The following is a 57,671-nucleotide window of genomic DNA, read 5'->3' on the forward strand; positions in this document are numbered from 1 at the left end:
TGTTTTGTTAGGTTTTTCACAGTTCCCACGCGAGCAATACTAATGATACGAAAAAAAAGAGTAAATATGGTAATGGTCTGCCGATACCTTCTACAAAGATTGAGGTCCTAAACCAAATAGACAAAAAAAGAAGTATTAGAGTGACTATTGCCCACAAATAGACTTTTGCTCCATTTGGGTTTCTTAATACCCTGACCTCGAACTTTTTAAACAAAGAAACATTTTCGCTGGCGCGAATTGTCAATGCTTCTCCTTTAAAGAACTCATTGTTGAATGTCCCATAGTTTAGCGTCCCATAATACCGTTTTGTTTGCCCAGAGTAGCTTGCTGATCTAGGGTTTAAGACTAATGACCAGTTTTCTGTACTGCCTTCCGCTGGAAGAAACTTGAGAGTTACCTTTTCTTGACTTGTTTTGCGTGAGCCACCGTAACTTACGGTGACTCTGAAATGTTCAGAATCCATTCTATTTATTAAGCAAACAGACTCTTTTTTAGTAACTAAGTCTGCACTGCATACGACGTCAGGGTTTGAAAGTTCACTTTGGAAGACGATTAAAAACCATATAAAACTTAACCCAGAGAGTGAAAAGAGAACTTTTGAACGGGTGAATAATTTCACAAGAAACCTAACGCCTCGTTTAAGGGGCAGAAACACATGGGCTACAATGCGAAGCAGCCCATGTGTTTGTGTCCCAGTGTGCGACAGCACACGCCTTAAAACGTTTGTTAGGTGTAACAATATCAACGAAGAAAGTCACAGTAAAAACCACCCTAATATCATTGCATGAACGGTCAGAATTACAATCTTATTTGCAACGCACAACGCTGTACTTTGGCTGGATAAATTGTGTTTCTTGTAGCCACTTAACAAGATGAAACTATACCAATACATGTACTTTTTTGGTGTAGCCCAGTAGCTCGGTTTGCCTAGCGAGATAAAAGTTTCATAGTCATTTCGCTTGAGGGAACTCGACAATTTGATATCGAGCGCGATAGCCGTAATAACGACGATTGCTAAGATTAATGCGTAACTTTCCATGTGGCTGTATCTCCCACCTACACCTAACAATTTAATCGTTCCCAAAACGGTACGATTTCCCGAACCGGAACGGTATTTTTGTCCGTTTGAGTTTACTTAAGGATTAACCTTAACCTAATGCTCTGATTAATAAAAATCGTATTTGGTGTTTTTTGCTCAAAAGTTAAAAACACCAAATCGACTTGCAGGTGAATTTGACGTTTTTCACGCATTTAAACCATAAAAAACCAGCTTGTAGCTGGTTTCGTTATTATTTCTTTTGTCTTGCTGCTAATTTTTCAAGCTGCTCTTCTGTGGCAGGTAGCTGATGCTTTTCCTTCCACTCAGAGTAAGGCATCTTGTAAATTACCTCGCGTGCAGCTTCGTAATCGACATCAGCCCCCTGCTCGCTTGCAGCTGCTGAATACCATTTTGCTAAGCAGTTACGACAAAAGTCAGCCAAAATCATTAGGTCGATATTTTGTGCATCTTTATTCGCGTCTAGGTGTTCAACCAAACGGCGAAATACCGCAGCTTCTACTTCGGTTTGAGTTTGCTTATCCATTTTTTACCTCTATAAAGCGCTTTTTGCTATTAGATTCGATGTGTGGGTGAAATCGTAAAACGCAACACGTAATTCGTTACCAAAGCCTAAAACGAAAAAAGGGAGCCAAGCTCCCTTTTTACTTAAACACTATAAATTGGGTTATCAGTTAACCCTCATTAATATTACTCTGCGTCGTCAGACTTTGGTGCAGGCTTTTCTAGAAGCTCTTTTATGCTTAGGCGTACACGGTTTTGGCGATCAATTTCCATAACCTTAACGTCAACCATTTGGCCTTCTTCTAGGTAGTCAGTTACTTTGTTCACACGCTCATGCGCGATTTGTGAAATGTGAACAAGGCCTTCTTTACCTGGAAGTACTTCTACAAACGCACCGAAGTCTACAATACGTGTGATCTTACCGTTATACGTCTTACCAACTTCAATTTCAGCCGTTACTTGCTCAATCTTGCTAATAGCGATGTCTGCTTTCGCACGCTCGGTCGCGAAGATCTTGATAGTACCGTCGTCTTCAATCTCAATGTTAGTGTCAGACTCTTCAGTAATTTGACGGATCATTGCGCCGCCTTTACCGATAACGTCGCGGATCTTATCTTGGTCAATCTTCATTGTGTAAATGCGTGGCGCAAATTCACTTAGCTCTTCACGGTGACCGCCAATCGCTTCGTCCATTACGTTAAGAATATGCAAACGTGCTTCTTTTGCTTGTTTAAGCGCAATCTGCATGATTTCTTTAGTAATACCTTCAATTTTAATGTCCATTTGAAGTGCAGTAATACCTTCGGTAGTACCCGCTACTTTAAAGTCCATGTCGCCAAGGTGATCTTCGTCACCAAGAATATCAGAAAGTACTACAAAATTGTCGTCACTCTTTACAAGGCCCATTGCAATACCTGCAACCGACGCTTTAATTGGTACACCTGCATCCATTAGCGCTAGTGAAGTACCACATACAGACGCCATTGAAGATGAACCGTTTGATTCTGTGATTTCAGAAACCACACGTACTACGTACGGGAATTCTTCCTCACTTGGCATTACCGCTTGAATACCACGCTTCGCTAGACGACCGTGACCAATTTCACGACGCTTAGGCGAGCCAATCATACCGGTTTCACCAACACAGTATGGAGGGAAGTTGTAATGAAGCATGAAACGACTGTCGCGCTTACCTTGAAGCTCGTCAATCATCTGTGCGTCACGCTCTGTTCCAAGCGTAGCAGCTACAAGAGCCTGAGTCTCACCACGTGTGAAAAGCGCAGAACCGTGAGTACGTGGAAGAATACCCGTAGCTACGTCTAGTGCGCGGATCATTGCAGGATCACGTCCATCAATACGTGGGGCGCCTGAAAGGATGCGTGAGCGAACCACGTCAGACTCAAGTTCGTGAAGAAGGTCTAGTACTTCTTTCTTGTCTTGCTCTTCGTCTTCAGCAAGGATAGCTTCTAGAGCTTTCTCGGTTGCTGCAACAACTGCGTCTTTACGCGCTAGTTTGTCAGAAATCTGATAAGCAGCTGTCATTTCAGCTTCAGCTAGTGCTTTTACTTTGTCTTTAAGCGCAGTATTTTCTGCTTCTGGTGCCCAGTCCCACTTCTCAGTGCCAACTTGCGCAGCAAACTCATTAACTGCATTCACTACAGTTTGAAGTTGCTCGTGACCAAACATTACCGCACCTAGCATAGTGTCTTCAGAAAGCACGTTTGCTTCTGATTCAACCATAAGTACCGCACCTTCAGTACCCGCAACAACAAGGTCTAGTTCGCTGTCAGCTTGCTCTTCGTTGCGAGTATTTAGAATGTATTCACCGTTGCTATAACCAACACGTGCCGCACCAATTGGGCCGTTGAATGGAATACCAGAAATAGCAAGCGCTGCAGAAGTACCAATCATAGAAATTACGTCTGTAGGAATATCTGGATTAGCAGACATTACTGTTACAACGATTTGTACTTCGTTTTTGAAACCTTCTGGGAATAATGGGCGGATTGGGCGGTCGATAAGACGTGCAATCAGTGTTTCGCCTTCAGATGGACGACCTTCACGCTTGAAGAAACCACCTGGAATTTTACCCGCAGCGTACGCTTTTTCTTGGTAGTTAACAGTAAGTGGGAAGAAGTCTTGATCTGCTTTAGCTTCTTTTTTACCAACTACTGTTACTAGTACAGACGTGTCGTCCATGCTTGCAAGAACCGCAGCTGTTGCCTGACGAGCAATTACACCCGTCTCTAGAGTTACAGTATGCTGTCCATACTGAAATGATTTTGTAATAGGAGTCACTATTTGTCCTTTAATTTCAATCTTTATTTATCGCTTTTAAACGCGGCGCATAGTATAGCCATGAAGTGGCTTTAATACCACGATCAAATGCAGCACCACGTGGAATTTCTATTGCTAGCTAAATAATAGCACCCGTCGCGGCCTTCTGCGCTTCACCAATTTGTTTGGTATGAGCTTGGCTAGCTTCTGCCATGTGTGCATTTAGCTGGCGTTGCTCTTCTTTTTGTGCTTTAAACCACAAACTTAACCAATCTGAATACATCTTATGTTCTAATTCATGAGCTTCTGCGGTCGGGCAAAACAAGCTTACTTTTACTACCACTTTTGCCAGTTCGTTGGTTTTTATTTCAACCTCAGGGTCAATGCGAATAAACTCTTGCTCTAAGTGACGCTCAATTAGCCCTTTATATCGTTCCGCTACATCGCGAAAGTACTCACAATGAGCTTGTGCCCTTGCTTGAAATGCCGGTAACAAACTGTACGCATTAACAGAGGGTTCGTTAACTATCTCAAATGAATGCAAACGATAACGGCGCATAAAGTTCAAATTGCGCACAGTTTGTGTAACCAATTGACTATTGGGAACATAAACGTGCTTACCCGTGTAGTTAAACGTTTCTGGATCAACTTCTAGCAACGCCGTTTTTGCCCAATCCATTTCAACCACTTCACCAATGATATTGTTCATTTGGATCCAATCACCTACTCTGAACGGTCTTGCACCCAGATAGTAAATAAACCCCATAAAACATTGAATAAATTCGCGAGTGGCTAAAACAATTGCAACCATAAACGCGGCAATTGAAATTGCAAGGGTCTGAATTTCAGATGACCATACCATCATTAACACAATAATAATGAAGGCGTTTCCAAGCTGTTCAAGAATATTTATTTGATTACGTCTGTCCTCACCTCGGTGAGAGCTACGACGCTTTATTAATCGTAGTACACCCTTTTTGACGTAATGTAGAAGAGTAATTAGCACCAGAGAAGTGAGTAGCTTGTATTCATACGCAAACGCTATGGTTTGATGCCATAACTGCGCTGGCTCTATTACAATCTCCATGAGGCCTCTCCAAATAACTAATAATTCGCACATAAAGTCCGAATAGTAAACAAGCGGTAAACTTTTGATAATGAATAAAAAAAGCGCTGACATTTGCCAGCGCTTTTCATTATGAAGCATACAAGCTACAGGTACAATCCCGACCAGTTAGCTCGCTGGAATTTTACTCAATACTATTGAATAAAATCGATGTACAAAAGACACTTAGTCGCGAATTTGACCTTCACCATTTACCAAGTACTTTTCTGATGTCAGCGATTCTAAACCCATTGGCCCGTATGCGTGTAGCTTGGTTGTTGCGATACCAATTTCCGCACCTAAACCTAGTTGACTGCCGTCAGAAAAACGCGATGACGCATTTACCATTACCACACTAGCATCAACCGCACGCTGGAATAGCTTACCTTTCTCAGCATTTTCGGTACAAATAACCTCGGTATGGTTACTACCAAATTGGGCTATGTGTTCTACCGCAGCCTCAAAATCATCTACCACTCTAATGGCAATTTCTAACCCTAAATATTCTTCGCCATAAGCGTCCTCGGCAATAACATCTGCGCCGTCGAAGTACTGACTACCTTTTTCGTTTACGTGCACGGTTACGCCTTTTTCTTTAAAGGCTTCCGCCACTTTCGGCAAGAAGTCACCTGCTACCGCTGAATGTACAACTAACCCTTCTAGCGCATTACATACGCCGGTGCGTTGCGTTTTACCGTTTAACAATAATGCCATCGCTTTATCAAGGTCAGCATCTTTGTCTACGTAAAGGTGACAAACCCCTTTAAAATGCTGAATAACCGGCACTTTAGCATTGTCAGTTACGTAGTTAATCAGCCCTTCACCGCCGCGAGGAATAATCACATCGATGTAATCACGTTGTTCCATCAACTCCTGCATTAAAGCACGATCAGGGTTTGGTACTACTGTAACTAACGCCTTAGGCAAGTTGTGTTTTTCCAATACGTCTTGCATCAATTTAGCAATAGCAAGGCTAGTATCTAAGGCCTCTTTACCACCACGTAGTATTACGGCATTGCCCGATTTGAAACACAACGCGCCAGCATCTGCTGTAACATTTGGACGGGCTTCATAAATCATGCACACTACGCCCAATGGAATACGCATCTTTTTAATTTCAATGCCGTTTGGACGCGTACCAATAACGCGCTCTTGGCCTACTGGATCGTCAAGATTAACAATTACCTCTATGCCTTCAGCCATCGACTCGATGCGCTCTTCGTTTAGAATAAGACGATCTACCATCGCTGCATCAAGGTTGTTCTCTTTAGCTCGCGCCACTTCCTTTTCGTTAACCGCAATAATAGTATCTTTATTTGCGCGAATAGCCGCTGCCATGTCAGTTAACACCGCGTTTTTCTGGCTTTCACTTAAAATCGCCAGTGTACGTGCAGCTTGTTTTGCCTGTTGTGCTAACTCTGTAATAATACTCATTCTTTCTCCAGATTTGCTATGTGCTGATCAGAAATAATTGGCCCAGTTTTCTCCTCAAACTCGTTGGCAAATTCTTCGTTTTCCTGATTCGCTATAAAATTCAATAAACAACTACTGTAATTTGACTTTGCTTTAACTAATTTAGTGCCATCTTCTTTACGCACTAAAATGGTATCGCCTACCGAGAACTCCCCTTTCACGTCAATAATTTCGCTACTTGTCAATTGTTCTGCGTCGCGATGTAGAGAGGCGTCAAAATCTCCTTCTACAATTACCTCACCCTGCGCATTTGAAGTGTGTCGCATCCAATGCTCATTTTCTTGCATTGGCTTAGCATGAGGCTTGAAATGCGTACCGGGATTCTCCCCTTTTAATAACATATTAAACGACAGCTCTGTAAAGCCGTTAATAATATATGTATCTATGCCATGTGAAACTGCTTTCTCAGCTGCTTGTATTTTGGTGCGCATACCACCTGTACCCACACCACCTTTCACGGCGCCGCCTGCCATTGCATAAATTGACTCGTCAATAGTCTCAACAGACTTCAACAATTTAGCGTCATCATGCTCATGTGGGTTTTTATTATATAAGCCATCAATATCCGAGCAGATAATAAGTGCATCAGCGTCGGCAGCAGCAGCTACCATTGCGGAAAGGTTATCGTTATCCCCTACTTTTAATTTGTCTGTAGTTACCGTGTCATTTTCATTCACAATGGGCAAAATATTATTGTCCAATAAGCTAAATAACGTTTCCCTAATACTCACATAACGTTCTCTATCACGTAAGTCAGCGTGCGTTAGCAATATTTGTGCTGAAGGAAAATCAAATAACCTGTCCCACGTTGCAATCATCTCGGTTTGACCCGCTGCCGCCATGGCCTTTTTAACCGCAATGTTCGACTTTTCTAGCTCTGGAAACAAGTGTGCACCTGCTGCGACCGAGCCAGAAGAAACCAGTACAACCTGCGTACCGTTCGCTCTGCATCGCACGATAAACTGCGCAATACTTAGTAAGTAATGGCTACTACACCCTTTTTGATTGGGTGATATTAGCGCACTACCTACTTTAATCACTACGCGTTTCCAATTCGGATTACTCATAATAAACTCTTTTACCTTAAAATTGTTGATTCGCTAATTCTTTACTGGCTTGCATAAAAATCGCTTGTACGTTTTTCGAAGGGCTGTCGCTGTAACGACTAACCAGATAAAGCGTCAACGTACTTACTGCAAACCCTGGAATAATTTCATAAATTACACTGCTTAGTGTTTTGCCATCAGCCAAAACTGGCGCATAAATCCAAAACAACACCGTAACCGCACCGCTTATCATGCCTGCCAATGCTGCATTAGGTGTTAAGTCTTTCTTAAACAAACAAAACAACACTAACGGTCCAAATGCGGCCCCAAAACCAGCCCACGCATTACTCACTAAAGACAAAATTGTATTTGATGCATCTAAAGCTAATAACAATGCCACTAGTGCAACACCGGCTACACCATAGCGGCCAATAGTGACGGTTTTCTGCTCCGTGACTTCTTTCTTCACAACCACGCGATAAATATCTTCAGTTAATGAACTTGCACTAACCAATAGTTGTGAAGAGATAGTACTCATGATGGCCGCCAAAATTGCAGCCATCAAAAAACCACTTATTAACGGATGAAACAGCAGTTGCGAAAAGATAATGAAAATTGTCTCTGGATCGTCAACCGTTAAATTAAATTGGTTAGCATAGGCAATACCAACAAAGCCTGTTCCAAGCGCACCGATAATGGTAACTAGCATCCATGACATACCGATATTACGCGCAGTTTTAATCGCTTTTACTGAACGAATAGCCATAAACCTTACAATGATGTGCGGCTGGCCAAAATACCCTAAGCCCCACCCCAAGCTCGAAATAAGACCAACAAATGTCAAAGTCTCTAGCGATTCTGAAAAACTTGGTACCGATTGATACGCGGCACCAGTCATCTGACTAACACTATCGAACTCAGTAAACGCGACAAAAGGAACAAGCACCAAGGCAACAAACATTATGCAACCCTGTACAAAGTCGGTCATGCTTACCGCAAGAAAACCACCCAATAACGTATAAGACACCACTACACCAAGGGTAATGAACAACCCTAACTGGTAATCAACAGAGAAGGCGCTTTCAAACAGCTTACCGCCAGCTACTAACCCAGCTGATGTATACAACGTGAAAAACATCACAATGATTACAGCAGAAACAATTCTTAAACTCGATTTTGGCGTATCAAAACGCTTCGCAAAAAATTCAGGTACAGTCAAAGAGTCGTCGGCTACCTCGGTATAGACCCTCAGCTTTGGTGCCACTAATAAATAATTAGCCAACGCACCAATAACTAAACCAATTGCAATATAAAGGGCGTCGAAGCCCGTTAAGAACATTGCACCTGGTAGTCCCATTAACATCCAACCAGACATATCTGATGCCCCTGCTGACAGTGCTGTAACCTGTGGACTAACTTGACGCCCACCTAAAATATACCCAGATATATCGCTTGTAGACTGTTTATATGCGAACAAGCCTATTCCTAGCATTGCCAGAAAATAGACGGCTAACGATATGTAGCTTTCCAATGGCATAACGTACGTTATTTCCTCTGTTGCTTAACATTCTGTTGTAGGCTATTGCTCATCTTTCAACCGACGAGTTCAGAGTTACGATCACGTCATTCCAAAAAACTTAAGGAAGCGCACCCAACAATTAAACCCGAAAATCAATAGAACAATAATCATTAGAGGTCTAACAATATAATGATTTTGAAAAATATTTCAAGCGTGAGATATAAACAACTTACTGTGAGCTCAACTTATAATGAATATTTCACCAACGATGTTTCATATACAAAAACACCCCACCAGCCATGAATTTTATCTTTAAAAACAAAGGTATGAGAAAATCCAAAATACTCGTGAAACAAAAAACTTTATCCACAATAAGCAGTAAACCCATACATTTAACATCAACTAAAACATTTTCAATTAAATCTTAATTACTATTAAACTCTACATCAATTACATAGCCACAAAGCAAACAGCGGGGGGAACAAAGCAGACTAAAATTTAAATTTATTAAACTTGAAATAGATATAAGAGAATTCTACTATCTGGTCGTTTTGGACTTCTTTTTGAGTTAATAATAGTTTCATATGTAGGCAATATACCTCTTGTATATTTCTATCTTGTCGCGGTTATCAGTATTCTTTCTGGTGGGACATTAATGAAGTTTAGTAAACATATACGCCATAATTAGGTACTATTTATGGGCATTTAACATTAGAATTGTTCTTAATGGGTAGCTTATGGATCTCATTTTTTTTGACCTTGACGGCACACTTTTAAATAAGTCGTCCCAAATCTCTTCTTATACACAAGAAACACTTAAGCTGCTTGCTAACAATAATATTGCTTTTACTGTTGCAACAGGCAGAACAATGCATTCGGCTCAGCGTGTTATGCAAGGCACCAAATTTTCACTACCCCATATTTATAATAATGGCGTAGCTATTTGGGACCCTTCTGGCGATTCCCTTATCCTTGAAAACCTTCTTGCACCTAATGAAGTAACTACTATCCTTGCCTGTGCAACAGAAAATGGTGTAACTCCCTTTATTAATACTGTGAATGTCGAAAGTCGTAACCGAGAACACGTTATTTATCACGCACCTGTAAAACACCGCGTGGAACTAGACCTTATCAAAAACCATTTTTCACGTACATCCGCTGTAATTGCGCCTATTGAACAATTACCGATGAATGCCCACGTTACAAACATTAGTATGATAGGCGACGCGCCGCTCATCTATGGCATGTTTAAAGAGCTTAATTTACAACCAGAACTTATAGCTTACTCTGGGCCTGCCATTGAAGGAAACGAGTTTCGATGGATGGATGTTCATCATAAACTAGCGAATAAAGGGAGTGCAGTAGAGATATTGAAAGCGCAACTTGGTGCCTCCAATGTTATCTGTTTTGGAGATAGTGACAACGACATCAGCATGTTTGAATTAGCTGACGAGGCCTATGCGCCAGCTAATGCAAAAACTATGATAAAGAACTTCGCGACATCGGTTATTGGTCATCACGACGAGGATGGTATTGCGAAGTTTCTAAGAAAGCGGTTTTCTCTTTAAACTAAGGTTTTTTGAGAAAACTTATCGCACTTACTTAATTTCTATCTCAGCTGGAGAAATTTTTTCCGATAAATAAAAGCAAAATGGAAAAACAATACTCCATATAATTCCCACAACAAGGTAGGTAACCAGTATACTTTCCCCTAACTCAACAGCGCCCAAATTCGCGCCGGCTATATAACTTAAAGGGGCGAATATTCCGCCAGCTAAAGCCGATACTGCTACCCGCCCTTGAAAGGCTACCATACTGTGATATACAGTGCCTGCGAATGCACACCACAACAAGCTTAACCAAACTGGTATGGGCCAAAAAGCCACTAATGAACGTTTTTCTTCAAATATAAAAACACCGACATGTGTCAGTACAGAATCGATAGCAGTGCCCATGACAAATAAGATGAACATTAGCTTAAGATCAGCCAGGCGTTTCGGCGAAAGCCACAGCCAAACTGTAATCAACAAACATACAAACCATACCGCATTATTTTGATAAAGAATGACTAGCCACCATATGGCCTGAAACCAAATAAAATTTGTCACTTTTAATACTATCTTTCTATTCATGCTTAGTGATTCTATTCAAACTTAACAGCGCAACTAGGTGTACGACAACGCGTACTAACAAGTTCAACCTTACATTCTATTCTTTCGTATTTTGCCAAATCGTGTTGCTAACATTAATTCCCGAGAAGAATTGTGAAATTATTTTACCCTGCTAAATCAAAAGGGACGCTTTATTGAGCATAGGCGAAAATTAAAGCGTGTTAATCTTTGCAGTAAGCTTAGTTGCAAAAACGTACTAAATAGGTCAACACGCTCTAAATAAAAATAATCGGAATGAACAAACTTGGTGTATACATGGTAGGTTTAACAACAAAGGAAATGTAATTTATGAAAATGGTAAAGTATTACGTACTAGGCGCAATAGCTTGTTGTTACTTAGCATACACCCTAACGCTTACTCTTGCCTCAGTTGCTTTCGCATGGATAGCTTTTTCTCTTATAGCAGTAAGTAGTGCCTATTTGCTTAACTACCCTAGCCTTTTTAGAAAGCGCGAAGATGGCTCTATTCCATTATATATTCGCTGGGTATTTGTTCCCTTTCTACTTGGATCATGGCTTTACAATGAATACGCTAGGCGCACCGACAAAGTGCCACCACTTCAAAAAATTGCGCCTCAACTTTTTCTAGCGTGTAGAATGTCTGGTCAACATGTTGACCTTCTCAAATGTAATAAAATTGATGCAATCTTAGATGTTACTGCAGAATTTGATGGTCTTGATTGGACCGCGTATCAAGAAGACTTTCGCTATTTAAATATTCCGGTACTCGATCATACAAGCCCAACACCTGAACAGTTGGTAATGGCAATAAACTGGCTTGATCAACAAATAACTGCTGGAAAAAATGTGGTTGTCCATTGTGCACTTGGTAGAGGTCGCTCGGTTTTAGTCGTCGCTGCGTTTTTACTTTCGAAAGACACATCACTAAGCGTCGACCAAGCACTAAAGAAAATAAACAGTATTCGCCAAACAGCCAGATTGAATCAAAGACAGCTTGCTGCGCTTACTAAGGTGAAGGAAGGTGGGCTACTCTCACTTCAGAAAAAGCTCGCGCTTATTGTTAACCCCGTTTCCGGTGGTGGAAAATGGCATAAATATAGAAACGACATTCTTTCACGGTTAAATGAAAAATTCAGTGTTGAAGTTAAACAAACTACACCTGAAATTAATGCTACCTCGCTAGCACAACAAGCTAAAGATGACGGTGCTGATATCATTGTAGCCTGTGGCGGAGACGGTACGTTAACAGAGGTAGCAAGCGCGCTTGTAAATAGCAACATAACTATGGGGCTCATCCCTTTAGGCACTGCGAACGCACTTAGCCAAGTATTACATGGGTATTTGAGTAAGGTGACACCCATCGACATCGCATGCGACACTATTATCAATGGAAACGTTCACGCCATAGATACTGCGCGTTGCAACAACAAAGTAATGTTACTAGTTGCAGCTGTTGGTTTTGAAGAGCAAATGATTTCGTCCGCAGACCGCGAAGAAAAAAATGTAGGTGGCCAATTTGCCTATTTAAAGGGGCTGTGGAACGCCATTTCGAACAACGCTGATCTCACGTTTACTCTTTCACTAGATAATAAGAAACGCGAGACATTAACAACCCCCAGCTTTGTTATCGCCAATGCGGCCCCCATTACCACCGCTTTGGCACAAGGAGCAGCTGAACCCGACGTCATGGATGGCAAGCTGGATATCACTTGGTTAGTGCCACAATCTAGCTCAGATAAGCAATTTTTGTCACTCGCGGAACTGGTATTTAGCCCAAATGAATCAAAAGTAGAATCTAGCCGTATTCGTCATACTCAGGCATCGTCGATTACTCTAAAATTTGACAAGACGACTTCTTATGCCGTTGATGGTGAGATATATGAAGATGACAAACTCGTTATTGAGACACATCCACGAAGCCTAAACGTTTTAGCTAGTGCGCTTTAGGTAGTGAGTATTGTAAAGCGCAATAGACGAATATTAGTGCTCATTGAATACGGTCAACTGCAGAGTTTCACTAGACAGGCCTTACTTGCAATACCCTGTACACAATGCCTGTATGGTCTGTAAAAATTACTTACAGGTCTATATTAGTGTATCTCTAACTTAGGAGAATATAAAAATAGCCATATAATTCATAAACATATATCCCATTAAATCTTGGAACAAAACTCGCTTTGTCTATTGTGATTCTATTTAACTGAGGAAGAAGCCATGAAAATTTTTGAAGCCTTACGTCAAGATCATGAAAAACAACGTTTACTGCTAAAAATTTTAACCGAAACCAGTGGCGACACAGCAGCGCGTCGAGAGTACTACCAAGAGCTAAAAACACAGTTAGAAAGTCATGCCATTGCAGAAGAGCGCTTCTTTTATACGCAACTGATTAAGAAAGACCAAACTGTCGATATGTCTCGCCATGGCATTGCAGAGCATCATGAAATTGATGAACTTATCGAAAAAATAGACAAAACTGATATGAGCTCGCCAGCGTGGCTACGCCACCTAAAAACGCTTCAAGAAAAAGTGGAACATCATCTAGCGGATGAAGAAGAACAGTTCTTCCAAGTAGCAGGTAAAGTCCTAAGCGAACAACAAAAAACTTCCCTAGCAACCCAGTATCGACAAGAAATGGAACAGTCGCTCAAAGAAGAGTCTATTGCTTAAAGTAGTTTATGGCTACTATTTAACTGAAAAGCCAGCTTCATACAGCTGGCTTTTCTATCAGTAAGGCGACGAAAGAAGTAAAACAATCGCCACCGTAATGGGTTATCTAATTTTCCGCAACCCTATTTTTTCGCGATAATATACACCGCATGGATAACACCCGGAAAATAACCAAGTATGGTAAGAAGTATATTTATCCAAAAATGTAAACCAATACCCACTTGTAAAAACACCCCCAAAGGAGGAAGTAAAATTGAAAGTAAAATACGAATAATATCCATCTCAAATTCCTTGTTATAGAACAAACTTCTTATTTGCATAGCGAAAACAACCAAAAAATGGTGAGTAAAGCGCTATTCGTGGTACAAATTCAAACTAATATGAGTTCCTTGACTGTTTAAAACCGAACAAACCCGACTCATATCGCGTTCTTAATAATATTAAGCATATTACGCGCCAAATATTTATTTCCGACGTGTTTAACAAGATGTAACTACGTTTTCACTATACGGTGAGCTTTCAAGCCATTCCTCGAGATCGGTTTTCTTAAGTGGTCTACTTATATAGTAACCTTGAATTATATTACATCCCCAATCCTTTAAGATCTCCAACGACGCTATGTCCTCTACCCCTTCAGCTACAACCTTTAAATCAAACGCACGCGCCAACGCAAGCACAGTATGCACAATTTGCTTGTCGTAGTCGTCATTCGCTAGATCAAGTATGAAGCTTTTATCTATCTTGATAGTAGTAACTGGTAAACTCTTCAAGTACGCTAGTGAGGAATACCCAGTACCAAAGTCATCTATTGCGAAACTAAACCCTTTACTCGTTAGTTCAGTGAGGTTCTGAATAGCCAATGAAGCATCTGCTACTAAGTCACTTTCCGTAATTTCTAATTCCAGAGCTTCGGGTGATAAGCCTTTGTCTTTCAAAATATTCACTAAGTTATCTAGCAAAATTTTGTTTTGAATATCTTGTGTAGACAGATTCATTGCTATAGTAAAGCTGTATCCTTTATTACGAAAATAAGCCAAGTCGGAAATGGTTCTTTGCATTACCCATGTTGTCACTTGTTCAATTAACCCAGCTTGTTCAGCAATAGTTATAAACTCATCGGGAGGTACAAAGCCCAACACGCTGTTATTCCAACGTATGAGCGCTTCCATACTCGAAACTTTCATGGTGGCAAGGTCAATTTTGGGTTGATAAACCATAGAGAGTTCACCTTGATGACTCGCCAGTGCCTTTTTCAACTCGCTGGTGATAGATAACCTTCTGGTATATTTATCTTCAAGTTCTGGTTTATAACTGACGAACCAATCCCCGGTGTGAATAGCTTCATCGGTGACTATATTCATTTTTCTGAACAATTCTTCAGATGTTGCCGCATCCTCTGGACAATTAAGCACTGCCATCGCCACTTTTACGGGGATAGCTATCAAATTAGTTTCAACAGGTTGCTCTAAAATGTGTTTAAGAGTTTCTAATTGTTCAACGCTCAAGGCTTCTTGCGAAAGATACAAAATTTCGCCGCCAGCCAAGCGCGCTGAAATACCCGGCCATCGTTGTAATCTAGACGCTAATGACTTTAGCGCATTGTCTCCATTTGAATAACCGTAAAGATCATTAATTGTTCTGAACCCTAAAACGGTAATGGCAATAACTTGAAGAGAGTGCTCCTCTTCCATTTGACCTATAAAATAGTCTTCAACATAATTTCGATTGAACAACCCCGTGAGTACATCGTGCTGAGCTTGGTAAAGTATATGACGCTCACGTGCTTTTATGCTCTCTTGCATGCTATCAACAGCTATTGCTAATTCTGATATTTCTTTTAGTTTTGAAGGCTTATCGAGGGTATTACCATAATTGCCTGCTGCAACCTTGTTGACAGCAGCAACGAGATCTGAAACTGGGCGGCTCACATTACGCGCCAGAATCATTGAAAGGCCAAGCGCTGTTAACACAGCGATGAGAGTAAACGCTAAAATGGTTAATTGAATGTTGGTGAAAGCTTCGAAGGACGCTGAGGTATCTAAAGCCAGTGTTATGTTTACGGGTAACGCCATACCCGAAGAAATATTAACTTGACGAGCAAAATACGTATGCTCGTTTTTCAACGTAACTTCGAACCACGACGGGTCGCCATTTGCCTGCAATACATCTAACGCAATATCTTTATCAAGTGTTGTATTCAATACATGATTATCGTGAACGTCAGAAATAATTATTTCTGCATCTACTAATGATTTCAGTTCTTCGAGTAAAGCCTGATCAAACTCAACGCCAATAATCATGTAATAGCGCAAAGTAGGAATTTCGACGCCATACAAATTTATCTGAACGAGCTCATCATTTATTGCGAAAAAGCCACTGTTAAGCCCTTTTGAAACAAGCTCAGAGGTGCTCTTTAGCTTGTCCCCTTCTTTAAACAGCGGAGAGTACGACACCACCACTTGATGGTCTAGATTGACCAAGGCAATAATATTTGTATTTAAACGGTCAGCATAGCTAGTGAACGCCGCATTAATGCTAGGTAAATCTTGAGTTCCTACTGCCGTTCTAAAATCAAATGCACGTAATAACACATTTGAGACATTACGTATTACTTCTTGTCTATCATCTACAACTTTATCGAATACTTTCTCTGCGAGGATAATATCTTGGTCAATATTTTTGACAACTAAAGAGTTTGCGGATTTCCAAACGGCACCAATAATAAGAAGCGATGCGATCACTATCCCTAAGAGAAGCGTTTGAAATAAGCTTTGACTAAGCGTTTTTTGCACTGAAGCGCCCCATGAAGCGTGTTTTATTTATTTTATGAGTACAAACTAGATAAAAGCATAGTCGATTATAGTGCTGACGGATAGTACTAAGGCGCTGTATTTTATAAATTTTGCCGCGTAATTACATGACTTGGTCGTAAGTTGCTTTGAGAAGAATGTAAAAACGGGTAATACAAAAAACGTAGAGATGAAAAAAAACCGCATCTCAAAGAGATACGGTTTTTATATTGGTGCGGAAAGCGGGACTTGAACCCGCACGAGCTATGCTCACCACCCCCTCAAGATGGCGTGTCTACCAATTCCACCACTTCCGCGAAATCTGTAACTTTATTTAGTTTGGCGTATTTCCATCTTCCGACGGAACATCAGATTGCTCACCAGATGTAGCTGGTACATCAGTTTGCTCTTCACCACTAATAACTGGTACGTCCTGATCAGCAGGCATTTCAACAGGAACCTCTACTGATGCTGGTACTTCTAGGTTATTCCACTCATCATCTGCTTTTTCGCGGTTAGCAGTCATCGCGCCAAGCGTTAAGCTTATGAAGAAAAACAAACCAGCAAGAATTGCTGTTGTACGAGTCATGAAGTTACCAGAACCTGATGAGCCGAAAACAGTGTTAGAGCCACCTGAGCCGAAAGAAGCGCCCATATCTGCACCTTTACCCTGTTGGATCAATACAAATCCAATTAGCAATAGCGCAACAATTAAATATGCTACTAATAGCACTTCGTAAATCATAAATACCTCGTCAGTTTGCCGCTTGGCAAATTGAAATAAAATCTTCTGCTTTTAAACTGGCACCACCAATTAACCCACCATCTACGTCTTGCTGAGCAAATAACGTTCTAGCGTTGTCAGGCTTCACACTGCCACCGTATAACAAACGAAGGCCTTCTGCCAATTCTGCGTCTATTTTAGAAAAATAACCGCGTATAAATTCGTGCACTTGTTGTGCTTGCGCTGGGCTAGCAGTTTTGCCAGTACCAATTGCCCATATGGGCTCGTACGCAATAACTGTTTTAGCCAGCTCTTCAATAGACAATATATCAGTAATTGCCTTTAACTGCTGACCAACAAACGATTCCACTTCACCAGCTTCTCGTATTTCTAACGACTCACCCACGCAAATAATGGGTACTAAATCGTTTTCTATACATTTCTTTGCTTTTAAAGCAACCAATGCGTTTGACTCGCCTTGGTCTTCGCGACGTTCAGAGTGGCCGACAATGACATAACCACATCCTGCTTCTTTTAGCATACCCACCGATAACTCACCAGTGTGCGCGCCGTTGTCTAAGTGACTCACATTTTGAGCACCAACTGAAAAACCGTTTTGATTAAAAGCATGCGTTAACGTAGCCGGAGCACAGATAACAACTTCAGTGTTCGTACTGAAACCAGCAAGCTTTTCATTGAAGTCTTTTACTAAGTCTAGACTTCCGTTCATTTTCCAATTGCCAGCCACGAATGGCTGTCTTTTGTTTATACTCACAACACAGACCTTAGCCCTGTCTTTAAAGCGGGCGTGATATTAACTATTAAATTCGTAAGATACAAGCACAAAACACAAAAAATCCTGCTATGCCAACTAATTGGCGAGATTCCGAACAGTTTCAGCAATATGCGAGGCCCATTTTTGAGACTGGCTATCATCGTTTGACTCTACCATCACACGAATAAGCGGCTCAGTACCACTTTTGCGTAACAGAACCCGCCCAGTTTTACCTAATGCGACTTCTGCTTCTTTCTTAGCATTTTGAACCTGTTCGTGAGAAAGATAATCTTCATCTTGATTTGAATAACGAACATTCACCAAGGTTTGAGGGTACATTTCAAACCCACTCGCCAAATCGTGCAAGTCCATATCTGAACGAAGCATAGCGGCAAGTACTTGTAATCCAGCAACAATACCATCTCCGGTAGAGCACATATTCAAATTCAATACGTGACCAGAGTTTTCACCACCAATCGTCCAGCCTTTTTGTTGTAGAAGCTCCATAACATAGCGGTCGCCCACATTGCTTCGCGCAAATGGTACACCTAACTTACTTAATGCATTTTCAAGGCCAAGGTTACTCATTAAGGTACCCACTACACCGCCTTGAAGCTTGCCATTTTTAAGGGCATCACGGGCTATGATATATACGATTTGATCGCCATCAAGTACATTACCTAGGTGGTCGACCATCATAATTCTGTCGCCATCTCCATCGAGGGCAAATCCTAAATGGGCGCCTGTTTCTTTTACTTTCTCTACGATGGCCGTCATTGATGTTGCACCCACACCATCATTAATATTCAGGCCATTAGGCGACGTACCCAATTCAATTACAGTAGCACCTAACTCACGCAATACATTCGGAGCGATGTGATAAGTAGCACCATGGGCGCAATCAACAACAATTTTTAACCCCGTTAAATCTAATTCAGATGGGAACGTACCTTTACAAAACTCGATGTAGCGACCCGCCGCATCGTTTATACGCGTGGCTTTACCTAATTTGTCTGATGCAACACACGTCATTGGACGGTCTAGCATGTCTTCTATTGCCAGTTCGATGTCATCGTCTAACTTAAAGCCTTGAGCCGAGAAAAATTTTATACCGTTGTCGTAATAAGGATTATGTGAAGCACTGATTACAATGCCCGCTTCTGAGCGAAACGTCTTGGTCAAATATGCAATAGCAGGCGTAGGCATTGGACCTAATAAACCAATATCTATACCGGCAGCAGATAAACCTGCCTCAAGTGACGACTCCAGCATATATCCAGAAATACGAGTGTCTTTGCCAATTAAGACTTTATTGGTTCCTCTTCCCGCTAATATTTTCCCTGCAGCCCAACCAAGTTTGGTTACAAACTCTGGGTTAATATTACTTTCGCCTACTTTACCGCGGATCCCGTCGGTACCAAAGTATCTGCGCTGTGTCATTATTATTCCTTATTTTATCGTCTTCAGCATTTTTACAATGTTAACCGCATCTGCGGTTTCTCTAACATCGTGCACGCGAATTATATGTGCCCCCATTTGAGCGGCAATTGTAGCGAGGGTTATACTGCCAGCCAAGCGTTCATTTACCTTTCTGTCTAGTAAATTTCCAATCATAGACTTTCGCGACATACCCACAAGCACAGGGTAGCCGAGTGCCATAATCTCTGGTAAATGTTTAACAAGCGTATAGTTATGCTCAATGGTTTTACCAAAACCATAGCCAGGGTCGACTAATATTTGCTCTTTGGGTATCCCAGCAACTAAACAAGCATTTACTCTTTCCAGAAGAAAATCATTTACTTCTTTCACTACATTACAGTATTCGGGCTGTACTTGCATTGAGCGAGGTTCCCCCTGCATATGCATAAGACAAACTGGCACTTCCGACTTTGCGGCCACCTCTAGCGCGCCCGGTGCTTGTAACGCCTTTACGTCATTAATTAGACCAGCGCCTGCTTTTACGGCTTCACGCATGACTTCAGCTTTACTGGTATCTATAGAAATTACACATTCACTGTTAGCGGCTAGCGCTTCAATGATGGGGATGGTTCTGTCTAACTCTTCTTGAAGCGATACATCTTGCGCGCCTGGGCGAGTCGACTCTCCGCCGATGTCTATAAATGTTGCCCCTTCATCTATCATCTTTAACGCATGGGATAGCGCCTGCTTCACGTTGGCGTGTTTACCGCCATCTGAAAAGGAATCAGGAGTAACGTTTAAAATCCCCATTATTTGAGGTTCAGAAAGGCTGATGTTATGGCTACCAAACTGCATGAATTTCTCGCTAGACTATGTTGTTTTACAAACTACTGAAAAAAGAATGGACGGCATTTGTTTATCATTGCGATACAACAAACATTAACAGCCGTTAAACAAAAACGCAGATTAACTGGCGTTTTTTAGTAACGTTAGCTGCTTAGCTAGGTAAATCACCTGGCTTGCCAACAGATGGTTTGTCAACACCATCGTTTTTAATTTCACCTTCACGTACCGGCGCACCACCACTTGGCTTGTCGCCACCAGAAGATGCAGAGTCATCCCAATCTGCAGGAGGACGAACATCCGTACGCTTCATAAGATCGTCAATTTGTTTTGCATCAATGGTTTCGTACTTCATTAATGCATCTTTCATTGAATGAAGAATGTCGATGTTTTCTTCTAGGATCTTTTGTGCACGCTCGTAGTTACGGTCAATTAGTGATTTGATTTCCGCATCAATAGCTCGCGCTGTGTCATCAGACATATTCGTCGCTTTTGACATCGACTTGCCTAGAAACACTTCGCCTTCGTCTTCAGCGTAAAGCATTGGACCCATCTTACTAGAAAGACCCCACTGCGTTACCATCTTACGGGCAATCTCAGTTGCGCGCTCAATATCGTTAGACGCACCTGTTGTTACCTTGTCGTCACCATAAATAATCGCTTCTGCTATACGACCGCCAAACAAACTAGAAATCATACTTTCTAAGTGCTGTTTAGAGTGGCTAACACGATCTTGCTCTGGCAAGTACATAGTTACACCTAATGCGCGACCACGAGGAATAATAGACACTTTGTACACTGGGTCGTGCTCTGGAACTAGTCTACCCACGATGGCGTGACCCGCTTCGTGATAAGCCGTCATTTCTTTCTCAGGCTCAGACATCACCATAGACTTACGCTCAGAGCCCATCATGATTTTGTCTTTCGCTTTTTCGAACTCTTCCATCGAAACCAAACGCTTATTGCCACGCGCAGCAAACAAAGCCGCTTCATTCACAAGGTTCGCTAAGTCTGCTCCAGAAAACCCTGGTGTTCCGCGAGCAATAACAGACGGTTCAACATTATCTGCAACTGGTACTTTTCGAATGTGTACTTTAAGAATTTGTTCACGGCCGCGAATGTCTGGTAAGCCCACTACTACTTGACGGTCAAAACGACCAGGACGAAGTAACGCAGGGTCTAGTACGTCAGGACGGTTAGTCGCAGCAATAACAATTATGCCCTCGTGACCTTCAAAACCATCCATTTCAACTAGCATTTGGTTAAGTGTCTGTTCACGCTCGTCGTGACCGCCACCTAAACCTGCGCCACGTTGGCGACCAACGGCATCAATTTCGTCGATAAAGATAATACAAGGCGCTGCTTTTTTCGCTTGCTCAAACATATCACGAACGCGCGATGCACCCACACCCACAAACATTTCAACGAAGTCAGAACCTGAAATGGTAAAGAAAGGAACTTTTGCTTCGCCTGCAATCGCTTTAGCAAGTAACGTCTTGCCGGTTCCTGGAGGCCCTACCATAAGTACGCCTTTTGGAATTTTGCCACCAAGTTTCTGGAACTTAGAAGGATCGCGCAAGAAATCAACCAATTCAGACACGTCTTCTTTAGCTTCATCACAGCCAGCTACGTCAGCGAATGTAGTCTTAATTTGGTCTTCGCCAAGCAGTCGCGCTTTACTCTTACCAAACGACATCGCACCGCGACCACCACCGCCTTGCATCTGACGCATGAAGAAAATCCATACACCGATAAGCAACAGCATTGGGAACCAAGAAATGAAGATTGATGTAAGAAGAGATTGTTCTTCTGGTGGTTCGCCATACACTCTTACGTCGTTTTTAACCAAGTCTGATACTAACTTGTCATCGAAGTAAGGTACGAAGGTTTGAAATGTCTCGCCTGAACGTTTGGTTCCACGAATTTCGCCGCTATTATTAATGCGAACTTCGCGAATATTTCCTTGTTCAGCTTCTCTTAAAAACGTTGTGTAGTCAGTTTGTGAACGAGACGATTCACTCGGTGAAAAGCTCTGAAAAACTGACATTAATACAACGGCGATGACTAACCATAAGATTAAATTTTTTGCCATATCGCTCAATGCTACTAACCTCTATAAACCCGAACTGCTGGGTAATTCAACAATTTGACTATTGAACAACCAGAAAAGTTCGCAACGAAAACCGCTTATTCCAAAGACTACTACACTTTATACCCACAAGCCACCAAATACACCTCACGAGAACGTGATCTGGACGAGTCTGGCTTACGTGTTTTAATTGTAGTAAACGATTGCTTAAGCGCATTCATAAATTCAACAAAACCTTCCCCTTGGAAGACTTTTATGACGAATGAACCACCTGGTTTTAACACCTGATGACACATATCGAGCGCAAGTTCGCAAAGGTACATTGAGCGCGATTGGTCAACAGCTGAATTACCAGCTAAGTTTGGTGCCATATCAGACAACACTATATCTACGGTTTTTCCGCCAATTCTGTTCAACAATGCTTCAAGAACGGCATCTTCTCGAAAATCGCCTTGAAGGAAATCGACACCCACTATGGGGTCCATCGGCAAAATATCACACGCAATAACCTGTCCGTTGTCACCAACAAGCTGCGCAGAAAGTTGCGACCAGCCCCCGGGCGCGGCACCTAAGTCAACAAGTGTCATTCCTGGTTTTATAAGCCTATCTTTTTGCTGGATTTCCTCCAGTTTATAGATAGCACGAGATCGCCAACCCTCCTTCTGGGCTTTTTGCACATAGTGGTCGTCGAAGTGTTCTTTTAGCCAACGTTTACTGCTGGCGGAGTGTTTCTTTTTTGTCATTCCAATACAATGTCATTAGGATTGTAGAGAAGATGGCGTTAGAATACGTTATTTCAAGCATAAACTAACAGATTAATTGTAAGAATTATCACTTCATGAAACTTTCAAACAAACAAAAGCAATTTCTAAAAGGCCTCGCACACCCATTAAAACCTGTTGTACAGCTTGGTGCAAACGGCCTAACAGAGGGTGTTGTTGCAGAAATTGACAATGCTCTAAATCATCACGAATTAATTAAAGTTAAGGTGCCAACGGATGATCGCGAAGAAAAAGCGCTTATCATGGATGCCATCGTTCGTGAAACTCGTGCAGAAAAACTGCAGGTAATTGGTCATACCTTGATTATTTATCGTCAAAGCGAAGACTGTAAAATTCAGTTGCCAAAATAAGCGCTTTAAAGGTGCCGATCCCTATCGGCACCGTGGTTTTTCTTCTTACTTCCCGTTAACATCACGTTAATAATAGTGACAAAATGGGAATATCATGACACTAAACAACCTCACTGCCATTGTAACTGGTGGATGCTCTGGTCTTGGGCACGCAACTGCAATTGCACTACGTGCAGCTGGCGCTAACGTAAGCCTATTCGATTTAAACGAAGAGTTAGGTGCAAAACGCGTAGAAGAGTTAGGTGCAGACAACACACTTTTCTCAAAAGTTGACGTACGCGACGAAGCGCAAGTTCAACATGCTATAGATGCCACAGCTCAAGCATTTGGCTCTATTGCACTATTAGTTAACTGTGCAGGTATTGCACCAGCAAAGCGCTTATTAGACAGAGAAGGCAACCCTGCCCCCCTTGGTGACTTTCAAACTACTATAGACATTAATCTTGTGGGCAGCTTTAATGTGGCACGCTTAGTTGCTGCTGCAATGGCCAAACAAGCACCGCTTAATGACGAAGGTGAGCGTGGATTAATTGTTAACACGGCATCGGTTGCAGGTTACGAGGGCCAAATTGGTCAAACGGCCTATGCAGCAAGTAAGGGCGGTATTATTGGGTTAACGTTACCTATGGCTCGTGACCTCGCACCTTTGGGTATACGCGTAAACACTATTGCTCCTGGCGTTATGGGAACGCCAATGCTTTTGGCAATGCCAGAGAAAGTGCAAGATGCCCTATCGGCTAATGTACAATTTCCGAAACGCTTAGGACTACCAGAAGAATTTGGTAAATTGGTTATTCACATGGCCAACAACAGTTATCTAAATGGTGAGACTATCCGTTTAGATGGCGGCTTGCGCATGCCGCCAAAATAATCGATTAGCCTTTGATTGGATTTATTTTTAAAAGGGAGACGTTGCTCCCTTTCTTAATCTTTTAAACCTTTAAACTGTTAACATCAAGATTAGTGTTTGTGTTCGCTTTCTACCACTGAAATTGTGCGATCTATAAACCTAGAAATTGCTTTTTCAGGTAAAACCGGCGACTTGTTATTCGCGCTAAACATTTCCAATATTGTCAACGCTTGTTCGTCTTTCATTATCATCTCAGTACTTAAGCCCTGGTAATGAAGATATGAAATTCGTTCTATCCACGCATTAGTATTATCTCGAAACGTTACCAATGCAGCCTTGTTAGCAATCGGGCCGTGACCTGGTACTATTATTGTTTGTGCATCCGCAATATTTAGGATAGTTTCTATTGCTTCGTTAAACCCTTTAGTTCCACCCGAATAGAATGTTGGATGCCAGCTTGTGTCGTAAACGTCGCCAACAAACAGGATATTACTACCTTTCAAATAGTAGAGTGTATCTTTAGAAGAATGTGAATTTACACCAATTGCTTGAACGCTATCTGCAATAGGAGATGTTTCTAGTACTTGTGCGCCATTACTTTTAAAGTAGGCGTTGCCACCAGTGTGGTCAGAATGGTTATGAGTATTAAGTATATATGATGGACGTTTCCCAACAATTTCATTTATTGTTTTGTCGAGTTGATAAAAATGCGTTTCACCCGGCATAGGGTCAATTAATATCAATTTATCCGCTATTTCAATTAAACCTATGTTTGTTCCATAGTCCTTACCGGTAAGTACATAAACATTAGAAGATACGTTTTGCACTATAATTTCGTTAGAAAACACAACATTGCTAAACAACAAAAAACACATCCAAAGCATTAACTTTCTATATTTCAACGCGCTTCCTCATTCTATTTAAGTGTATATTGATCTGTCACTGATAAGACACTGTCTTTATAAGAATAAGTACAAATATACGTCGAGCATAAGTAAACTGCGAGTTTACTTACATACCAGTTTCGTAGTTCGGTCTCATTTTTTATTATTTGAATGTCGTCGGTCTTCAAACACAGAAAATCAGTTACTAAGTTCAGTTCAAAACTAGTGCTTAATCACTAATGCTAGTTAGACCCAATTGGGACCTAATCGAAGAAAAAAGTGAGGCATTAACTATGGATATGATCGTACTGTCACAAGAAGAAATAGAAAATGTAAATGGAGCCTTTTTACAAGGAGCGGCCATTGGGACCGGACTTATTTACTAGGCTCAGCGTTCAATGGTTGCTTTTCTTGGGGTTGATTGGCGGGAATTGTAGATACCGCCATAGAGACTACAGATGAATAAACGTGATAACGATTCGGTATATTTGAAATTCGTACTATCCCACCTTTTACTCAGTTCACTGATGTTTGTGGTTTGGTGGTTAATTGCTGGTATCGACAATGCCAGAGAGATGGGTTTTTCTCATTAGTACATTAGCTTGCTGCCTTGCGGGCAGAAAGCTAATGTCCGAGATTACTCGCCGTCACCACCGCTGACAATAAGAGCAATATTGTACAAACGGTTCACCGCGTGGTAATTAATTGAGTTTTTAGGGTAACGCCCTTTACTACTAATTTTACCCGCTTCTTGCTCCATCAATATACTAAGGGCATCATCTACGGTTTCTACCGTGTATATGTGAAAAAGCCCTTTTTTCACCGCATCTATTACTGTGGCATCTAATACCAGATTGATAGCATTAGATTTGGGTATAATGACACCTTGAGTACCGGTTAGCCCACGGTATTGGCATAAATCGAAAAAGCCTTCAATTTTTTCATTAACACCGCCCACAGCTTGTACTTCACCGTACTGATTTATGGAGCCTGTGATCGCCAGAGTTTGCAAACAGGGTATTTCGGTTAACGCCGATATAAGTGCTACTAGTTCACCTAAAGAGGCACTATCACCATCAATATGACCGTAGGATTGTTCTAGTGCAATATTCGCAGAAAGGGTTAAGGGGAAATGCTGCGCATACTTGTTACCCAGATAGCCGTTTAGCAACATAACGCCTTTTGAGTGAATAGGTTGCCCTAACTCGACTTCCCGCTCGATATCAACTACGCCGCTTGCCCCTGCAAACACCGTTGCAGTAATACGAGCAGGCGTACCAAAAGCAGTATCACCGATATCTAAAACAGTTAAACCATTCACTTTTCCTACCGCTTTATCTTCGGTAGCAATAAGTACATGCCCTTCTTTTATGTCATTTAGTAAGGCTTGGCTAACGCGGCCAGTTCGGCGCTTTTTGGCACTGAGCGCGGTTTTTAAGTAATCGAGCTCAAGCACAGTTGCGTTGGCTTTTTTACAATAATAGTAAGCTTCATTCACCAACTCGATCACTTCAGCAAAATGCGCTGATAATTTTTCTTTGTGCTCTGCCATGCGTAATGAATATTCAACTAGGCGACACATTGCATTGGTAGTGATGCCTTCCAACCCTAAGGATTTCACATGGGCGCGTACCTTGCCAACGAAGTCAAACAAGGCATGCCGTGTAACAGGAATTTCCAAGTCGAAGTCGACCAACACACGGAACAGTTCATCGAACTCATCGTCGTAATCTTGCAAGGTGTAATACAAATCACGGGAACCAAGCAGTACAATTTTTACGTTAAGGTCAATTGGCTGAGGATTAAGCGTGATATTATTCACCATGCCGACGTCTTGTTGTGGTAAATCCATACGCAAACGTGTTGATTTTATGGCAAGTTTTAAGGTGTCCCACACATAGGGTTGTTCTATTAGTTGGTCCACATCCAGCAATAAATATCCACCATTGGCTCGGTGTAATGCACCGGCTTGTATCATTCTATAATTAGTAAATACACTGCCATGAATATTGGTGTATTCAATTTTTCCAAATAAGTTTTGATAAGTTGGATTCGGTTCGTAAATAACCGGCGCAGCATCGTCTATCTTATTGGAAACCAGCACATTCGGTAAAAATTGTTCTTCCAAAAAGATTTTTTTGTCGAAGTCGTCACTCTTCTCTTCTTTTTGCTCTTCACTGTGGATCACTAAAATAGCATTAACCAGCGCTGTTTTTAGCTGCTTGAGGTACTTCATTACACCAAGCTCTGCGGCATATTTGTGCTCAAGCAATTTTAGTAATGGCTTAATGCCCTGCTCTGCCGTTGTTTTATCAAGCTCACGTAAGCGCTCTGTGTTTTCCCGCTTCCATGTGGGCAGACTAAGCAGGTTTTCACTTAGACGGTTTTCAAGCTCATCAATAATTGTGTAAAACGTATCCCGCTGCGCTTCGCTCAGCAACGCAAATTCGCTATCGCTTATAGGCTTACCATCGATAATCGGAGAAAAAGTAATAGACCCCCTCTTCCTCATATAAAGCAACATCGTTGGCTTGCGCATATCGCTCAACCGCTTCAATTGCACCTTGATATTTCTGATCAAATTCACGCAATATGGATGCACGACGTCGTTGATACCCTGGATTGTCAAATGCAATAGGTAGCGAATCGAGAACGTCATCTATAAGGGATGCCATATCTTTTTGAAATGCTTTGCCCCCACCGGGCGGGAAACACAAAGCAACCGGTTCGCGCTCTTCATCAAAATTATTGATGTAGCACCAATCATCTGGTGCGCGAGACTGCGTAACCTGACGCTCGATATAGTCTTTTACCAAAGTAAAGCGACCTGTTGCAGGCTCTCCCATTACATAAAGATTGTAACCTTTGGTATCTATGCCCAAGCCAAATGTGAGGGCTTCGCGCGCACGCTCTTGACCAATAAATGTGGCGTTGAGTGCTTCGTCATCTTTAAGTGCACTGTTAATAGCGCGACGATTAAGAGAAGGTGTCAAATCGTCAACGGCTAGCGCAAAATGGGTGGTGTCTACCAGCATATGTTTCTGTCTTAATTTCTTTAGCGTAAGTGAAACGCTAATTGGCATGCGTGTCAAACCCTTATCGGTATTGGCAGCGTATTAGCCTGTCAATTGCACAAGATTCATCCATAATTGTACATTCCCTATTTTAGCTTAGTGTATAAGTGGAATTGCAGAGCCTATTGCATGAGCATTTACACAAATGCGTTTACAATAATGCTTGGCAGTAAAATTAAGTAGCGGTTAGTGCAAGTTATGCGTAACGTTAGTTTTATCAGATTAACGACTCAACTAGGAGGAACCTATTCTTGAAAACACCTTTATTCAAAACAATGACGATGCTTTTCTTCGGGATGACGATTATTACTCAGGTAAAAGCAGACATTAACTATGCGAACAACACAGGCTTTTCAATTTCTAACACCAGTGAGAGCGACGCGCCGGTGGAAGTGGTTTATTCTCATTTTATTCAGCATGTAGATATGTGGTGGCCAAAAGACCATACATGGTGGAATGGTACGCTGAGTATTGATGAATTTGCAGGTGGTTGCTTCTGTGAGAAAAGTGAAACTAATAGTGCAGCTCACATGCAAGTCAGTTACCTAGAGCCCAACAAAAAAGTGGTCATGACTGGTGGATTAGGGCCACTTCAAGAGATGGGAATGTATGGCGCCCTCACCTGGCAATTTGAGCCTATTGCTGATGGCAGCAATTCAGGGACACGAGTTACGTTAACCTATCATGCCTCTGGCAATATTCACTTTTCAGGCAAATTTGCATCATTAGAGCAGGCGCAAGGACTAGTAAAAGTGGTAGACAAAGTTCAAGCCCAACAATTGAATGCACTCACCACATTCAGTAACGATAATTAAACTCAATTCCTATTTCTATTTACAAACCGCATCTCTAAACCACCCTAACGCGCTAAAAGATGGTTACTTTTCCAGCAAGCAGCAATAAAAATAGCTGAAGTCTGCGTTAAGCTATTGAGGCATAGCTTAACGCTGGGGTATTCTATAAGGCTATATGTATGTTCAATCGGTAGCCTTGCGCTTTTTTCGCTTTCTATAAGCAAACAGCTAAATGCCATACACACCGATAATAAAACGTTTTAACTCTTAATGCGGAAGCCTAAGTTTCATGGCCGATAATCAGTACAACCCGAAAGAAATAGAACAACGCGTTCAGCAATACTGGGAAGATAATCAATCTTTCAAAGCAAACGACGACGTAGATAAAGAAAAATTCTACTGTTTGTCTATGTTTCCTTACCCAAGTGGACGACTCCACATGGGCCACGTGCGCAACTACACCATTGGTGACGTAATTAGCCGTTTCCAGCGCATGCAGGGTAAAAACGTATTGCAACCTATGGGTTGGGACGCCTTTGGTCTTCCGGCAGAAAATGCGGCAATCAACAACAATACCGCTCCTGCAAAATGGACTTATTCCAATATTGATTACATGAAAACTCAACTTCGCAGTTTGGGTTTTGGCTATGACTGGGACCGCGAAGTAACCACATGTAAATCAGATTACTATCGTTGGGAGCAATGGTTCTTCACACGTTTGTATGAAAAAGGTCTAGTTTACAAGAAAAACGCAACTGTAAACTGGGACCCAGTAGATCAAACCGTATTAGCCAATGAACAGGTTATCGATGGCCGTGGCTGGCGCTCAGGTGCATTAGTTGAGCAAAAAGAAATTCCACAGTGGTTTATTAAAATTACCGACTACGCTGAAGAGCTTTTAAGCGATCTTGAACAGCTAGAGCAATGGCCAGATCAAGTGCGCGCTATGCAGGCAAATTGGATTGGTCGTTCTGAAGGTGTGGAAATTACTTTTAATTTGGCTGAAAGTCTTAACAACATTGCTGACTTAACGGTTTACACTACGCGTCCAGATACTTTTTATGGCGTAACGTATGTTGCGGTAGCTGCGCAGCACCCTCTTGCAGAATTTGCTGCTGAATCTAATCCAGAACTTGCCGCCTTCATTGAAGAGTGCAAAAACACCAAAGTGGCTGAGGCAGAAATGGCCACGATGGAGAAAAAAGGTTGCGCTACAGGCATTGACGTCATACACCCTCTTACGGGTGAAAAACTTCCAATTTGGGTAGCTAACTTTGTATTAATGGATTATGGCTCAGGCGCGGTGATGGCTGTACCAGGTCACGACCAACGCGACTGGGAGTTTGCGACTAAGTACAACTTACCAATTCAACAAGTTATTGCACCTAAAGCAGGTGATGAAGAAAGCTGCGACCTCAGTGCTTCGGCGTATACAGAAAAAGGCAGCTTGATCAATTCTGACAAGTTTAATGGCCTAACCTTCGACGACGCGTTTAACAACATTGCTGACGAGTTAGAAAGCAAAGGTTGCGGAAAGCGCAAAGTTAACTATCGTTTACGCGATTGGGGTGTGAGTCGCCAGCGTTACTGGGGTGCGCCAATTCCAATGCTTAATTTGGAAAACGGTGAATCTGTACCAGTACCAGCCGATCAACTACCGGTTGTTCTGCCTGAAGATGTTGAAATGAACGGTGTAACGTCACCGATAAAAGCCGACCCAGAGTGGGCCAAAACAACCTACAACGGCGAAGCAGCACTACGTGAAACAGATACGTTTGACACCTTTATGGAGTCGTCTTGGTATTACGCACGTTATGCGTGTGCAAACAACAACGACGCTATGCTTGACCCAACATCTGCAAATTACTGGTTACCGGTTGATCAATACGTTGGTGGTATTGAGCACGCTATTTTGCATTTGTTGTATTCGCGTTTCTTCCATAAATTGCTTCGTGATGAAGGTCTTGTAAACTCAGACGAGCCATTTAAACGTCTGCTTTGCCAAGGTATGGTTCTGGCTGACTCTTATTACCGTGAGGATACATCTGGTAAAAAGACATGGTATTCACCAACCGAAGTGAGTACAGAGAAAGATGACAAAGGCCGTATTGTAAAAGCATGGCTTACTGCTGATGGTGAAGAAGTTATTCACGGCGGTATGACTAAAATGTCTAAGTCGAAAAACAACGGTATCGATCCACAAGAAGTTATTGACCAATACGGTGCTGATACTGTTCGTCTATTTACAATGTTTGCTGCGCCACCAGAACAAACACTAGAGTGGGTTGATTCTGGCGTTGAAGGTGCCAATCGCTTCTTACGTCGTATTTGGAAACTCGTTACTGAACACGTAGAAAATGGTGTTCCTGCGGCACTTGACGTTAATGCATTGTCAAAAGACCAACAAGCGCTTCGCCGTGAAGTTCACAAAACTATTGAGAAGGTTTCTGATGATTTAGGTCGTCGCCAAACCTTTAATACCGCAGTAGCGGCCATCATGGAACTGTTGAACCATTTACAAAAAGCGCCGCAAGAAAACGAGCAAGATATTGCCATTATGCGTGAAGCTGTTGAGTCAGTATTGTTGTTACTTAACCCTATTACGCCACACATTGCTCATGAGCTTTGGAAAGTATTGGGTCACGAGCAAGATATTGATGTTGCGCCTTGGCCAAACGCTGATAAAGCAGCATTGGTAGAAGATGAAAAGCTCATTATCGTTCAAGTTAACGGCAAAGTGCGTGCAAAAATGACAATTGCTGCCGATGCAAGCAAAGAAGCCATTGAAGATGCGGCGAAAGCTCAGCAAAACGTACAGCAATTTATTGACGGTAAAACGATCCGTAAGGTTATCGTGGTGCCAGGTAAATTGGTAAACATTGTTGCTAACTAGGTAGCCATTAAATGAAAAAGTACGTCATAGCTGCAGTATTGTCGGTTTCAACCTTGTTGTCAGGTTGTGGTTTTCACCTGCGCAGTGGGCCAAGCCTTCCTGATAATATCAATACGGTAGCTATTGACAGTGCCAGAGCACATGCGCCTTTGGCGCGTGCTCTGGATAAACACTTAAATGTCTATGGGCTCAATAGCGTCGATAAAAGCGCGCTGTCTACAACGGCAAATAGCATCCATATTTATTTGCTACCTGAACAGCTAGAAAGACAACTATTGTCTGTCTACCCATCAGGTCAAGTTGCAGAATATGAGCTGATATATATAGTTCGCTATCGCGTGCAATTTCCAGGAAAAGAAGCACTAATGGCGCAATTCGAAGTGGTACGCGACTATCAAGACGACCCCGATCAAGTATTAGCTAAGTCACGTGAACTTGAACTCATGCTTGATGAAATGCGTGATGAAGCGGCCGACATTATAATACGTCGTCTATCTAGCCAAGCTGTAGCTGCAGTAAATGCGCCTTAGTTTCTCCTGATAGTATGCAGATATATCCCAACCAGTTTCATCAAGACATTTCAAAGTCACTGCGTCCCTGCTATCTGGTATTCGGTGATGAACCTCAGCAGAAGTTTGACGTTATTGAGCAAATTCGCGCAAAAGCAAAATCTAGTGGATTCGAGGAACGTACTGTACTTGTTGCTGAAAGTGGTTTCTCGTGGAATCAATTAATTGAAGCGACACAAAGTATGTCGCTTTTTTCTAATCTTCAGTTTATTGAATTAGAATTGCCTACGGGAAAGCCAGGAACTGAAGGAAGCAAAATATTACAAGAGGTCGCCGCGCAGATTAACCCCGACATTTTATTGTTAATTCACGGTCCGAAAATTGGCAAAGACGTTCAACGCGGCAAATGGTACAAGGTACTTGATGAAATCGGTGTTGCTGTTCACTGCTACCCTCTTGAAGGTAAACAGCTTAGCTCTTGGATAAACCAACAACTGCACGCTCACCAACTTAACGTTTCTGCCGCGGGTAACAGGATGATTGCTGATTTTTGTGAAGGCAACATGCTGGCAGCAAAACAGGAAATCGATAAGCTAGCGTTACTCTACCCTCAGCAGACAATTTCTGAAACGCAAATTGAACAAGCCATGGTTGATCAATCTCGTTTCAATGTTTTTCAGCTCGTTGATGTCATGCTAAATGGCGATCAGACTCGATGCGTAAAAATTCTTTATCGTCTAGAAAGTGAGGGGTTAGAGCCTAATATTGTTATTTGGGCGCTTATTCGCGAATGGGAACAATTGTGGAAATTAAAGCTAGCTCAACAAACTAATGCTCCAATTCAATGGCAAAAATTTGGTATATGGCGCAATCGCCAAGGGTTTTATCAAAGCGCGATTAACCGTTTAAGTCTTCAACAACTTGAAGATATCCAAAGCGCATTAACCCGTGCAGATCATGCCTTTAAGCAAAATGTTATCGCTCGTCCATATATCGAACTTTGTCATCTTTGCATGATGTTTATGGGTATTGATCTTCGCGCTGTACCGCTGTTAGAGGCATAACAATGGCAAACGCGAAAACCGAGCAAATGGCCGTAAAAGCCATTTTAGGTGGTACTTTCAATCCGCCTCATCAAGGGCATATTGGGGCTGCACTCAGTGCTGCTGATAAACTGGGTATTCAAGACGTCTACTTGATGCCGTGTAAATTACCCCCGCATAAATCAGTTGACGTGACACAAGCACACAGGGTTAACATGATAGCACTGTGCTGTGAGCACAATCAGCGACTTAAACAAGAACTAATTGAGCTTTCGTTACCTTCGCCCTCGTACACTGTAAAAACGCTGCGTGAACTACGTAAAAGTAACAGCGACACAATCTGTTTTTTCATTGGTGCCGATTCACTGTATAATCTAGACAAATGGTATGAGTGGCAGCAGCTGTTAGATTACTGCCATTTGGTGGTAATGCGCAGAGATGACGAGGTGTTTTCACCGCCATCTAGCGTTAGCTCATGGTTGAATGAGCATGTGGCCACTGATAGTAACGTGATTTACAAGTTATCACATGGAAAAGTATTACTTGTCGAAACACCACTCTTTCCAATCTCTTCAACAGAACTACGCGCTTCATTGTCAAGCAATGCCAGTAGCGATGTTCAACTTCGAAGCGATACAAACATAAATGTGAGCAATTGGGTTTCTAACCCTGTGCTTGAATATATTAAAGAAAATCAGTTATATAAAAGTTAAGATAGTGAGGAAAACTTTGGAGAGTCAACAACTCAAGCAGTTCGTTTTAGATAAAGTAGACGACATGAAAGCCCGTGACGTTGTCGAGTTAGATGTTCGCGGCAAGTCGACGATTACAGACACCATGATCATTTGTTCGGGAAATTCAAAGCGTCACGTGTCATCTATTGCTGAAAACGTCATGGTAGAAGCAAAAAATGCCGGACATGCCCCAAGTAGCGTAGAAGGTAAAGAAACCGGTGAATGGGTTCTGGTAGACTTTGGTGATGTTATTTTGCACGTGATGCAAGACGAAACCCGCGACTTCTATCAACTTGAAAAACTGTGGTCATAGACGTTCGGCACAAATAAAGCTGAAAAGTGATCACGTAATGGCTATGCACTACCTCGTTGACAAGTGCATAGCTAATCAAGTGGCAAAGGCAGGCGGAAAGGGCCAGCAGTAAAGGCCCACAGAAAAGGAAGGAAAAGTGCGAATACAGATAGTTGCCGTTGGAACAAAAATGCCCAAATGGGTAAACACAGGGGTTGATGAGTTTATTCGTCGATTTCCCAGTGATCTGCCGGTAACCTTTACTGAAATTCCTGCGGGTAAACGTGGAAAAAACGCAGACATTAAACGTATTTTGGAAAAAGAAGGCGAACAAATGCTCGCTGCAATTCCTAAAGGTAACCGTGTGGTAACGCTAGAAGTTACCGGGAAACCTTGGGATACACCCACCCTAGCCAAGCAGCTCGACATATGGAAAATGGATGGTCGTGATGTCAGCCTATTAATTGGCGGCCCTGAAGGCCTTGCACCAGAGTGTATTGCTGCATCTGAACAGAAATGGTCTTTATCTGCACTTACTTTACCTCACCCCCTTGTGCGCATAATTCTTACCGAAAGTCTTTATCGTGCATGGTCTGTAACGCAAAATCACCCCTATCACAGAGAATAGGACGCGATAACGCATGCAACGGATGTCAATGCACAGAAAACGCCAAACTATTCGAGATCACTCAGCAGAAGCCAATCTATTCGCTCGTCGCGCTACAATTGCATTTATAATCGTTTTGGCCATGCTAGGTATCGTCCTTAACAACCTGTATTCACTTCAGGTGACCCAGTATGAAGACTATCAAACTCGCTCTAATGGAAACCGCATAAAAGTATTACCCGTTGCGCCGAATCGCGGATTAATTTACGACAGAAACGGTAAATTACTGGCAGAAAACCGCCCGGTGTTTAGCCTTGAAATTATACCTGAGCAAGTAAAAAACGTTGATGATACGCTAGCTGGGCTCATCGATTTGATGGGAATAACCGAAGATGAAGTCGAACGCTTTCGCTCCAGCCTAAAAGGCACGCGTCGCTTTAAGCCCGTTGCAATACGCACCCAATTAAGTGAAGAAGAAGTTGCGCTGTTTTCTGCTAGCAAGCACAAATTTCCTGGGGTGCAAATTGAAGCACGTTTGGCCAGATACTACCCTTATAAAGAAACCCTTACCCATGCCCTTGGTTATGTAGCACGTATCAACAAACGGGATTTGCAAAAATTAGTAGAAGCTGGGCTTGAAGATAATTACGCCGCCACGCATGACATTGGTAAGCTTGGTATTGAGAAATACCACGAGGAATTATTACACGGTAAAGTGGGTTACCAACAAGTAGAAGTGAATAACCAAGGCCGTATTATTCGTGTTCTCAGTGTAGAGCCTCCTACGCCGGGTAAAGATATTGTTTTGAATCTCGACCTCGACTTACAATTAGAAGCCCAGCGTATTATTAATGGAATACGTGGGGCCATTGTTGTTACCGACGTAAAAACTGGTGGAATTCTCGCCTTGTATTCAAACCCCAGCTACGATCCTAACCTTTTTGTACATGGTATTAGCAGTGCGAATTACTCTGCGTTACTTAACTCGCCAGACCGACCTTTGATCAACCGGGCGACTCAAGGTCAATACCCTCCAGCATCTACGGTTAAGCCACATTTGGGCTTTATCGGACTAGAGGAAGGTGTAATCACAGAGGACTACACCATAAAGGACACAGGTCGTTATAAGTTACCGAATGTTTCCCACGTATGGCGTGATTGGAAACGTTGGGGACACGGTGATGTTAATGTATCTAAAGCTATCGAAGTGTCATGTGACACCTTTTATTACGAGTTAGCCTACAACTTAGGCATCGATAAAATCAGTGAAGCCATGTATGAATTTGGATTTGGCGATTTTACTGGGATTGATTTGTATGAAGAGTCTGATGCGAATATGCCCAGTCGTGGGTGGAAACGCGCACGCTTTAATCAGCCTTGGTATATTGGTGACACCATCCCTGTAGGCATTGGTCAAAGTTATTGGACAACAACGCCGGTACAACTAGCCCACTCCGTCAATACACTTATTAATCGTGGTGAGCGCCATATCCCTCAGATTATCAGGGGTTACATGAATACCGATGAATCTATTGACCTAATACCGCTTAAGTCACAGCGCCCTATAGAGATAAAGAATCAACACAATCTGGATATAGTACTTAATGCTATGCACGATGTAGTAAGTGGTGAAGAAGGCGGCGCACGACATGCCTTTGCCAATACCGATTACGACTCAGCCGGTAAGACTGGGACGGCACAGTTGTTTACTGTGGGCCAAAATGAAAAATACGAAGCGGAAAAAATTGATGAAAGACTGCGCGACAATGCTATGTATGTTGGCTTCGCCCCTTTTAATGACCCTGAAATTTTAGTTACAGTAGTACTTGAAAACGTGGGTGGAGGCAGTAAAAATGCAGCACCGATAGCACGTCAAATGATGGATTTCTACTTTAGAGATCGTGTGTTTGAACCTGAGCAAACACAAGAAGTCGCAGCAAATGAAAATATTACCGGTGATTTTTAATGAAACGAACGCAGTTAAAACCCGGTCAAACTAGTTTCTTACAGCGTATTCATATTGATGGCTGGTTACTTGCTGGGTTATTAGTATTAAGTGCCGTTGGTTTAGTCACTCTTTATTCCGCCTCGGGCCAAGATATAGGTCAAATGGAGCGTCAGTTTACGCGGCTTGGTTTTAGCTTTGTAGTAATGTTTGGCTTAGCGCAACTACCCCCCGGGTTTTTACCAGAGACTCTCTCCCTATGCCTTCATTGCAGGGCTACTGATGTTAATTGCAGTATTACTGTTTGGAGATATGGGGAAAGGTGCACAGCGTTGGCTCGATTTAGGCTTTATTCGTTTTCAACCATCTGAACTTATGAAGTTAGCCGTACCTATGATGGTAGCTTGGTATATCAGTAAATTTACTATGCCACCGCGAACCACAAACATCATAATAGGCTTTGCACTTGTTGTTGTGCCGACAATTTTAATTGCTAAACAACCCGATTTAGGTACATCGCTTCTTATCGCGAGTTCAGGGGTATTCGCCATTTTTCTCGCAGGAATGAGCTGGCGATTAATTTCAATTGTAGGTGCGCTTATTGGTGCATTTGCTCCTGTTATGTGGTTTTTCTTAATGAAAGACTATCAAAAACAGCGAGTTCTCACCTTTTTAAATCCTGAAAGCGACCCATTAGGTTCAGGTTACCACATTATTCAATCTAAGATTGCCATTGGCTCAGGCGGTGTTGATGGCAAAGGCTGGTTACAGGGTACGCAATCACAATTGGAGTTTTTGCCCGAGCGCCATACCGACTTTATTTTCTCGGTTTTCAGCGAAGAATTTGGACTTACCGGTGTGATATGTCTTCTCGCTATTTATAGTTTAATTATTCTACGAGGCTTAATAATTTCTAGCCGTGCGCAAGATGCTTATGCCAAATTATTAGGCGGAAGCATTACCCTTACCTTCTTCGTATATGTCTTTGTAAACATGGGCATGGTATCAGGCCTACTGCCCGTTGTAGGCGTTCCCCTTCCACTAGTGAGTTATGGTGGAACGTCAATGGTGACATTGATGGCTGGTTTTGGCATTCTAATGTCAATTGCCACACAAAAGCGTTTTATGTCTAGGTGATAAAATCATGGTTGCAACGCGTTACGTTTCTTTAAGACAAACTTTCAAGAAAACAAGAACAAAGCCTCGTAACAGCAAGCCGATTTACCTAGTGTTTTTTACGTTGTGTGTATCGGTTTTAACAGGTTGTGAATCCACATCAAATAGCCGCTATTCACAACATGTCGATTCGGCACCTCGCCATGTTGCCAAAACACCAAATACAGCAGATGCTGTACCTAAATTCGAACCTTATCGCATGTTTAATAGCCGCCCCTATACTGTGCTAGGCAAACACTATAAACCGATGACGTCAGGCAAAGGCTATCACCAAATTGGCCACGCCAGCTGGTACGGTCAAAAATTTCACGGGCATTTAACGTCTAATGGTGAAACCTACAACATGTTTGCCATGAGCGCAGCTCACAAAACGCTGCCACTACCCTCCTATGTTCGCGTAACTAACCTCGACAACAACAAGCAAGCCATTGTTAGAGTGAATGACAGGGGCCCCTTTCACGATGATCGCATTATCGATTTATCTTATGCGGCAGCGGTAAAACTGGGTTACCACAACAAAGGGACTGCACGGGTAAAACTTGAAGTGATCCATTTTGATGAAAATAACAATGTTACTGTGGGCAATGGACAAACCGTAACTTACGATGAGTATATAGGTATTACAAGTACGGCCCCTGATACACTGATGGCGTCTACCTCAAGCACAACCTCAAGCACAAATGCTTCATTAATAGAAAGCGACTCAGCGGCTCTTACAAACAGTGTTCAGGGCAATGATGCTGAAACAAAAACTGAAACTCCACCTGGCACTTACATTCAGGTCGCTGCGCTTTCTGATGGACAAAAAGCAAAGTCCATTTCAAATGTACTCTCCGCGCTCTATCAAATACCAGCTCACCTTCCCGTTTCAAACAATATCTACAAACTTCAACTTGGTCCGATTTTCGAAGATGCTGTGGTCTCTGAAGTACTAGAGCAATTAAAACAAAACGGTTATCCCAACGCCTACGCAATTACTCAAACATTGTAATAACATTGGGTAATCTAATTAGCTTAACTTCAGCGTGCTGGAAGTCACTGGACATATATTAGTCAACAATGTGGCCACAATGTGTCATTTGTCAGGCAATATCACGGTTTCTTCGATGAATAGCTACAAAGCCCTAAACTTTTTTGATAAAACCTAGTCTTATTGTCATCCTTTCGATAGGATCGACTCATAGTTGTGCAACGCGTTTGCCAATTTGTTACTACAAAAGCTAAATTGGGGAGCTCTACAACGCCTTGTCTTTGCTAATAATTAGCAAATCGTCTTGTAGAGTAAGCTTTAAACTCACACGGATAAAACGGTTAAAGAAATAAAAACCATGCTTAGAACAACTCAACGCGCTAACCCGTCATTTTTGTCATTTGTCTTTTTAACATTGGTTGCCTTATTACAAGTCGCCAACGCGGCTGTTATCGCACCGCCTGCACCAACGGTTGCAGCAGAAGGCTTTCTATTAACCGACTTTGAAACTGGCCATATCATTGCTTCAAAGAATGAAGATATGCAACTTGCCCCTGCAAGCTTAACCAAAATAATGACCATTTATGTTATCGGTAAAGAGTTACAGGCAGGTAATATCAGCCTAGATGACGTTGTGACGATTTCAGAAAACGCGTGGGCAAAGAAATTTCCTGACTCTTCAAAAATGTTTATCGAAGTGGGTACACAGGTTTCAGTGCGTGACTTACTTCGTGGTATTGTTGTTCAATCAGGTAACGATGCATGTGTGGCTATGGCTGAGCACGTAGCGGGTTCTGAATCAGCGTTCGCCAGTATGATGAATGCGCACTCAGCAGCGTTGGGTATGACAGGTTCTCACTGGGTAAACGCCCATGGTCTTCACGACCCAGACCATTACACTACCCCAAGAGACATGGCGACATTGTCACGCGCTCTGATTGCTGAAACCCCTGATATGTATAAAATTTATAGCGAAAAGGAATTCACATACAACGGAATTAAGCAATATAACCGCAACAGTTTATTGTGGGACAAAAGCCTAAATGTTGATGGCATTAAGACTGGGCATACGTCTGATGCTGGCTACAGCCTAATAACTTCAGCGGAACAAGGCGGTATGCGCCTTATCTCTGTAGTAATGGGTACAGATAGTGAACGAGCACGTAAAGTAGAAAACAAAAACTATTAAAGTACGGCTTCCGTTTCTATGAAACACTGACGCCTTATGAAGCAGGTCACAGCTTCGTTGCACATCGCATTTATATGGGTGATAGAGAAACGGTAGACCTTGGAATTAATCAATCTACCCCCATTACTATTCCCCGTGGCCAAGCCGCAAATCTTGAAGCGAATTTTGAACTTGATCAAAAATTAGAAGCCCCACTGGCGAAAGGCCAAGTGGTAGGTAAGCTATACCTTCAACTTGACGGTGAAGACGTGGCAAGTTACCCGTTAGTCACCCTTCAGGAAGTTAAAGAAGGCAGCTTCTTTAACCGCATGAAAGATTACATCATGCTTCAGTTAGGGTTTGACGATGAGTAGCGACGTATAAATTAATACGTCAAAAACCTAGTTGTGAAGCGGCCAGATTTGTTACAATCTGGCCGTTTTTTATATGAGATTTATTGTACCAAGGATTTCGCATGGATACCCGTTTTGACGAACTTCTAGATTTTCCAACTAATCAAACATTTAAAGTAATGGGTGTTGCCCACGAAGACCTTCCAACCCAAGTTGTTAGTTGTCTTCAACAGCATGCTCCTGGTGATTACACACCTAACATCAAGCCAAGCAGTAAAGGAAGTTACCATTCTGTTTCTATCAGTGTTCGCGTTACTAGCAAAGAACACATGGAAACAATATACACTGAATTGGCAAAGCTCGAACTAGTTAGGGTTGTACTGTAAGTGACTGAGACGTCCACAAGAGCGCGCCCCTCACCTGTTGTCATACGCCAGCTTGGTCGCCAACCTTACGAACCTATCTTTGAAGCAATGAAGCAATTTACAGATGCCAGAGATGAGCACACGCCTGACGAGATATGGTTGGTAGAACACGATGCTGTTTTCACCCAAGGGCAAGCAGGAAAGGCGGAACATATTCTCATGCCAGGGGATATCCCCGTGGTACAGGTAGACCGTGGAGGTCAAGTTACCTACCATGGTCCGGGCCAACAAGTCATTTATTTGATGTTGAACATCAAGCGCAGAAAATTGGGTGTACGCCATTTGGTCACCGCCATGGAAGAAGCAGTGGTTGGACTACTTGCCAAATACAATGTAAAAGCTTACCCAAAGCCCGATGCGCCTGGGGTCTATGTGGATGAAAAGAAAGTTTGTTCGCTGGGATTACGTATTCGTAATGGTTGTTCATTTCATGGTCTTGCGTTAAATGTTAACATGGACCTATCGCCGTTTCAGCGTATAAACCCTTGCGGTTATGCTGGTATGGAAATGATAGATACAGCCCGCCTAAACGGCCCAACGTCGCTAGATATTGCTGGTAGTGAGCTTACTTCGCTACTACTAGAAGCGCTTTCCATTACGGAAACAACATATAAAGAAGGTTTTGATGAGTAACGCACGACCTCAAGCGGGGGTAAAACTCCGTGATGACGAAAAAGTAAAACACATTCCCGTAACCATTATTCCTACTGAAAAGGAAGAGATGCTACGCAAGCCGGAATGGATAAAGATTAAACTTCCTCGTTCTACTGAAAAAATTGATCACATTAAGCAGACACTTCGCAAGAATAAACTTCACTCTGTATGTGAAGAAGCAAGCTGTCCTAACCTAGCTGAATGTTTCAATCACGGTACTGCTACGTTTATGATTTTGGGGGACATTTGTACACGTCGTTGCCCGTTTTGCGATGTTGCACATGGCAAACCTCTTCCACCAAGTGCAGAAGAGCCAGAAAAGTTAGCCAAAACCATTGCTGAAATGAACTTGCGTTACGTGGTTATTACTTCAGTAGACCGTGATGATCTTCGCGACGGCGGTGCACAACACTTTGTTGACTGTATTAATGCAATTCGCGAGCACAGCCCCTCTACGACAATTGAAGTACTAGTACCGGATTTCCGCGGTCGTATGGACCGTGCTTTAGAAATCTTCAAAAACGGCGTTCCAGACGTATTTAATCACAACCTAGAAACTATTCCTCGCTTATATCGCGAGTGTCGCCCTGGTGCTAACTATCAATGGTCCCTCGATCTTCTGAAGAAGTTCAAAGCACAACACCCTGACATTATGACTAAATCTGGACTAATGATGGGAATGGGTGAAGAAAACGAAGAAATTGAAGGCGTATTACGCGACTTACGTGCTCACGATGTAGATATGCTTACGTTAGGCCAGTATTTACAACCTAGCCGTCACCACTATCCAGTGAAACGCTACGTGCACCCTAAAGAGTTTGATGCACTAGGTGTTTATGCGAAAGAAATTGGCTTCACGCACGCAGCGTGTGGACCAATGGTACGCTCTAGTTACCATGCTGACCAACAAGCAGCGGGTAAAGAAGTAAAATAAGCCTGTTTCACATTAGCGCTGTAATAAGCGCATTATTAGTTTTAAGCGGTGGTATACACCGCTTTTTTGTATGAGCTAGCTACCAATATACCTTTTTTAGTTTTAAGTTTTTCACGCCTTGTCAGTGACAAAACATCAAGTGTTGTTAGAATGCCGTTCAATTTAACGATTTCCAGTTTGATGTAAGGTTTTTCAATGCGTAAACATATCTATATTGCTTATACTGGCGGAACCATCGGTATGAAGCCATCAGACCAAGGCTATGTGCCTGCAGCGGGATTTTTATCAGATACATTGAAGAACATGCCTGAATTCCATCGCGCTGAGATGCCGTTGTTTACCTTGCATGAATATGACAATCTTATAGATTCATCAGACATGAACCCTTCTGATTGGCAGCGTATCGCTGATGATATTGCAAATAACTATGATGCATACGATGGCTTCATTATATTACATGGCACCGACACCATGGCGTATACCGCCTCGGCCCTTAGCTTCATGTTGGAAGATTTATCCAAACCCGTTATCGTGACCGGCTCACAAATCCCCCTTGCAGAATTGCGCTCTGACGGCCAAGTTAATCTACTTAATGCCCTGTATGTGGCGGCTAATTACCCGATAGCTGAAGTTGGCTTGTTCTTTAACAATAGACTTCTTAGAGGAAATCGTTCTAGAAAGGTCGATGCCGATGGTTTTAGTGCTTTCGATTCACCCAATTTCCCTCCGCTACTAGAAGCCGGCATCAACATTCGCGTAAAAGCGGGGAAATTAGCAATAACATCAAGCAATACCCTGACAGTATCAAATGTAAAAGCCCAACCAATTGGAATGGTTAGTCTATATCCAGGTATTGCGCCCGAAGTTATAAAGAATACGCTGCAACAACCGGTCAATGCATTGATCTTATTAAGCTATGGTGTGGGTAATGCACCGCAAAACCCAGAGCTCATTGCCCAATTGAAATATGCTAAAGCCCGTGAAATTCCTGTTCTAAACTGTACGCAGTGCATGCGAGGACGAGTTAACATGGGCGGTTACGCAACTGGACATGGTTTACAAGCTGTGGGCGTACTTTCAGGCAGTGACATGACACCGGAGGCTGCATTAGCAAAACTTCATTATTTACTAAGCAAAGACCTCTCGTTTGAGGAAATTAGCAAACAACTAACGCAAAACTTACGTGGCGAACTCAGCGAATAAAAGGTAACAACCGTGACAACAACCTACACAGGCACTTTGCGCAAAATGCGCACCCGAGCTGATGAAAACAATACCGTGCATTATACGCTTCCCATTGGTGACGATCTTGTTGATATCAATGCATTAATTGGCCGTGAAGTTACCCTCTCCTATCAAGGCGAAATCAACTGTGTTCATTGCGACAGAAAAACAAAGAAAAGCTTTAACCAAGGCTATTGTTATCCATGCCTAATTTCGCTAGCGCAATGCGACAGTTGCATAATTAAACCTGAAAAGTGCCACTATCACGAAGGTACATGTCGTGAGCCACAATGGGGCGAAGAACACTGTTTTAATGAGCATTTCGTCTATCTGGCGAATACAGGTACGGTCAAAGTTGGTATTACTCGCCAAATTTCTGAAGGTGTTTCCACACGTTGGATGGATCAAGGTGCAACACAGGCTACGGTCATGTTACGTGTGCCCGACAGACTGACCAGTGGTCTGGTTGAAACACTGTGTAAAGATCATATTGCTGATAAAACAAATTGGCGAACTATGCTTAAAGGAAAGCCAGACGAGGTAGATTTAACGCAAGTCAAATCCGAGTTGATGGAAAAAATCAGCGCCGAATTAGATGCGTTAAAGCAAGAAAAAGGCTTGCAAGCGGTCAGTGAGGTAACGAGTACTACACACGACATTCATTACCCTGTTGAAGATTACCCGGTAAAGATTAAATCGCTTAATTTAGACAAAGACCCCACCTTTACGGGTGTGTTAAAAGGCGTTAAAGGTCAATACTGGATGTTAGACGGCGATCGCGTTATCAATATCAGAAAATTTGCAGGTTATAAAGCAAGCCTTAGCGTTTAGAGCTTGAAACTTGGTGCTTTGCGCTTGGAGTTAATAATTAAGAATTTAGGGCTTAGTGCTTTTGACTAAGCCCTAACAGTACAACCCAAGAATAGTGCCTTAGCTTGTGTAAACTTGGCTCGTGTAATTACAGACTGCTAATTCCAGAATGTAAAATAATCAGCGGAATTTCGCTGTGGCTTCGGTGCAGGTTCGAAGGCAGGCGTACCAAGGTATAAGAAACCAACTATCTCATCATCTTCCGTTAAATCTAAACCTTGCTTCACAATATCGCATTGCGCATAGCTACCTGTTCGCCACATGCCATTAAAACCTTGGGCAACCGCTGCCATTTGCATCGCCATCACCCCACAACTAGCCGATGCAATTTGCTCAACACGCGGTACTTTTTCGTGCTCTACATATTTTGCCACTGCAACCACAACCATAGGGGCTCGATGTGGAAGTTTGACCGCGCGATCTATCTCTTGCTGAGACTTCCCATTTTCGATAGCCGACTGCTCGTATAACGCGCCTAATTTATCAAGCCCTTTGCCTTGGCATACAATAAATTGCCATGGTGTTAAACACGCATGATCTGGCGCACGAAGCGCTGCCTGCATTATATTTTCCAGTACTTGATCACTCGGTGCAGGTGCACTCAGCCGAGGTTGAGAGCTTCTATTGAGAAGTAAATGTAATGCGTCCACGTGTGTTCTCCACTTTTTAACAGAGCACTTCGTACTAATGATCCAAAGTGCGCAAATTCCCATGTGGTAGATCCTACGACTGCCTCAAAAAAAAGACCAGAAAAATCCGGTCTTTGTTATTTAAATATGCGTTGAGCGGTGTATGTCGCAGCGTTATCTTTTGCTAATTCAGCCTAGCGCTACTTTTTTCTTCTACTGGTTTGCTCTTTTGCTGACAAAGTAGTCGACACTCACGTAACGACCACCACCATAAAAGAATAGAACAAGTAGCATAACAAAATAGGTAGCCGCGAATTCAATGCCATTATTTAGCACTACAAAGTTCCCACTGGACGTTAACCAATCGTAATGGCCATGCTCTTGCAATAGAGATTTCGCCGCCTGTAGCTTTTCAGGTGCATCCATTACGCTTTCATTTAACAATAGAGTTCCATCAGCAAGCCATGATGATGCATCAGCAATCGCTAACCATCCATTTTCAGCATGTACACTCACCATCGCCACAACCATAGTTACCATCAACGGAATGCTCACTAAGCGGGTAAGTACCCCCAAAAGTAGGAAAACACCACCTATAAGTTCTGCTGCCGTGGCCAATAAGGCCATAACAAAAGGTAAAGGCAAGCCTAATCCATAGTCTTCGTTGCCAAACCAAGAAACAATATCTTCAAAATTTGACGCTTTGTTCCAACCTGCTTGAACCATAACGGGTGCCAAATACAAACGCAAAAGTAACAATGGGAGGCCATCTGCGTGTCGCAGTTTTTTTATTATTTGTGTATAAAGGTTAACCATAGTTTTCAGGCTTATCTCGTGTGTTATCCATACTAAGAACGGAAGTTCATGAAAAAAATTTCACCTAAACCTAAAAATACTTCACCTCTTTCAAGAATAATGGAAAAAGGCCACAACAAAACAGGCTACAAGACAACGTCAGGTAAGCTATTGATGCAGTTAAGCGAGAACGACCACAAACGCATAGCGCAACTAATCTCACTTTGGCTTAGTAAATCTGAAACTCATCGCCCTTAGTAAGCGATTACAAAAAATTACAATTATATTAGCGATATTATGTGAATTAGGTAACATAATGAGTAGAAATTGGGTGTATACATAACCTATGTCGTACTCTCATTAGTCGAATTCAAAAAAGGTAGTAATATATGGCAGCCAGAGGAAGTTGGACAAAATCCTTGTTTATTGGCTTGTGGACAGTACTCAACTTTTCCCGCAAACTTTTCTTTAACGTGATTTTCTTGGCTATCTTTGGTGGCTTGGTAGTCGCCATAGTAAGTCAGGATGATGACCCGCTTACCGTAAATGCTGATAGCGCACTGTTTCTTACATTAAATGGCAAGCTTGTCATAGAAAAAGAGAGTATTGACCCTTTTGAACAGTTTTTGCAAGAGTCACTAGGTAGTGAACCAGAAAACCCTGAAGTACTTGTCCGTGACGTGGTTAAGGTGCTTGAAAACGCACAAAAAGACCGCCGAATAAAAGCGCTGGTATTAGATTTACAAGGCCTTACGGGTGGCGGTTTAGATAAATTACGCACCATTGCAACGGCCATTGACCAATTCAAAACTTCTGAAAAACCTGTTTACGCCATAGGCGATTACTTTTCGCAAGAACAATACTATTTAGCTGCTCACGCTGATCAAATATATTTAAATCCAATGGGTGGACTTATGTTTGAAGGATACGGCCGTTACGGTATGTACTTCAAAGATATGCTGGATAAGTTAAAGGTAACAACGCATATTTTCCGCGTGGGCACCTACAAATCTGCAGTTGAGCCCATTATGCGCAACGACATGTCTGATGAAGCTAAAGAAGCCGAAAAACAATGGTTGAACGGCTACTGGGCGCAATACAAAAAAGATGTTGCCCAAGCACGCGGTATCGATGAGTCAAACTTTGATGAAACGCTACAAGGCTTATTAGACAAATTTGAAGCTGCCGGCGGTGATTTTGCACAATACGCGTTAGACAATAAATGGGTTGATGCGTTAAAAACACGGGAAGAAGTGCGCGCAGAATTGACTGCACTCGTTGGTGAAGACGACAACTCTTACGGCGTTAACTACACATCCTTTAACACGTACTTAAAGGTTGTTAATCCTCCTATGCCGTTTGTTGACCACAATATGGATAGAGTTGCCATTGTAGTTGCCAAAGGTACGATTTTAGACGGCAATCAAAAGGCAGGAACTATCGGCGGTGATAGTACAGCCCGTCTACTGCGAAAAGCGCGCATGGACGACAATGTGAAAGCCGTTGTCTTACAAATTGATTCGCCTGGAGGCAGTGCATTTGCTTCTGAAGTCATTCGACAAGAAATTATAGAACTTCAGCGCGCAGGTAAACCAGTTGTCGCCTCTATGAGCACCTATGCAGCATCGGGTGGTTATTGGATTGCAGCAAGCACCGACCGTATTATTGCCAGCCCAAGTACAATTACCGGCTCTATTGGTGTATTTGGTATGTTCATGACATACGAAAATTCATTAGACTACCTTGGTATACACAGTGACGGTGTTGGTTCTACAGAATTAACAGGGTTCTCGGTAGTGCGTCCACTTGCCCCAGAGTTTGGCGAAATTCTTCAGCGCAATGTTGAAAACACCTATGGCAACTTCCTGTCAATGGTATCTAGTGCCAGAGGCATGACAGTGGAAGAAGTTGACAGTGTTGCTCAAGGTCGTGTTTGGCTTGGTAGTGATGCATTAGAACTTGGTTTGGTTGACCAGTTAGGTACACTTGACGACGCGATTGTTGCTGCTGCGGAACTTTCTGAACTGGACAAATATGACACCTACTATGTGCAGCGTACATTAACCGCGCAAGAGCAGTTCTGGAAAGAGTTCTTCGGTCAAGCCATGATGTTCGTTGGAAAGTGGCAGTTTGCCCATGCTGACTCAGCACTGGTTAATGAATTCAAACGTGTGCTTCGTGATTTTAGCGCTGTTAGCAGATTAAATGATCCTAAAGGCACCTACGTATTGTGCTTACCGTGCGATGTTAAATAAAACACTCATTAAAGAACGCTAGTTATCGCTACTAACGATTTAACAAGTCAACAGCGTCAATGTTTAATTGACGCTGTTTTTGTTTGTTATAACCACGCCGAGAACGTCTTCCAACGAAAGTTTGAAAGGCCCAACATTACATTTCGCCGCTCTGGTAAAAACGCGGGCACCGCCTTCTTACAACAAAACCGCTTGAACTTTCATCCCCTACTCTATGTAGAAAACGCTGATGCTTTTATCAATGAAGTTGTGCCTCACGAGGTGAGCCATTTACTGGTTTGGACACTGTTTGGAAAAGTAAAGCCACATGGCGTGCAATGGCAAGCAATAATGCGCGATGTATTCAACTGTTCACCAAATACTACGCACAGCTTTGAAGTTCAGCACCTTACTAATACCTTTCCTTACCGCTGTAACTGTAATACCTTTGCGTTATCAATTAGACGTCACAATAATATTAAGAAAGGCACACAGTATCGCTGTAAGCGTTGTAATGCGATATTACAAGAGAACGCCTCAAGAGAATTGCAAAAAAGCTAAGCGCTGAGTAGCACTTAAATTTTAGTTAAACCAGTGTTTTGTGAATGCGTTGTCTAAATCAGTAAACGCTGTTTTGAGAAGTTGAGCCAGCTCTTTGTATTTTGGTTTGCTTTTAGCCGATGCCAAATTGCACCCTTTGGTCCTCATCTTTGCGTGAATTTCTTGATACCAACCTTTTAATTGAGGCGGAAGATATTGGTCTGAACGGTGACCAAGCCACAGTAAACCTTGCATGGGTAAACTTATGAAAAAAGCACCAATAGCGATGGTTTGCGGTAAGTAAGACAGTCCGAGGTTTTGGATAAGAAGCGCACAAGAAATAAGCGCAACGGGCGGCATGGTTTTTATTGCAAATTGGGTCGCTGCGATAATACGACACTCAGGGAAATAAGCATACAACTCTTTCCTTACAGGCCATGTCTTCATGTACTGCTGACCATCTTTCAACATTGTCATTACCGATTGCGACATGGAAAACCCCTTATTTTTTGCAAGCGCATACTGCGAATTTCTAGCGCCTCTTTTAAATTGTAATAGGCTTTACCGTTAATACAAGACTCTTTGTCTTGTATTTATGCTCAAATTTCGCATTAGGACTATGTTCGCATTACAAAGAATTAATATTCCTTAAAATACATTCTAAATCGTTTGTTGTAACAACTGCTACCACAGTCTTTAAGTGACTTTTCGTCTTCTACAGGGCATCATAGAGCACTTGAAACGTGAAAAATAAAAAGATAATGGGAATAAGGTTGAATTATTTTTTTCAGACCCTACCTAGCGTTCTATAAGATTGATTATTAGTCACCCTAATGGGTGAATGAATTGGAGACGAAAATGGCAGAAAGCAGACACGTCCGTCTACTTATCTTAGGTTCAGGCCCAGCAGGATATTCTGCGGCAGTTTATGCTGCGCGAGCAAACCTTGAACCCGTACTACTTACCGGAATTCAACAAGGCGGACAGCTGACAACTACCACTGAAGTGGAAAACTGGCCAGGCGATCCTGAGGGACTTACCGGTCCTGATTTGATGGTGCGTATGCAAAAGCATGCTGAAAAATTTGATACAGAAATCATTTTTGACCACATCAATAAGACAGATTTAAGCAAGCGCCCTTTCACGCTTTATGGCGATAGTGGCACTTATACTTGCGATGCACTTATTATTGCAACAGGCGCTTCTGCAAAATACCTTGGCATGGAATCTGAACAAGCGTTCATGGGCAAAGGCGTATCAGCCTGTGCAACATGTGACGGTTTCTTCTATCGCAATCAAAAAGTTGCCGTTGTTGGCGGTGGTAATACTGCAGTTGAAGAAGCACTTTACTTATCAAACATCGCTTCAGAAGTACATGTAATCCACAGACGTGACACGTTCAGAAGTGAAAAAATTCTAGAGCAACGTCTTCGCGATAAGGCTGAAAACGGCAATGTGGTATTACATTTGAATCGCACACTTGACGAAGTGCTTGGTGATGAAATGGGCGTTACGAAAGTACGCGTTAAAGATACTGACAGCGACGCGACAGAAGAGATAGATGTAATGGGTCTTTTCATTGCTATCGGTCACAAGCCAAACACTGACATCTTCGATGGTCAACTTGAGATGAAAGACGGTTACATAACAGTAAATAGTGGCTTACAAGGCAATGCCACACAAACCAGTGTTGAAGGTATTTTTGCCGCTGGGGACGTGAGTGATCACGTTTACCGCCAAGCGATTACATCAGCTGGTACCGGTTGTATGGCAGCGTTAGATGCTGAAAAGTATCTTGATGGCCTTAAGTCTGAATAACCCTGCCCTTGTCTTAAAAAGCTCTACCCTAGCGTAGGGCTTTTTTCGTTATGATTGCATTACACTATATTGAAAACAACGCACCATTTCCCAGTGTAGATACAGCACTTGATGAACCAAACGGTTTATTAGCCTTCGGTGCAGATTTAAGTCCCTCTCGTTTGTTTTCAGCATACTCACAAGGCATTTTCCCGTGGTTTAGTGATGATGAACCATTACTTTGGTGGTCGCCAAACCCCAGGGCTATTATTGAACTTGATGATTTTGTCGCCTCAAAAAGCTTATTGAAATTAGCGCGCAAGCGGCGCTATCGCGTTACGCTAAACCAAAGCTTTGAAAAAGTCATAGACGCGTGCTCTAGTATTCCTAGAAAGAACCCAAATAATGACGGTGTATCTAATGAAACCTGGATTACCGAAGAAATGGTACAGGCCTATTGCCATCTTCACGGGCTTGGTATCGCGCACTCGGTTGAAGTATGGGACAACGAGACTCTTGTAGGGGGGCTATACGGCGTAGGGATCGGTAAGGTTTTTTGTGGTGAGTCTATGTTTCATACACAAAGCAATACGTCTAAGTTGGCGATGTACGCATTGGTAAAACACATGCAAAGTCACAATATGGCTTTTATCGACTGTCAACTACCCACCGATCACCTTTGCTCACTAGGCGCCAAGGCCATTACGCGGGATCTTTTTATCGACAAACTGTATGAAAATAATCAAACGCTAAATGATGACGGTGAGCTGTCAGAGCACTATCTTGCCCAATGGCTACCCAAGGAAATAACACCGTGAAATTTGGGATCACTCAGTCGTTCTCGTGTAGTTATCTACCCGACGAGCAAGAACAGCTTTTAGTGTATGCAGATGTGGATGAGTTTCTTTCTTGGCGTTATGCGCAGCTTATACAAGCGGGCTTTCGTCGAAGCGGTGAGCAAATCTATCGTCCCCATTGTGCAAGTTGTACGGCGTGTCAATCAGTGCGAATTCCTGTTAATCAATTCACACCCTCACGCAGCCAAAAGCGCATCCTGAATGCGAACAAGCGTTTTCACATTGCCTTCTCACAAACACCTCACGACAGCTATTACCCACTGTATGAGCGGTATATATCTCAAAGACATACAGATGGCAGTATGTATCCACCTTCTCGAGAGCAGTTTGATAATTTTTTGTTTTGCGACTGGATGCCAACCCTATTTGTTGAAGCTTACGACGGTGACAAACTTGTCGCAGTGGCAGTGACGGATGTGGTTGATGCTATCGAACCCTTTTCAGCGCTATCTGCTTTATATACATTTTTTGACCCCGACTACACTAAATCGTCACTAGGTACGTGGATGATATTAATGCAAATAGAAAAAGCGAAGTCGTTAGCCTACCAATATCTCTATTTAGGTTACTTCGTTAAAGGGTGTCAAAAAATGTCGTATAAACACAATTTTTTGCCCTTTGAACAATTCGAAGGCAATGAATGGCATCTATTTAGTAAAAAACCCACTTAATCGCTTTACACTGCCCACAAGATTGGGTAAGGTCTGCGCGGCAAAAATTTTGAATTACTGAGGTAACTGCTTTACATGGCAAAAGAAGATTGTATTGAAATGGAAGGTACTGTGTTAGACACGCTACCTAACACTATGTTCCGCGTTGAACTAGAAAATGGTCACGTTGTGACTGCGCACATCTCTGGTAAAATGCGTAAGAACTATATCCGAATTCTTACTGGCGATAAGGTCACTGTAGAGATGACTCCTTACGATTTGACTAAAGGTCGTATCGTTTATCGCGCAAGATAATGAGCCATTGAAGCGGTAACGCATAAAAAAAGCCCGATTACATAATCGGGCTTTTTCATTTGTACTTTCGACAAGCTTATACAATCAATTTTTAACTAGGCTCAGCTTCTTCAGACGTTGCACCAACTCCTGAATACTCGAAAGTAAGCTTATCGTCTACGCAATCAATCTTAACATTACCGCCCTTAGACAACTCACCAAATAACAGCTCATTGGCCAACTCTTTCTTGAGTTCATCTTTGATTAGACGAGCCATAGGACGCGCACCCATAGACTTATCATAGCCTTTTTCAGCCAGATATGCCCTTGCGTTACTGCTCACTTCAAGTGACACCCCTTTCACATCCAGTTGCGCTTGAAGTTCAATAATGAACTTATCAACAACTTGTAGGATAATTTCTGAATCAAGATGGTTGAACCAGATAATACCATCTAGCCGGTTTCTAAATTCAGGGGTAAATACTTTATTGATTTCAGACATTGCATCATGGCTATGATCCTGCTGTTTAAAACCAATCGACTTACGCACAGTTTCTTGAACACCGGCGTTTGTCGTCATCACCAACACAACATTTCTAAAATCGACTTTACGACCATTGTTATCTGTTAGCGTACCGTGATCCATCACTTGAAGTAGAATGTTGTAAATATCGCTATGTGCCTTCTCTATCTCATCTAGAAGCACCACAGAATATGGGTTTTTAATTACCGCATCGGTTAATAACCCACCTTGGTCAAACCCTACATAGCCAGGAGGTGCACCAATTAGACGGCTAACAGCATGACGCTCCATGTACTCAGACATATCAAAACGCACTAACTCTACACCCATTATTTTTGCCAATTGTTGAGTAACTTCTGTTTTACCCACGCCGGTAGGCCCAGCAAACAGGAAACTACCGATAGGTTTGGTTTCAGCACCTAACCCTGAGCGCGATAGCAAAATCGCATCGTTAAGGGTTTCAATGGCTTTGTCTTGGCCAAACACCACCATTTTAAGGTTACGACCAAGGTTCTTAAGTACTTCTTTGTCAGAGGCTGAAACAGACTTTTCTGGGATACGGGCCATCTTTGCAATGATTTGCTCAATATCACCCACACCAATGGTCTTTTTGCGCTTAGAAGGTGGCAACAATCGTTGGCTTGCCCCTGCCTCGTCCATTACATCAATGGCTTTATCCGGTAGATGACGCTCATTGATATATTTAGCTGAGAGCTCCGCAGCAGCCTGAATTGCCTTTTGGGTGAAGCGCACATTGTGATGCTCTTCATAACGGCTTTTAAGCCCAAGTAGGATTTTGGTTGTGTCACTTACACTGGGTTCAGTAACGTCCACTTTTTGGAAGCGACGGGCCAATGCGCGATCTTTTTCAAAAATACCTTGGTATTCCTGATACGTGGTCGAACCGATACAACGCAATTCACCACTTGATAATTTAGGCTTAAGTAAATTTGACGCATCCATAACGCCGCCAGAAGCAGCACCTGCACCAATAATGGTGTGGATCTCATCAATAAACAAAATAGCATGTTCATCTTTACCCAGCTCTTTAAGAATAGCTTTTAAGCGCTTCTCAAAGTCACCTCGGTATTTCGTACCCGCTAACAAACCGCCTAAATCAAGCGAATAAACCGTACTTTCAGCAATAACATCAGGTACGTCGCTATTCACAATACGATAGGCTAGGCCTTCCGCAATGGCAGTTTTGCCCACACCAGCTTCGCCTACCAATAAAGGGTTGTTCTTACGACGGCGACACAAAATCTGGATAGTACGTTCTACTTCTTGGTCGCGACCAATAAGCGGGTCAATTTTACCTTCTTTGGCATGCCTATTTAAATCGGTGGCATATTTGCTTAACGCGGATGCACCTTCTTCGCTTGAATCAGCTTCTTCGGCCGCTTCAGGGTTTACTGGTTCATCGTCATCAGCTTTACTCACACCATGGCTAATAAAGTTAACCACGTCCAATCGGGTCACATCAGCCTTCTTGAGGATATACACGGCCTGTGATTCTTGTTCGCTAAATATTGCGACCAACACATTTGCGCCAGTTACCTCGTCTTTACCAGAAGACTGAACATGAAATACTGCCCGTTGTAACACCCGTTGAAAACCTAATGTAGGTTGAGTTTCTCTATCGTTTAGCTGATCGTCTAGGATCAGCGGTGTGGTGTCTTTAACAAAGGCCAACAATTCGCTCTTAATTGCATCGATATCAGCACCACAGGCCTTAAGTGCATCACGAGCCGCAGTGTTGTCGAGCAATGCCAACAACAAGTGCTCAACCGTCATAAATTCGTGACGGTGCTCTCTGGCAAATACAAACGCACTGTTTAGCGTCTGTTCTAATTCTTTATTTAACATATTGCTCGCCCTCTACAAAATACCTTATGCCTGCTCCATCGTGCACATCAACGGATGTTGATGTTTGCGTGCATATTGATTTACCTGCATTACTTTGGTCTCTGCTATCTCAGCAGTGAAAATGCCGCACACGGCTTTTCCTTGATAATGAACGGTCAGCATAAGTTGATTGGCTTTCTCAGCGTCCATATTGAAAAACTGCATGAGTACCTCAATGACAAAATCCATCGGTGTATAGTCATCATTGTTCAACAACACTTTATACATGGGAGGCGGCTGCGGCTTCTGTCGCTGCGCGTCTTTCAACTTTTCCTTTTCGATACTTATAGCGTTGTCTTTACTCATAACTTAATAATAGTGCTTTAATCCGAGTTATGTGTACAAACTTTTGGATAAATTTATTCACATTAACCCTTGACATAATATGGTTAAAAAATCTACATTTTGATAGTGACTTTGAGTATTGTTGTTCACTAAGCGCTCAATTCACTTTGTCTCCATTCCTATAATGGGGGCATATACCTGTGAGTTCAAGGATTAAGAGGAAGTCGAAGTATGGCGATTGGCAAAGTTAAATGGTTTAACAACGCAAAGGGTTTTGGTTTTATTGTTCCTGAGGAAGGTGGCGAAGATATTTTTGCACACTACTCTACAATACAAATGGAAGGCTATCGTTCACTAAAAGCGGGTCAAGAAGTTACGTTTGAAGTGCAACAAGGACCTAAGGGTCTACACGCTGAAAATATTGGTTTCAAAGAAGAGCCAGAGCGTTAAGAAAAAGAATTTATAAAGGCCCGGCCCTTCGTCGGGCTTTTGCTTTTTAAACCGGTGCAAGCACAGCGTCGTGCTTTTTTGCGGCTTTGACTTTATTCACCTAGCTCACTCGGTGCACTGCTCAATCTTCCTCACTACATTTCATTTTCTCAAACAACATTACGTAATCTTAATTCGTCGAAAGCAAAAAATACCTACCAAAATAGTAAGATTTTATCCGCTAGCCTAATTAATACCTGTCCGCATAGGAGTTTACCCACTCAGTATGACTGTCAGACTTTGTGGCTAGGCTTGGTTGCACAGGTTTGTTGGTTCCAAATCAAGGGAGCACAACAACACCTCATAAAAAAAGCCCAATGAAAAATCATCGGGCTTTTGAAAAATGTGGTATTGAGCAAATTTAGTTAAATAATCGTTTTAGCTCATTACTCATTTACACTCAGAGCTTATTTCAACGCAGAACTTATGCGCCAAGAATACCGTGAAGTGTTTTACTAGGCGACATAGTAGCGAAAAGCTTATCTTCGTCTGGATAGTAGTAACCACCGATATCTTGCTCACTGCCTTGTGTCGCATCAATTTCAGCAATAATCGTATCAACATTAGCTGAAAGTGCTTCGAACACAGGCTTGAATTGTGCTGCTAGTTCAGCGTCTTCTGTTTGGTTTGAAACTTCTTCAGCCCAGTAAAGACCCAAGTAAACATGACTTCCACGGTTATCAAGCTGACCAGCTTTACGCAGTGGAGACTTACCATTGTTAAGCAGCTTTTCAGTTGCTTTATCAAGAGCTTTCGCTAGGATCTTAGCGCGAGGATTATCGTGCTTAATGGCAACGTCTTCCAGTGATACTGCAAGAGCAAGGAACTCACCCAGTGAATCCCAGCGCAAGTGGCCTTCTTCAACAAACTGCTGTACGTGCTTAGGTGCAGAACCACCCGCCCCTGTTTCGTACAGACCACCACCGGCCATTAGCGGAACAATAGACAACATTTTCGCACTGGTGCCCAACTCTAGAATTGGGAATAAATCAGTAAGGTAATCACGTAGTACGTTACCTGTTACTGAAATAGTGTCTAGACCGCGAATTGCACGCTCCATGCTGTAGCGAATAGCGCGCACAGGAGACATAATTTGAATATCTAGACCAGTTAAATCGTGATCTTGAAGATATGTTTCAACTTTCTTGATTAACTGAGCATCGTGAGCACGCTCGTCATCTAACCAAAATACTGCTGGCATGCCAGATTGACGTGAACGGTTAACCGCAAGCTTCACCCAATCTTGAATTGGCGCGTCTTTAACCTGACACATACGCCAGATATCGCCTTCCTCAACGTCGTGAGAAATAAGTACATTGCCGTCTTGATCAACAATTGACACTGTACCGTCAGCGTGCAGTTCAAAGGTCTTATCGTGTGAACCGTATTCTTCTGCTTTTTGAGCCATCAAGCCAACGTTTGGCACAGTACCCATTGTAGTTGGGTCAAATGCACCGTGAGTTTTACAGAAGTTGATTACTTCTTGGTAAATAGTTGCATAAGTACTTTCTGGGATTACCGCTTTGGTATCGTGAGGCTTACCATCTGGTCCCCACATTTGACCTGAGTTACGGATCATCGCAGGCATAGACGCATCAACAATTACATCACTAGGTACGTGAAGGTTTGAAATACCCTTGTCAGAGTTCACCATAGCAATCGGCGGACGGTCGGCGTAACACGCATTGATGTCTTTTTGAATCTCAGAGCGCTGGCTTTCAGG

General features: G+C 42.4%; 51 protein-coding genes, 1 tRNA gene and 3 pseudogenes (1 of these 55 running past the window's edge). 30 read left to right on the forward strand and 25 right to left on the reverse strand.

What is annotated here, in order from left to right; translation table 11 throughout:
- Positions 1 to 16 precede the first annotated feature (16 nt).
- The 7 genes from EYR97_RS05255 to putP all read right to left on the reverse strand — a co-directional run bounded on the left by EYR97_RS05255 (position 17) and on the right by putP (position 8,999).
- Positions 17 to 619, reverse strand: a complete 603-nt coding sequence (locus tag EYR97_RS05255; RefSeq protein ID WP_131092782.1) for a hypothetical protein — start codon at positions 617 to 619, stop codon at positions 17 to 19.
- Between the two features lie 670 nt (positions 620 to 1,289).
- The gene (locus EYR97_RS05260) at positions 1,290 to 1,583 is read right to left on the reverse strand and encodes a DUF1244 domain-containing protein (protein ID WP_131092783.1); all 294 of its coding nucleotides are present in this window, start codon (positions 1,581 to 1,583) and stop codon (positions 1,290 to 1,292) included.
- A gap of 164 nt (positions 1,584 to 1,747) precedes the next feature.
- Complete coding sequence (gene pnp / locus EYR97_RS05265; protein ID WP_131092784.1) at positions 1,748 to 3,859, reverse strand: polyribonucleotide nucleotidyltransferase; 2,112 nt, start codon at positions 3,857 to 3,859, stop codon at positions 1,748 to 1,750.
- Positions 3,860 to 3,977: 118 nt separating this feature from the next.
- Complete coding sequence (locus EYR97_RS05270) at positions 3,978 to 4,925, reverse strand: mechanosensitive ion channel family protein (protein ID WP_131092785.1); 948 nt, start codon at positions 4,923 to 4,925, stop codon at positions 3,978 to 3,980.
- A gap of 204 nt (positions 4,926 to 5,129) precedes the next feature.
- A complete protein-coding gene (locus tag EYR97_RS05275; protein WP_131092786.1) occupies positions 5,130 to 6,377 on the reverse strand; it encodes a glutamate-5-semialdehyde dehydrogenase in 1,248 nt (415 codons plus the stop codon).
- Complete coding sequence (gene proB, locus EYR97_RS05280; protein ID WP_131092787.1) at positions 6,374 to 7,483, reverse strand: glutamate 5-kinase; 1,110 nt, start codon at positions 7,481 to 7,483, stop codon at positions 6,374 to 6,376. Before proB ends, EYR97_RS05275 begins: the two co-directional genes overlap by 4 nt.
- Positions 7,484 to 7,499: 16 nt before the next feature.
- Entirely contained in the window at positions 7,500 to 8,999 is a 1,500-nt protein-coding gene (putP, locus tag EYR97_RS05285) for a sodium/proline symporter PutP (RefSeq protein WP_131092788.1), read from the reverse strand.
- A gap of 719 nt (positions 9,000 to 9,718) precedes the next feature.
- Between putP and EYR97_RS05290 the strand changes: the two genes are divergently transcribed.
- Positions 9,719 to 10,549, forward strand: a complete 831-nt coding sequence (locus EYR97_RS05290; protein WP_131092789.1) for an HAD family hydrolase — start codon at positions 9,719 to 9,721, stop codon at positions 10,547 to 10,549.
- Positions 10,550 to 10,579: 30 nt separating this feature from the next.
- On the opposite strand, the gene EYR97_RS05295 is transcribed toward EYR97_RS05290, so the two are convergent.
- Entirely contained in the window at positions 10,580 to 11,113 is a 534-nt protein-coding gene (locus EYR97_RS05295; RefSeq protein WP_131092790.1) for a DUF2878 domain-containing protein, read from the reverse strand.
- A 327-nt stretch (positions 11,114 to 11,440) separates the two neighbouring features.
- Here EYR97_RS05295 and EYR97_RS05300 point away from each other — a divergent pair, with 327 nt between their 5' ends.
- Together EYR97_RS05300 and EYR97_RS05305 are read left to right on the forward strand one after the other, a co-directional pair.
- Positions 11,441 to 13,060, forward strand: a complete 1,620-nt coding sequence (locus tag EYR97_RS05300) for a diacylglycerol kinase family protein (RefSeq protein ID WP_131092791.1) — start codon at positions 11,441 to 11,443, stop codon at positions 13,058 to 13,060.
- 267 nt (positions 13,061 to 13,327) lie between these two features.
- Positions 13,328 to 13,780: a hemerythrin domain-containing protein gene (locus EYR97_RS05305; RefSeq protein ID WP_131092792.1), complete on the forward strand. Its 453-nt coding sequence runs from the start codon at positions 13,328 to 13,330 to the stop codon at positions 13,778 to 13,780.
- A gap of 122 nt (positions 13,781 to 13,902) precedes the next feature.
- Here EYR97_RS05305 and EYR97_RS05310 read toward each other — a convergent pair whose 3' ends face one another.
- The 9 genes from EYR97_RS05310 to rlmE all read right to left on the reverse strand — a co-directional run bounded on the left by EYR97_RS05310 (position 13,903) and on the right by rlmE (position 23,162).
- Positions 13,903 to 14,061, reverse strand: a complete 159-nt coding sequence (locus EYR97_RS05310; RefSeq protein ID WP_131092793.1) for a YqaE/Pmp3 family membrane protein — start codon at positions 14,059 to 14,061, stop codon at positions 13,903 to 13,905.
- A gap of 198 nt (positions 14,062 to 14,259) precedes the next feature.
- Entirely contained in the window at positions 14,260 to 16,572 is a 2,313-nt protein-coding gene (locus EYR97_RS05315; RefSeq protein WP_131092794.1) for a GGDEF domain-containing phosphodiesterase, read from the reverse strand.
- 228 nt (positions 16,573 to 16,800) lie between these two features.
- A tRNA-Leu gene (locus tag EYR97_RS05320) sits at positions 16,801 to 16,886 on the reverse strand.
- Positions 16,887 to 16,903: 17 nt separating this feature from the next.
- The gene (secG, locus tag EYR97_RS05325) at positions 16,904 to 17,314 is read right to left on the reverse strand and encodes a preprotein translocase subunit SecG (RefSeq protein WP_131092795.1); all 411 of its coding nucleotides are present in this window, start codon (positions 17,312 to 17,314) and stop codon (positions 16,904 to 16,906) included.
- A 10-nt stretch (positions 17,315 to 17,324) separates the two neighbouring features.
- A complete protein-coding gene (gene tpiA / locus EYR97_RS05330) occupies positions 17,325 to 18,068 on the reverse strand; it encodes a triose-phosphate isomerase (RefSeq protein WP_131092796.1) in 744 nt (247 codons plus the stop codon).
- A gap of 96 nt (positions 18,069 to 18,164) precedes the next feature.
- The gene (gene glmM / locus EYR97_RS05335; RefSeq protein ID WP_131092797.1) at positions 18,165 to 19,508 is read right to left on the reverse strand and encodes a phosphoglucosamine mutase; all 1,344 of its coding nucleotides are present in this window, start codon (positions 19,506 to 19,508) and stop codon (positions 18,165 to 18,167) included.
- Between the two features lie 9 nt (positions 19,509 to 19,517).
- Positions 19,518 to 20,342 (reverse strand): dihydropteroate synthase, encoded by an 825-nt coding sequence (gene folP / locus EYR97_RS05340; RefSeq protein WP_131092798.1) that lies wholly within the window; start codon positions 20,340 to 20,342, stop codon positions 19,518 to 19,520.
- A gap of 142 nt (positions 20,343 to 20,484) precedes the next feature.
- Positions 20,485 to 22,431, reverse strand: a complete 1,947-nt coding sequence (gene ftsH / locus EYR97_RS05345) for an ATP-dependent zinc metalloprotease FtsH (RefSeq protein WP_131092799.1) — start codon at positions 22,429 to 22,431, stop codon at positions 20,485 to 20,487.
- A 101-nt stretch (positions 22,432 to 22,532) separates the two neighbouring features.
- The gene (rlmE, locus tag EYR97_RS05350) at positions 22,533 to 23,162 is read right to left on the reverse strand and encodes a 23S rRNA (uridine(2552)-2'-O)-methyltransferase RlmE (RefSeq protein WP_131092800.1); all 630 of its coding nucleotides are present in this window, start codon (positions 23,160 to 23,162) and stop codon (positions 22,533 to 22,535) included.
- Positions 23,163 to 23,257: 95 nt separating this feature from the next.
- On the opposite strand from rlmE, the gene yhbY reads away from it, so the two are divergent.
- Both yhbY and EYR97_RS05360 read left to right on the forward strand, forming a co-directional pair.
- On the forward strand, positions 23,258 to 23,551 hold the full coding sequence (gene yhbY / locus EYR97_RS05355; RefSeq protein ID WP_131092801.1) for a ribosome assembly RNA-binding protein YhbY: 294 nt from the start codon (positions 23,258 to 23,260) through the stop codon (positions 23,549 to 23,551).
- Positions 23,552 to 23,645: 94 nt separating this feature from the next.
- Positions 23,646 to 24,422 carry an SDR family NAD(P)-dependent oxidoreductase gene (locus EYR97_RS05360; protein ID WP_131092802.1) on the forward strand — a complete coding sequence of 259 codons (777 nt, stop codon included), beginning with the start codon at positions 23,646 to 23,648 and terminating at the stop codon, positions 24,420 to 24,422.
- 89 nt (positions 24,423 to 24,511) lie between these two features.
- On the opposite strand, the gene EYR97_RS05365 is transcribed toward EYR97_RS05360, so the two are convergent.
- The gene (locus tag EYR97_RS05365; RefSeq protein WP_165477982.1) at positions 24,512 to 25,228 is read right to left on the reverse strand and encodes an MBL fold metallo-hydrolase; all 717 of its coding nucleotides are present in this window, start codon (positions 25,226 to 25,228) and stop codon (positions 24,512 to 24,514) included.
- Between the two features lie 515 nt (positions 25,229 to 25,743).
- Here EYR97_RS05365 and EYR97_RS05370 point away from each other — a divergent pair.
- Positions 25,744 to 25,878 carry a hypothetical protein gene (locus EYR97_RS05370; protein WP_258313200.1) on the forward strand — a complete coding sequence of 45 codons (135 nt, stop codon included), beginning with the start codon at positions 25,744 to 25,746 and terminating at the stop codon, positions 25,876 to 25,878.
- Positions 25,879 to 25,922: 44 nt separating this feature from the next.
- Here the strand turns inward: EYR97_RS05370 and EYR97_RS05375 are convergent.
- Positions 25,923 to 28,320 (reverse strand): annotated as a pseudogene (locus EYR97_RS05375) (Lon protease family protein).
- A gap of 290 nt (positions 28,321 to 28,610) precedes the next feature.
- On the opposite strand from EYR97_RS05375, the gene EYR97_RS05380 reads away from it, so the two are divergent.
- From EYR97_RS05380 to EYR97_RS05455, 16 genes and pseudogenes are all read left to right on the forward strand, one after another.
- Positions 28,611 to 29,174 (forward strand): SRPBCC domain-containing protein, encoded by a 564-nt coding sequence (locus tag EYR97_RS05380; protein WP_242634908.1) that lies wholly within the window; start codon positions 28,611 to 28,613, stop codon positions 29,172 to 29,174.
- Positions 29,175 to 29,442: 268 nt separating this feature from the next.
- A complete protein-coding gene (gene leuS, locus EYR97_RS05385) occupies positions 29,443 to 32,046 on the forward strand; it encodes a leucine--tRNA ligase (RefSeq protein ID WP_131092804.1) in 2,604 nt (867 codons plus the stop codon).
- Between the two features lie 11 nt (positions 32,047 to 32,057).
- Complete coding sequence (gene lptE / locus EYR97_RS05390) at positions 32,058 to 32,576, forward strand: LPS assembly lipoprotein LptE (RefSeq protein ID WP_131092805.1); 519 nt, start codon at positions 32,058 to 32,060, stop codon at positions 32,574 to 32,576.
- 14 nt (positions 32,577 to 32,590) lie between these two features.
- Entirely contained in the window at positions 32,591 to 33,619 is a 1,029-nt protein-coding gene (gene holA, locus EYR97_RS05395) for a DNA polymerase III subunit delta (protein ID WP_131092806.1), read from the forward strand.
- A 2-nt stretch (positions 33,620 to 33,621) separates the two neighbouring features.
- A complete protein-coding gene (gene nadD, locus EYR97_RS05400; protein WP_242634909.1) occupies positions 33,622 to 34,311 on the forward strand; it encodes a nicotinate (nicotinamide) nucleotide adenylyltransferase in 690 nt (229 codons plus the stop codon).
- Between the two features lie 16 nt (positions 34,312 to 34,327).
- On the forward strand, positions 34,328 to 34,645 hold the full coding sequence (rsfS, locus tag EYR97_RS05405) for a ribosome silencing factor (protein WP_131092807.1): 318 nt from the start codon (positions 34,328 to 34,330) through the stop codon (positions 34,643 to 34,645).
- 136 nt (positions 34,646 to 34,781) lie between these two features.
- Positions 34,782 to 35,252 (forward strand): 23S rRNA (pseudouridine(1915)-N(3))-methyltransferase RlmH, encoded by a 471-nt coding sequence (gene rlmH / locus EYR97_RS05410; protein ID WP_131092808.1) that lies wholly within the window; start codon positions 34,782 to 34,784, stop codon positions 35,250 to 35,252.
- 28 nt (positions 35,253 to 35,280) lie between these two features.
- Positions 35,281 to 37,197 carry a penicillin-binding protein 2 gene (gene mrdA, locus EYR97_RS05415; RefSeq protein ID WP_131093158.1) on the forward strand — a complete coding sequence of 639 codons (1,917 nt, stop codon included), beginning with the start codon at positions 35,281 to 35,283 and terminating at the stop codon, positions 37,195 to 37,197.
- Positions 37,197 to 38,313: pseudogene (rodA, locus tag EYR97_RS05420) on the forward strand (rod shape-determining protein RodA). Before mrdA ends, rodA begins: the two are co-directional and overlap by 1 nt.
- A 7-nt stretch (positions 38,314 to 38,320) precedes the next feature.
- Positions 38,321 to 39,343: a septal ring lytic transglycosylase RlpA family protein gene (locus tag EYR97_RS05425; protein WP_131092809.1), complete on the forward strand. Its 1,023-nt coding sequence runs from the start codon at positions 38,321 to 38,323 to the stop codon at positions 39,341 to 39,343.
- Between the two features lie 337 nt (positions 39,344 to 39,680).
- Positions 39,681 to 40,864, forward strand: a pseudogene (locus EYR97_RS05430) (D-alanyl-D-alanine carboxypeptidase family protein).
- A 101-nt stretch (positions 40,865 to 40,965) separates the two neighbouring features.
- Positions 40,966 to 41,229, forward strand: coding sequence for a DUF493 family protein YbeD (ybeD, locus tag EYR97_RS05435; RefSeq protein WP_131092810.1), 264 nt, complete (start codon positions 40,966 to 40,968; stop codon positions 41,227 to 41,229).
- Positions 41,230 to 41,316: 87 nt separating this feature from the next.
- Positions 41,317 to 41,901, forward strand: coding sequence for a lipoyl(octanoyl) transferase LipB (gene lipB, locus EYR97_RS05440; protein ID WP_242634940.1), 585 nt, complete (start codon positions 41,317 to 41,319; stop codon positions 41,899 to 41,901).
- Positions 41,894 to 42,856: a lipoyl synthase gene (lipA, locus tag EYR97_RS05445; protein ID WP_131092812.1), complete on the forward strand. Its 963-nt coding sequence runs from the start codon at positions 41,894 to 41,896 to the stop codon at positions 42,854 to 42,856. The genes lipB and lipA overlap by 8 nt, the downstream gene beginning before the upstream one ends.
- Before the next feature lie 195 nt (positions 42,857 to 43,051).
- Complete coding sequence (gene ansA, locus EYR97_RS05450; protein ID WP_131092813.1) at positions 43,052 to 44,059, forward strand: asparaginase; 1,008 nt, start codon at positions 43,052 to 43,054, stop codon at positions 44,057 to 44,059.
- Between the two features lie 12 nt (positions 44,060 to 44,071).
- Positions 44,072 to 44,911: a DUF2797 domain-containing protein gene (locus EYR97_RS05455; RefSeq protein WP_131092814.1), complete on the forward strand. Its 840-nt coding sequence runs from the start codon at positions 44,072 to 44,074 to the stop codon at positions 44,909 to 44,911.
- A gap of 137 nt (positions 44,912 to 45,048) precedes the next feature.
- Here the strand turns inward: EYR97_RS05455 and EYR97_RS05460 are convergent, their stop codons facing one another.
- Both EYR97_RS05460 and EYR97_RS05465 read right to left on the reverse strand, forming a co-directional pair.
- Positions 45,049 to 45,600 carry an NAD(P)H nitroreductase gene (locus EYR97_RS05460; protein ID WP_131092815.1) on the reverse strand — a complete coding sequence of 184 codons (552 nt, stop codon included), beginning with the start codon at positions 45,598 to 45,600 and terminating at the stop codon, positions 45,049 to 45,051.
- Positions 45,601 to 45,792: 192 nt separating this feature from the next.
- The gene (locus EYR97_RS05465) at positions 45,793 to 46,395 is read right to left on the reverse strand and encodes a DoxX family protein (protein WP_131092816.1); all 603 of its coding nucleotides are present in this window, start codon (positions 46,393 to 46,395) and stop codon (positions 45,793 to 45,795) included.
- A 48-nt stretch (positions 46,396 to 46,443) separates the two neighbouring features.
- Here EYR97_RS05465 and EYR97_RS05470 point away from each other — a divergent pair, with 48 nt between their 5' ends.
- From EYR97_RS05470 to EYR97_RS05480, 3 genes are all read left to right on the forward strand, one after another.
- The gene (locus EYR97_RS05470) at positions 46,444 to 46,632 is read left to right on the forward strand and encodes a hypothetical protein (RefSeq protein ID WP_131092817.1); all 189 of its coding nucleotides are present in this window, start codon (positions 46,444 to 46,446) and stop codon (positions 46,630 to 46,632) included.
- 131 nt (positions 46,633 to 46,763) lie between these two features.
- Entirely contained in the window at positions 46,764 to 48,629 is a 1,866-nt protein-coding gene (gene sppA / locus EYR97_RS05475; RefSeq protein WP_131092818.1) for a signal peptide peptidase SppA, read from the forward strand.
- Between the two features lie 24 nt (positions 48,630 to 48,653).
- Positions 48,654 to 49,169, forward strand: a complete 516-nt coding sequence (locus EYR97_RS05480; RefSeq protein ID WP_131092819.1) for a SprT family zinc-dependent metalloprotease — start codon at positions 48,654 to 48,656, stop codon at positions 49,167 to 49,169.
- A gap of 21 nt (positions 49,170 to 49,190) precedes the next feature.
- On the opposite strand, the gene yfbV is transcribed toward EYR97_RS05480, so the two are convergent.
- Positions 49,191 to 49,640, reverse strand: coding sequence for a terminus macrodomain insulation protein YfbV (gene yfbV / locus EYR97_RS05485; protein ID WP_131092820.1), 450 nt, complete (start codon positions 49,638 to 49,640; stop codon positions 49,191 to 49,193).
- Positions 49,641 to 50,006: 366 nt separating this feature from the next.
- Between yfbV and trxB the strand changes: the two genes are divergently transcribed.
- From trxB to infA, 4 genes are all read left to right on the forward strand, one after another.
- Positions 50,007 to 50,966, forward strand: coding sequence for a thioredoxin-disulfide reductase (gene trxB, locus EYR97_RS05490; protein ID WP_131092821.1), 960 nt, complete (start codon positions 50,007 to 50,009; stop codon positions 50,964 to 50,966).
- Between the two features lie 50 nt (positions 50,967 to 51,016).
- Entirely contained in the window at positions 51,017 to 51,763 is a 747-nt protein-coding gene (gene aat, locus EYR97_RS05495) for a leucyl/phenylalanyl-tRNA--protein transferase (RefSeq protein ID WP_131092822.1), read from the forward strand.
- Entirely contained in the window at positions 51,760 to 52,473 is a 714-nt protein-coding gene (locus EYR97_RS05500) for an arginyltransferase (protein WP_131092823.1), read from the forward strand. The genes aat and EYR97_RS05500 overlap by 4 nt, the downstream gene beginning before the upstream one ends.
- Before the next feature lie 75 nt (positions 52,474 to 52,548).
- Positions 52,549 to 52,767, forward strand: coding sequence for a translation initiation factor IF-1 (infA, locus tag EYR97_RS05505; protein ID WP_014949333.1), 219 nt, complete (start codon positions 52,549 to 52,551; stop codon positions 52,765 to 52,767).
- A 91-nt stretch (positions 52,768 to 52,858) separates the two neighbouring features.
- On the opposite strand, the gene clpA is transcribed toward infA, so the two are convergent.
- A complete protein-coding gene (gene clpA, locus EYR97_RS05510) occupies positions 52,859 to 55,135 on the reverse strand; it encodes an ATP-dependent Clp protease ATP-binding subunit ClpA (protein WP_131092824.1) in 2,277 nt (758 codons plus the stop codon).
- Positions 55,136 to 55,159: 24 nt separating this feature from the next.
- Complete coding sequence (gene clpS / locus EYR97_RS05515; RefSeq protein WP_131092825.1) at positions 55,160 to 55,480, reverse strand: ATP-dependent Clp protease adapter ClpS; 321 nt, start codon at positions 55,478 to 55,480, stop codon at positions 55,160 to 55,162.
- 210 nt (positions 55,481 to 55,690) lie between these two features.
- Here clpS and cspD point away from each other — a divergent pair, with 210 nt between their 5' ends.
- Positions 55,691 to 55,909, forward strand: coding sequence for a cold shock domain-containing protein CspD (gene cspD, locus EYR97_RS05520; protein WP_131092826.1), 219 nt, complete (start codon positions 55,691 to 55,693; stop codon positions 55,907 to 55,909).
- Positions 55,910 to 56,372: 463 nt separating this feature from the next.
- Here cspD and EYR97_RS05525 read toward each other — a convergent pair whose 3' ends face one another.
- Positions 56,373 to 57,671: the 3' portion of an NADP-dependent isocitrate dehydrogenase gene (locus tag EYR97_RS05525; RefSeq protein ID WP_131092827.1), read on the reverse strand. It continues 921 nt past the right edge of the window; only the last 1,299 of its 2,220 coding nucleotides appear in the window; the start codon falls outside the window, past its right edge; the stop codon is at positions 56,373 to 56,375.

The sequence above is a fragment of the Alteromonas sp. KUL42 genome (assembly GCF_006538325.1).
GTDB lineage: Bacteria > Pseudomonadota > Gammaproteobacteria > Enterobacterales > Alteromonadaceae > Alteromonas.

Bases quoted from the DNA above. Each gene is read 5' to 3' on its own strand.
- EYR97_RS05310 (WP_131092793.1), bottom strand. From the start codon at position 14,061: ATGGATATTATTCGTATTTTACTTTCAATTTTACTTCCTCCTTTGGGG.
- infA (WP_014949333.1), top strand. From the start codon at position 52,549: ATGGCAAAAGAAGATTGTATTGAAATGGAAGGTACTGTGTTAGACACG.
- cspD (WP_131092826.1), top strand. From the start codon at position 55,691: ATGGCGATTGGCAAAGTTAAATGGTTTAACAACGCAAAGGGTTTTGGT.
- EYR97_RS05295 (WP_131092790.1), bottom strand. From the start codon at position 11,113: ATGAATAGAAAGATAGTATTAAAAGTGACAAATTTTATTTGGTTTCAG.
- EYR97_RS05300 (WP_131092791.1), top strand. From the start codon at position 11,441: ATGAAAATGGTAAAGTATTACGTACTAGGCGCAATAGCTTGTTGTTAC.
- clpA (WP_131092824.1), bottom strand. From the start codon at position 55,135: ATGTTAAATAAAGAATTAGAACAGACGCTAAACAGTGCGTTTGTATTT.
- EYR97_RS05470 (WP_131092817.1), top strand. From the start codon at position 46,444: ATGAAAAAAATTTCACCTAAACCTAAAAATACTTCACCTCTTTCAAGA.
- EYR97_RS05465 (WP_131092816.1), bottom strand. From the start codon at position 46,395: ATGGTTAACCTTTATACACAAATAATAAAAAAACTGCGACACGCAGAT.
- EYR97_RS05290 (WP_131092789.1), top strand. From the start codon at position 9,719: ATGGATCTCATTTTTTTTGACCTTGACGGCACACTTTTAAATAAGTCG.
- EYR97_RS05275 (WP_131092786.1), bottom strand. From the start codon at position 6,377: ATGAGTATTATTACAGAGTTAGCACAACAGGCAAAACAAGCTGCACGT.
- EYR97_RS05370 (WP_258313200.1), top strand. From the start codon at position 25,744: ATGAATAAACGTGATAACGATTCGGTATATTTGAAATTCGTACTATCC.
- nadD (WP_242634909.1), top strand. From the start codon at position 33,622: ATGGCAAACGCGAAAACCGAGCAAATGGCCGTAAAAGCCATTTTAGGT.
- secG (WP_131092795.1), bottom strand. From the start codon at position 17,314: ATGATTTACGAAGTGCTATTAGTAGCATATTTAATTGTTGCGCTATTG.
- ansA (WP_131092813.1), top strand. From the start codon at position 43,052: ATGCGTAAACATATCTATATTGCTTATACTGGCGGAACCATCGGTATG.
- yfbV (WP_131092820.1), bottom strand. From the start codon at position 49,640: ATGTCGCAATCGGTAATGACAATGTTGAAAGATGGTCAGCAGTACATG.
- proB (WP_131092787.1), bottom strand. From the start codon at position 7,483: ATGAGTAATCCGAATTGGAAACGCGTAGTGATTAAAGTAGGTAGTGCG.
- yhbY (WP_131092801.1), top strand. From the start codon at position 23,258: ATGAAACTTTCAAACAAACAAAAGCAATTTCTAAAAGGCCTCGCACAC.
- lptE (WP_131092805.1), top strand. From the start codon at position 32,058: ATGAAAAAGTACGTCATAGCTGCAGTATTGTCGGTTTCAACCTTGTTG.
- EYR97_RS05260 (WP_131092783.1), bottom strand. From the start codon at position 1,583: ATGGATAAGCAAACTCAAACCGAAGTAGAAGCTGCGGTATTTCGCCGT.
- ybeD (WP_131092810.1), top strand. From the start codon at position 40,966: ATGGATACCCGTTTTGACGAACTTCTAGATTTTCCAACTAATCAAACA.
- rlmE (WP_131092800.1), bottom strand. From the start codon at position 23,162: ATGACAAAAAAGAAACACTCCGCCAGCAGTAAACGTTGGCTAAAAGAA.
- mrdA (WP_131093158.1), top strand. From the start codon at position 35,281: ATGCACAGAAAACGCCAAACTATTCGAGATCACTCAGCAGAAGCCAAT.
- EYR97_RS05360 (WP_131092802.1), top strand. From the start codon at position 23,646: ATGACACTAAACAACCTCACTGCCATTGTAACTGGTGGATGCTCTGGT.
- aat (WP_131092822.1), top strand. From the start codon at position 51,017: ATGATTGCATTACACTATATTGAAAACAACGCACCATTTCCCAGTGTA.
- holA (WP_131092806.1), top strand. From the start codon at position 32,591: ATGCAGATATATCCCAACCAGTTTCATCAAGACATTTCAAAGTCACTG.
- EYR97_RS05425 (WP_131092809.1), top strand. From the start codon at position 38,321: ATGGTTGCAACGCGTTACGTTTCTTTAAGACAAACTTTCAAGAAAACA.
- lipA (WP_131092812.1), top strand. From the start codon at position 41,894: ATGAGTAACGCACGACCTCAAGCGGGGGTAAAACTCCGTGATGACGAA.
- glmM (WP_131092797.1), bottom strand. From the start codon at position 19,508: ATGACACAGCGCAGATACTTTGGTACCGACGGGATCCGCGGTAAAGTA.
- EYR97_RS05305 (WP_131092792.1), top strand. From the start codon at position 13,328: ATGAAAATTTTTGAAGCCTTACGTCAAGATCATGAAAAACAACGTTTA.
- EYR97_RS05270 (WP_131092785.1), bottom strand. From the start codon at position 4,925: ATGGAGATTGTAATAGAGCCAGCGCAGTTATGGCATCAAACCATAGCG.
- folP (WP_131092798.1), bottom strand. From the start codon at position 20,342: ATGCAGTTTGGTAGCCATAACATCAGCCTTTCTGAACCTCAAATAATG.
- trxB (WP_131092821.1), top strand. From the start codon at position 50,007: ATGGCAGAAAGCAGACACGTCCGTCTACTTATCTTAGGTTCAGGCCCA.
- lipB (WP_242634940.1), top strand. From the start codon at position 41,317: ATGAAGCAATTTACAGATGCCAGAGATGAGCACACGCCTGACGAGATA.
- putP (WP_131092788.1), bottom strand. From the start codon at position 8,999: ATGCCATTGGAAAGCTACATATCGTTAGCCGTCTATTTTCTGGCAATG.
- leuS (WP_131092804.1), top strand. From the start codon at position 29,443: ATGGCCGATAATCAGTACAACCCGAAAGAAATAGAACAACGCGTTCAG.
- clpS (WP_131092825.1), bottom strand. From the start codon at position 55,480: ATGAGTAAAGACAACGCTATAAGTATCGAAAAGGAAAAGTTGAAAGAC.
- sppA (WP_131092818.1), top strand. From the start codon at position 46,764: ATGGCAGCCAGAGGAAGTTGGACAAAATCCTTGTTTATTGGCTTGTGG.